We start from the raw sequence: 47,011 nt of genomic DNA on the forward strand, positions 1-47,011 counted from the left end.
GCGCCCGATGACCGACGCTCCGGTCCGGTTCCCGTTCCGGTTCGACGTGGCGTTCCGTCCGGTACTGGCGCTGCTGGGGGTCCGGCCGGCGACGGCCTGGGTCGCCGTCGACGACCGGGACCTGACGATCCGGTACGGGCCGTGGCGGCTGCGCACCGGCCGGGACAACGTGCTCGGGGTGGAGGTCGCCGGGCCGTACCGGTGGTGGCGGGTGATCGGCCCGCACCTGTCGCTGGTCGACGGCGGCGTGAGTTTCGGCAGCAGCACCGCCGCCGGGGTCTGCGTGCGCTTCGGCGTACCGGTGCCGGCCCTGGCGCCCGGCGGCTGGCCCCGGCACCCGGCGGTCACGGTCACCGTCGCCGACCCGGCGGCCCTGGCTCGGCTGCTCGCCCGACCGGACCTGCCCTGAGCCGCCCGGTTACCTGCTCGGTTCGGCCGCTCGGGCCGTGGGCTGGCACCTACGGTCGGATCAGGACCTGCGAGGGTGGGACGGGCGATGGCTGACGAGCACCGGGCGAGACCGCGACGCTGGGGCGGACGACGCCACACGCCCAGCGGGCCGGACCCGGCGCTGCGCGCGGCCCGCGACCCGGCCCGGCCGCACCCGGGCGGTCGGCAGGGCGTCGTGGTGCCGGAGCGGGTGGACAGCCCGGCCCGCGCGACGCCGCCGGCCAGCCCGCTGCGGCGGTGGCTCTTCGAGCATCAGGTGCAGCCGCCGGGCCCGGAGACGAGCGAGGGGCAGAACCGCAGGCACGCCTGGTGGCAGGTGATGTGCCTGACCGGCGTGGACTACTTCTCCACCCTGTCGTACCTGCCGGGCATCGCGGCGGTGGCCGCCGGCGCGCTGTCTCCGCTGGCGACCCTGCTGATCGTCGCGCTGACCCTGTTCGGCATGTTGCCCATGTACCGGCGGGTGGCCCGGGAGAGCCCGCACGGGCAGGGTTCGGTGGCGATGCTGGAACGCCTGCTGCCGTTCTGGCGGGGCAAGATCTTCGTGCTGGTGTTGCTCGGGTTCGTGGCCACCTCGTGGATCATCACGATCACCCTGTCCTCGGCCGACGCCACCGTGCACCTGCTGGAGAACCCGTACCTGCCGGACGCCCTGCACGGCCCGGCGGTGCCGGTGCTGGTCACCGTGGCGCTGCTGCTCGTCCTGGGTGGGGTGTTCCTGCTGGGCTTCCGGGAGGCGGTGGTGGTCGCCATCCCGTTGGTGGCCGTGTTCCTCGTGCTCAACGCGGTGATCGTGGTGGTCGCGCTGGCCCGGATCGTGGGCGACCCGGGCATCGTGTCGGACTGGACGACGGCGTTGACGGCGGACGGCGGTGGCCCGGGCGGTGTGCTGCTCACCGCCGTGTTGGCCTTTCCGCTGCTGGTGCTGGGGTTGTCCGGCTTCGAGACCGGGGTCAGCATGATGCCCCTGGTGGCGGCCGACGGTCCGGACCGGCAGGCCCGGCTCGCCGCCCGGATCCGGAACACCCGGCGGTTGCTCACCACCGCCGCGCTCATCATGTCGGTGTACCTCATCTCGACGACGTTCGTGACCACCGCGCTCGTTCCGGCCGCCGAGTTCCGGCCGGGTGGGGCGGCGAACGGGCGGGCGCTGGCCTATCTGGCGCACACCTACCTCGGTGAGGTGTTCGGCACCGTCTACGACCTGAGCAGCGTGCTCATCCTGTGGTTCGCCGGTGCCTCGGCGATGGCCGGGTTGATCAACATCGTGCCCCGCTACCTGCCCTCGTACGGCATGGCCCCGGAGTGGGCCCGCGCGGTGCGCCCGGTGGTGATCGTCTACACGGTCGTCAGCGTCGCCATCACGGTCGCCTTCCGCGCCGACGTCAACGCCCAGGCCGGCGCGTACGCCACGGGCATCCTGGCGATGATGGTCTCCGGCGCGGTGGCGGTGGCCATCTCGGCGGTCCGGAGCCGCCAGCGCGGCGGCGCCATCGGGTTCACCGTGCTGACGCTGGTCCTGGTGTACGCCCTGGTGGAGAACGTCATCGAGAAGCCGGACGGGATCACCATCTCGGCGCTGTTCATCCTCGGCATCATCGCGGTGTCGCTGGTCTCGCGGGTCACCCGGACCACCGAGTTGCGCGCCGAACGGATCGAGTTCGACGAGGCGGCCCGCCGGTTCATCACCGAGTCGCTGGCCCATGACGGGCAGTTGCACCTGATCGCGAACAAGCGCCAGGGCGGGTCGCAGAAGGAGTACACGATCAAGGAGCGGGCGCAGCGGGGCATGAACCCGGTGCCCGGCGCGTCCGACGTGCTGTTCCTGGAGATCGACGTGGTGGACCCGTCGGGGTTCAGCCAGGTGCTGCGGGTGCACGGGGTCGAGGTGGGCGGTTTCCGGGTGCTGCGGGCCAGCAGCGCGGCCGCGCCGAACGCGATCGCCGCGATCCTGCTGGCGCTGCGGGACGCGACCGGGGTACGGCCGCACGCGCACTTCGAGTGGTCCGAGGGCAGCCCGATCACGCACCTGCTGCGCTACCTGATCCTGGGGCAGGGGGACACCCCACCGGTGGTGCGGGAGATCATCCGTCGTACCGAGCCGGACCCGCTGCGCCGTCCCGGCATCCACGTCGGCGGGTGACGGCGTCTGAGCCGTCTGGCACCGAAAAAGATGAATGGCAGCACTATTCACGTTCACGCCTTCTTGTCCGTATTGCGGTCATATCGTGGCTTCTGGTGGTCGGCGGCACGTCCGGCCCCCCGCGCCCGAATGGGCCGCGGTCACGGCACGTACGCAGGAAGGTAGGAACCGGATGTCCACGTACCGACCAGGAGACGGCCCAGCTCGACCTCGACGGCGGTCCCGATGGTTCTTAGCCGGCGGGCTCCTGGCGGGGAGCCTGGTGGTGGGGGCGGCCGGGGTGGCCGGCGTCGCCGCCGCCGCCGACCGTGAGCTCTCCCTCGGGGTCCTGGGCCGGTTGACCGCCGCCGACCGCGACGACGACCGGCGCTCCGGCGACCGGTCGACGCCGGAACGCGACGGGGAGGACGCCGAGCGGACCCGGCCGACCTCGCCGGGCACCGGCAAGCGCGGCGTGGTCGAGGTGCCCTGCGACGCGGCGAAGCTGGTGGCCGCGTTGGTGTCCGCCAACGCGGAGGGCGGCGGCGAGCTGCGGCTCGCGCCCCGGTGCCGGTACACGCTGACCGAGGCGTTCCACGAGACCGACCAGTACGACGGCGGGATCCGCGACGCCCGGGAACAGGCCGACGCCGCGGAGACCCCCGGGGACGCCGACGCCCCGCCGCACGACCCGGCCGACGACACGGCCGGCCTGCCGGTGATCTACCAGCCCATCACCATCGACGGCGCCGGCGCGACCATCGCCCGCGACGCCCAGGCCGAGGCGTTCCGCTTCTTCACCGTCCGCGACGGCGGTGAGCTGACCCTGCGCGACGTCGAGCTGCACAACGGCCGCTCGGCCATCGAGGGCGGCAGCGTGCACGTCGTGCACGGCGCGACGGCCGTGGTGGAGCGGGTCACCGTCACCCAGAGCACGTCGCTGTCGCCCGAGGGCGGCGGCGGTGGGATCTTCAACGACGGCAACATGGTGGTCACCGACTCCACGTTCATCGGCAACAGCGCCTCGGGCGCCGCGGGCAAGGGCGGGGGCCTGCTCAACGGCGGCGTGCTGACGCTCAAGCGTTCGGAGTTCCACCACAACAGCGCCAACGGCTACGGCGGCGGGCTCGGCAACTACCGGGGCGCGGCCGACGTGGAGAGCACCAGCTTCGCGCAGAACAGCGCCGGACAGGGCGGCGGCCTGGCCAGCTTCTCGGCCCGGACCAAGGTGTACGACACCGAGTTGCTGAACAACACCGCGCAGGTCGGCGGCGGCGCCGCCAACTCCGACGCGGTGCTGGTGATGCGCAAGATGACCATTCGTGGCAACACCTCCACCGTCAACGGCGGCGGCATCTCGACCGTCAAGGGGCTGCTGCCCCTGGACGACAGCGTCGTGGCCGGCAACACCACGCACGGCATCGGGGCCGGCATCTACACCGAGAAGTCCAACCTGCTGGTGCGCGGCAGCGACGTGACCGGTAACGAGGCGGTCGGCGCGACGTCCAAGGGCGGCGGCATCTACGCCACCGCGGGCGCGGTGGCGCTCTACACCAGCAAGGTCACCCACAACGCGGCCACGGTGAAGCCGGGCGGCATCTTCGCCGAGCACGCCCAGGTCAAGATCGACGACGAGAGCGTGGTCGTCGAGAACGAGCCGACCAACTGCGAGGGCAGCGCCGTACCGATCGCGCACTGCTTCCGCTGAGTACCGACCTGCTCGTCCATCCTGAGCGCTCCCGCCCGCCCGGACAGCCGTCCGGGCGGGCGGGCCCGTGCCGCGTGCACCGCGGCGTGCCGCACAGGGTTCGCTCAGCCCAGCGCGCGCAGCCGCCCGGACAGGTCTGCGGCGAAGAAGTCGAGGAAGCCGTCGGGATCCGGGCCGGCGTTCTGCAGCACGATGTGGTCGAACCCGGCGTCGACGTACGACCGGACCTTCGCCACGTGCGTCTCGGGGTCGGGGCCGACGGCGAACAGCCCGCGCACGTGCTTCTCCTCGACGTGCGCGCTCGCCGCGTCGAAGTTCACCGGGTTCGGCAGTTCGCTCATCACCTTCCAGCCGGTGACCATCCAGCGGCTCTTCTGCAACACCGCGTCGACCGCCTGCTGGTCGTCGGTGGCCCAGGCCAGCGGCACCTCGGCGTAGCGGGGGCCCGAGCCACCGGCGCTCCGGTAGTGCTCGACGATCGTGGCGTCCGGATCGGTGGCGAACAGCCCGTCGCCGAGTTCGGCGGCGAGCCGGGCGGACGCCTCTCCGCTGGCCGCGACGGCGATCACGGGTGGAGTGTCCGGCAGGTCGAAGACCTGGGCGTCCTCCAGGTGCAGGTGCCGACCCTCGTACGACTGGTAGCCGCCCTGCCAGAGCAACCGGATGATCTCCAGTGCCTCGCGGAGCCGTTCGTGCCGTCCCCGGACGCTGGGGAAGCCCTGCCCCACGACGTGTTCGTTGAGCCGTTCACCGGCGCCGACGCCGAGGGTGAACCGCCCGTCGGAGATCAGCCCCATGGTCGCCGCCGCCTGCGCGATGATCGCCGGGTGGTAGCGCACCGTCGGGCAGGTGACGCCGGTGGCGAGGCGCAGCGTGGTGGTACGCGCCGCGATCGCGCCCAGCACGCTCCAGGTGAAGGACGAGTGGCCCTGCGCCTCCAGCCAGGGGTGGTAGTGGTCGCTCATCTCGACGAAGTCGAAACCGGCCTGCTCGGCCCGGACGGCCTGCCGGATGATCTCCTGTGGCCCGAAGCCCTCCGAGGCCAGCTTGTAGCCGATCTGCATTGACGCGCCCCCGATCCGTCCCCGCCCTGACGGCAGTCGGTTCCCGACCGCAGGACCGACAAACCAGCCCCAGGGGGCCCGCCGTAGTTTTCCGATCAGAAACAACGGCAAGCAGTTGATCTGTTGCTGGCCCGGTTCCGGCCCCGATGCTCGCGTCGGTGAGCGGATGGAAGGTCGAAACCGGTCACGTCTTTGTTGCCGGACGGGGTCATGCGTCGAACTTTGGTCCATCTTTAGATTTACGAGTATCGATCAATTCGATCACTGGCTGTTAGTAGCCTGCTGCGGACCGTCCGGTCGAATGTCTCTCGTGCTCAGCAATCGATGGGAGAAACAGGCGTGCAGAAGAAGAAGTTGTTCATCAGCAGCGCAGCGGCACTATCGGTCAGCGGTCTTCTGCTGGTCGTTCCTCTGAGCGGGGCGAACGCGGCTGACACCAGCCCCGCCGCGAGCAAGAAGCCGTCCGGGATGACCGCGCTGTCGCAGACGACGGGGACTCCCGTAACAGTGGCGGCGGGCGCGAACAGCATCTCCTTCGCCACCTGCCCCGCTGGCACGATCGTCACCGGAGGAGGCGGACAGACATCCGCGTTCGACATCTTCCTCACTGACTCGTTCGCGTCCGGCAACGGCTGGGCGGTACGAGGCTCCAACCGGGGCACCACGGCTCAGACCCTTACGGCCGTCGTCACCTGTCTCGGGTAGACCAGTTCGCAGATGGGCCCGTTACCCCCGCTGCCGGGGGTGACGGGCCCGCGGTCATCGCGGGCGTTGACAAGGCCCCGGGCTGGTATGCCACAGGCACCGGCCGCGGTGTGCGACCAGCAGTGTCCTAGGACGCTTTAGGGGGTGTGGGTGGGGGCACCGAGCCGGCCTCGGGTCGAGACGAAGTGGTAACTCATGACGGCGAACCCCGGGTCACGGACGAGTCGACGGAAGGCGGCGAGCTGCTGCGGCGAGAGCCCCGCCGCCAGCAGGTCCGGCTCCAGCTGGCGGCAGTTCGTCGCGTAGAGCGACGCGCCGGTCGACCCGCCGGCCCAGCTCTGCGAGTGGGTGATGGTGTCGACATCGGTCAGGCCGGCGAGGGTCATCTCGGTGTGCACGTCCTGCGCCCATCCCAGGTCGGCGCCGTGGTCCTGGAGCACACCCATCATGGTGTCCATCACCTGCGCGAACAGCTTCGCCGCCTCGTCGCTGGGCGCGGTCAGCACCCGCGGCGGGGTGGTGCAGTCGAACTCCTCCACGACCAGCCAGCCGTCGGGGGCCAGGGCGCCGGCGAGGGTACGCAGGACCCGGCGGCGCTCGGGCAGGTGCAGCAGCACCAGGCGGGCGTGGATCAGGTCGAACGCTTCGCCGGGCGGGGGATCGGCGCGTACGTCGTGCCGGCCCACGCTCAGGTTGCCGTCGGCCACCAGATGCGTGGGGTCGATGTCGGTGGCCAGGACACGGCCGTCCCCGCCGACCGCGCGGGCGATCCGCCGGGCCATCGAGCCGCCACCGGCCCCGACCTCCCAACAGCTCGACCCGAGGCGCAGGACCGGGCGGGCAAGGCGGCGCATCGTGATCGGATCCAGGAAGGACTCCAGCGCCCGCATCTGCGGTACCGCGTCCGGTGCGCCGTTGTCGAAGGTGTAGGTGCCGTCGCTGGTCGGGGTCGCCATTCGTCTTCCGCCTCTCCGAGTGGGTGACTGCGGGATGTCGGTGCGGAGCAGGGCTACGGGGTGTCGGCCCAGAGCCGTGGGGTGGCTCCGGCGCTCGGGGGCGTGCGGGTGGTGGTGATGCCGACCATCGCCTCCAGGCGGCCCGGGTCGCTGCGTGCCTCGGCGGTCGGCCGGTCGTAGACCACCCGGCCGTACTCGAGCACCGCCACCCGGTCGGCGATCTCGATCGCGTGGCGGAGTTGTTGTTCGACGAGCAGCACGGTCAACCCGTTCGCGGCGAGGTGGCCGACCAGGTCGCGGACCCGTGCGGCCAGGTCGGGCGCGAGCCCCTCACAGGGCTCGTCGAGCAGCAGCACCCGGGGTTGGCCGAGCAGCGCGCGGGCGATGGCCAGCATCTGCTGCTCGCCGCCGGAGAGTTCGGCGCCGCGGTGGCGCAGCCGGGCCGCCAGGCGGGGCAGCAGTTCGAGGATCCGGGCCACCGTCCAGCCCTCGCCGCCGGGTGTCGCGGCCCGCCACGGCGCCGCCGCCAGGACCAGGTGCTCGGCCACCGTCAACCGGGAGAAGACCCGCCGGCCCTGCGGTACGAGGCCCACACCGGACTGGGCGACGCGGTGGGGTTGCCGTCCGGCCACGTGCACGCCGCCGATCTCGACGCGCCCGCTGGAGGCGCGCACCAGTCCGGCGATGGTGTGCACGAGGGTGCTCTTTCCGGCGCCGTTGCGGCCCACCACGGCCTGGATGGTGCCCGGCGGCACCCGCAGGTCGACGTCGTGCAGCACGGTCCCTCCGGCGTAGCCGGCGCAGAGCCGCTCCACGTAGAGCATCAGGACACCCCGTCGGCGTAGGCCCGCCGCACCAGCGGCGAGGTACGGATCTCGTCCGGTGTGCCGGCGGCCACCGTCCGGCCGTCGCGCAGCACGGTCACGGTGTCGCAGAGGGCGTACACCAGGTCCAGGTGGTGCTCGACCAGCAGCACGGCGACCTGTCGGGGCAGCGCCGCCAGCAGTTCGGCGAGCCGGCCGACCTCGGCGGCGGACAGTCCGGCCGCCGGTTCGTCGAGCAGCAGCAGGCGGGGTCGGCCGGCGAGGGCCATCGCGATCTCCACCTGGCGGCGCTGCCCGTGGGCGAGCTGACCGGCGGGCACCGCCGCGAGGTCGGCGAGGCCGAGCTGGTCGAGCAGGGCGCGGGCGCGTCCCCGGGCGGCGTTCCGGGTCCCACCCGGCCGCCAGCCGCGCGGCCGGATCGTCCGGGGCAGCGCGGCGACCTCGACGTTCTCGCTGACGGTGAGGGTCGCGAAGACGGCGGGCCGCTGGTGGGTGCGGTCGATGCCGCGGCGGGCGCGGGCCGCCGGCCCGAGTCGGCTCACGTCGCTGCCGGCGAAGAGCACCGTGCCGTGCTGCGGGCGGGTTGTCGCGCCGAGCACGTCGAGCAGAGTGGTCTTGCCGGCCCCGTTGGGGCCGATGAGGGCGTGCCGCTGGCCGTCGTGCACGCACAGGTCCACGTCGGTGAGGGCGGCGAGCGATCCGTACCGCACGGTGATCTTCTCGGCGCTGAGCAGGCAGGTCATACCCGAAGCTCCGGTGCGCGGGTGGCCGGCGGGGCCGGGTGGTCGCTTGCCGGGACCGGTTGCCGCGACCCCTCGCGCGGGTGGCGGACCCGCCGGAGGCCGGTGGGCAACAGGTAGACCGTCGCCACGAACAGCGCGCCCAGCACCAGCGGCGCGTGCCCGGGCAGCACTCCGAACAACCAGTCGCGGACGGCGATGACGAGGACCGCGCCCACCAGCGCGCCGCCGACCGACGCGGTGCCGCCGATGACGACGCCGAGCAGCAGCAGCGCGGACGTGTCGAAGCCGAAGTCGGCGGGGGAGACGTACTCCTGGGCGACGACGAGCAGGGAACCGGCCGCGCCGGCGATCGCCCCGGCGGCGACGTGTGCGCCGGACAGGTGGAGCGGCACCCGGTGGCCGCTGGCCCGCAGCCGCGCCTCGTCGTCGCGGCCGGCGCGCAGCACCAGCCCGAACCGGGTCCGCATCAGCAGCAGGACCGCGCCGACCAGCGCCGCCACGACGACGAGGGTGTAGACGTACCGGGCCCGGTCGGAGGCCAGCACCGGCAGGCCCCACAGCGGACGGACCGGGGTGATCCCGGCCAGGCCGTCGGTGCCGCCGGTCACCGACCGCCAGCGCCCCAGGACGGTCACCACGAGTTCGCCGATCGCCAGGGTGATCATCAGGACGATGACGCCCCGGGCCGGCACGACCAGCGGCAGCGTCACGGCGGCGAGGGTCGCGCCGGCCAGCGCCGCCACCGCGAGCTGCACCACACCCACGTCGGAGACCTGGCTGCCGAGCACCGCGCTGGCGTACGCGCCGGCGGCGTACGGCGCGGTCTGCCCCAGGGTGGGCATGCCGGCGACACCGGTGAGCAGCGCCACGCTCACCCCGACCAGGCCCAGAGCGAGGGTCCGGGCGAGGATCGCCGCGGTGTAGTCGTCGACCACGAAGGGGGCCACGACGAGGCCGGTGAGGACGAGCGCCGCGACGGCGGCGCGGACCCGGCGGAGCAACTGGTCCCTCACGTCGCCGCCCACCGCAGGGCCAGGCCCTGCGCCCGGACGGCGAGCACGGCGGCCATGGCGGCGAACAGCAGGAACGGGGCGGCGGACGGCAGCAGCGCCACGCCCAGGGTCTGGATCTCACCGACCGCGAGGGCCGCGAGCAGGGTGCCCGTCATGGATCCGAGGCCGCCGAGGACGACGACGACAAGCGACAGCAGCAGCACCGTGTCGGCGGTGTCCGCGCCGGGGCCGATGATGGGCGCACCGAGGACCCCGGCCGCGCCGGCCAGCGCGCCGCCGGCGGCGAGCACCCCGACGCGGATCCGCGTCGGGCTCACGCCCAGGCAGGCGACCATCTCCGGGTCGTCCACGGCCGCCCGGACCAGCATCCCGGCCCGGGTCCGCCGCACGACCAGGTAGAGACCGGCGGCCAGCGCCGCCGCCACCCCGATGAAGACCAGCCGGTACGCGGCGTAGCGGTGCCCGGCGACCGCCACCGACCCGTCGAGGGTGGCCGGCACCCGTACCTGCGGATCGTCCGGGCCGAAACCGGCGACGAGGAGGCTGCCGCCGGCCAGCGCCACCCCGAAGGTCAGCAGCGCCTGGGTGAGGTGGTTGCCGGTGTCGACCGGCGTGAGCAGCCCGGCGAGCACCACCCCGGCCGTCGCGGCGGCCAGCACACCGACCCCGAGGGCCAGCGCCAGACTCGCCCAGCCGCCGTCGAGCACCGCTGCGGCGGTGTAGCCGCCGATCGCGTAGAGCATGCCGTGTGCCAGGTTGAGGATGTTGGCGACGCCGAAGCAGAAGACCAGGCCCGCCGCGGCGACGAAGACGAGCAGCCCGTAGGCGACCCCGTCCAGCGCCGGGATGAGGTACGGGTCGATCCGGTCCGGGCCGGCCGCCACCGTGTTCACCGGCCGACGGTCGCGAGGTCACCCACGACGGTGTTGGACAGCGCCCGGCCGTCCTGGCGGACCTGCCGCAGGTACCACTTCTGCACGGGCGAGTGCGTGACCGTGGAGAACTGCCACGCGCCGCGCGGGCTGGCGATCTGCCCGAGCTTGCCGATCTGCGCGTTGATGGCCTCCGGTGTCGGGTCGCTCCCGGCGGCCCCGATGGCGCGGTCGAGCACCGCCGCCGCGTCGTACGACGCCAGGGCGTACGTGGTCGGCGACCCGTCGTGCTTGGCCTTCCACGCCGCGACGAAGTTGCGGTTCTCGGCGTTGTCCAGGTCCGGGGAGTAGTTGAGCACGGAGTAGATGTCCCGGGCCGCCTCGCCCTGGGCGTTGAGCACGCCGCCCTCGGTGAGGAATCCGGCCGCGTACAGCGGGATGTCCTTGATCTCGGACTGCGCGTACTGCTTGACGAAGTCGACGGCGGCGCTGCCGGCGTAGAAGGTGTAGACCGCCTGCGCGCCGGACGCCTTGATCCGGGCGAAGTACGGCGTGAAGTTGGTGGTGGCCGGGAACGGGGTGAAGGTGGTCTTGCCGTCCGGGTTGGCGAGCGTCCCGCCGGCCTTGGCGAACGCCTCGGTGAAGCCGCGCAGCTCGTCCCAGCCGCCCTGGTAGTCGGGGCCGATGGCGTACACCGAGCCCTTGACGTTGTCCTTGACGTGCTGGGCGATCGCGGCGCCCGGCTCGTCGGAGAGGTACGAGGTGTGCCACACCCGGGTGACGTCCTTGATCTCCGGCCGGCCGTTGGAGCCGACCAGCGGGACCTTGGTCTCCTGCAGCAGCGGGTAGACGCCGGCGACCGAGCCGCCGCCGACGATGCCGGTGAGCGCGGCGACGCGGTCCTGCTTGAGGAGCTTGGTCGCCGCGGGCACGGCGGTCGCGGCGCCGTTGCCCTCGTCGGCGACGACGAGGTCGACCTGTCGGCCGCCGAGCTTGCCGTCGTGGGTGTCCAGGTACAGCTCGAAGCCGTCGCGGATCTCCTTGCCGACGGACTGGTACGTCCCGGACAGCGACGCGAGGAGGCCGATCTTGATGGATCCGCCGCCGGTGGCGTCCGGTTCGTCGTCGGCGCAGGCCGTGCTGACGGCCAGCACGAGGGCGAGCAGCGTCGCGCTGACGGCACGGCTGCGCGCAGGGGTGGTGAGGGACATGTCGTCTCCAGGGGAAGAGGAGGGGGTCGGTCGGTGGGGTCAGCGGCTGCGGGCGAGCGCCGCTCGGGCCGCGGGGGTCAGCGCGTCGCCGATCCGGTTCGCCAGCTCGGTCATCTCGTAGGAGACCTTGCCCACGTCGCACTCGGGCGCGGCGAGCACGAGCAGCGACGCCCCGTCGTTGAAGGCCATCGAGAACATGAAGCCGCCCTCGAGCTGGGTGACGTTGGAGATCACCGCCCCGGCGTCGAAGAAGGCCGCCGCGCCCCGCAGGAGGCTGACCAGGCCGCTGCCGGTCGCGGCGAGCTGGTCGGCCCGGTCCGGCGGCAGGTCGCGGGTGGCGGCCACCATCAGGCCGTCACTGGAGATGGCGATCGCATGGCTGACCTCGGTCGCGCGCTCGGCGAAGCTGTCCAGCAGCCAGCCGAGGTCCTGGTGGTCGGTCACGTGCTCTCCCTGTCGGTCACGAGTTGCCGAGGTTGATCGGGGTACGCCGCCGGGCCGCCACTCCGCGCGCGTACGCGGCCATCGCGGTGGCGACCTGGGCCGGGTCGCGGTACTCGGAGCGTTGCTGCGGAGCGGGCGGGGTGACGCCGCCGGGCACCAGGTGCCGCTGCGGTTGCCGTTTGGGCAGGCCGGTGGTCGTGGTCGTGGCCACCTCGGGTGTCTGTGCCTGGGCGGCGGTCCGCCAGGCGTCGTCGGCGGGGCTGGACCACTGGCGGCCGTTCGGGGCGTCCGCGACGTCGGTGTGGAACCAGTGGTTGACCTGTTCGAAGATGAGCAGCTCCTCGGTCGGCGCGTCGCCGGCGTCCACGCGGGACGTCGGGCGGAACACGGGTGCCGCCGGCAGCGGCCGGGGCGCGGGGGCGTGCCCGGCGGTCGGCTCCGCGCCGGTCCGGTACGGGGGCGGTGCGGTGGACGTGCGGGCGGCCCGCCGGGACAGCCGGCCCGGCGCGAGCAGGTACTCCTCCGGCGGCAGCGATCGGATCATCGCCGCGGGCAGCGTCGCCTCGGCGAGGGTGCCGCGTCGGGGGCCGCGGCGCAGTTGGACGCTCGCGCCGAGGCGGGCGGCGAGCTGGCCCACGACGACCAGGCCCATGGCCCGGACGGCGGCGACGTCGATGGCGGGTGGCCGGGCCAGCAGCTCGTTGAGTTGCTGCAACCGCTGCGGGGGCAGGCCCACGCCCTCGTCGCTGATCTGGACGATGACCCGGTCGCCGAGGCTGCGGCCGCTCACCCAGGTCTCGCTGCCCGGCGGTGAGTACGCCGTCGCGTTGTCCATGAGTTCGGCGAGCAGGTGCACGACCTCGTCCACGGACTTGGCGGCCACCGCGACGTCGCCGTCGACCATGCCGAGCCGGATCCGCGCGTAGTGCTCGATCTGGGACTGGGCGGCCTGGAGCACCTGTTGCAGCGGGACGTCGTGTTGGCGTACCCGGCCGACGCCGACGCCGCCCAGCACGAGGAGGCTGGCGTTGATCCGGCCCATCCGGGTGGCCAGGTTGTCCAGGGCGTAGAGCTGGTGCAGGCGGTCGGGGTCGGTCTCGTCCCGTTCGACCCGGTCGACCTGGGCGAGGACGGCGTCGACGAGCCGCTGTTCGCGTCGGCTCAGGTGGATGAAGATGTCGGCGGTGTTGGCACGCATCACGGCCTGCTCGGCGGCGGTCCGCACGGCGGCCTGGTGCACGGCGCTGAACGCCTGGCCGAGTTCGCCGATCTCGTCGTCGCTGGATGGTTCGAGGGCGGCCGTGGACTGTTGACGGGCCAGCTCGTCGGGGTCGACGCTGGCGCTGTCGGGGCGTTGCAGCCGGGCCACCACGGCGGGGAGCTGTTCGAACGCGACGGCGTTGGCCGCGTCGCGCAGCCGCCGCAGCCGGCGGGTGATCTGCCGGGCCACCGCCCAGGTGACCAGGGCGGTCAACACCAGCGCCAGCAGCACGCCGACCGCCTCGGCCACGGCCCGGCGGCGCTGGTCGACGTACGCGGCGCGCACGTCGTCGAGCACCGCCACGTCGACGCGCCCGCGCAGGTCGGCCAGGCGGGCGGCACGCTGCTGCGTCGTGGTGACCCAGTCGGCGGTCGCCAGGCGCAGCGGCGCGCCCGGCTGGGCACGGTTCACCTCGTCCTGCATCCGTTGCAGGGCGATCGCCTCCTTGCCGGTGCCGGCCTGCTCCCACCAGAGGCCCCACTCGGCCGGGGCGAGCGCCAGGAACGACAGGCTCGACTCGGTGTAGCTGGTACGGGCGGCGGTGATGTCCTGCTGGGTGGCGGGGGTCAGCTCACCGGCCGCCACGGCCCGCAGGACGGCGACCTGCTGCTGGCCGATCGCCTCGGCGGTCTTGGACAGCGCGGCCGAGGCGCGGATGCCGTCGGCGAGCTGTGCGTTGACCACGCCGTGCGAGACGTTCTCCCGGAAGGTGATCAGGTCGGCGATCGCGATGCGGTAGCTGAACGTCATCGCGGACACCGAGGCGTGTTCCGCCGTACGGACCTGGGTGCGCAGCGGGGCCAGGCCGTCCAGCGCGGCGTCGACGCGGCGCAGAAGCGCGGCGTTGGCGTCGGTGGGCACCCGGTCGCGTTGGCGGCGGTAGCGCGCGACGGAGGCGTCGGTGGCGGCCATCTCCACGCCGAAGGCGTCCTGCTGCTCGGCGGCGGCGGTGGTGAGCAGGTCGGCGGCCGCGACCCGTTCGCGTTGCAGCCGGTACGCCAGGTCACCGGCCTCGGCGCCGAGGCGCGCCAGCACCTCCAGGTCGCTGGCGCGGGTCGTCTGGCGGGCGCTCTCGGTCAGCGCGAGACCGGCGAAGCCGATGACGGCGACCAGCGGCGCCGCCACGATGAGCCGCATCCGGCCGGCGATCTTCCAGCCGCGCTGGCGGGTCGGGTAGGGTCGGGCCGCGTGGGACCTCGTGCTCGACGCCAAGATTGACTCCCACGACTCGTCGATGACGGTCTATCCGCACCTTGCCGAATGCAAGTCCCATTCCGCCGGAACCCGCGCTCGGAGGCCAGACCTCGCGGTGGTACAAACTGGCCGTACCAGCATCTGTACCCAGAGTCAGCGACCGGTGGCGCGGCGTCCGTCGTCGCGCCGGGAGGCGTTCAGCGCTGGTCGTCGAGGTGTCCGGAGCCGTGTCGCGGCCCGGCGTCGTCCGCCTCGGGTTGGCTGCTGAGCACCTGGCCGATCAGCTCGCGTAGCTCGTCGATGGCGTCCACCACCGCGCCCGGGTCGCGCGCGTCGCGCCGGCCGCGCGGACGCGGCACCGGTGGGTCGAGGTGCGCCGAGTCCGATCGTGGGCCCCGCCGCCCGTCGGCCGCCAACTGTTCGGCCGCGACCTGTGGCCACAGGGACGCCAGGCGACCACCGGTGTCGAGCACGTCGTCACAGCGGACCGCGAACTCGTGGCTGCCGAAGCGGCGGCCCGATTCCACCGCCGCGACCGTTTCCCGGCTGAACCGCACCAGGTCCGCCAGGGCCCGTTGGGTGAGGCCCCGCCGGACCCGGCAGGCGCGCAGCTCCCACCGGAACTGTTGACTGGCCGCGGCGTGCGCGGCGCTCGGCGGGGGCGTGTGCTCCATGCGCTCACCTTCGGGGCACCCGCGAATCAACGGCGGGCATCAGATCGAGATTGACCGATGGGCTGGACATTCACAGGGGGCAATTCTCAACCCTTGGCACGATGGGTGTGAAGACGTGCGCGGCGATGAATTGTCGCGCAATCCGCGAGAGATCCACCTGCCCGACTCGTCCTCGGGTGTCGGCAGCGTCGCACCGATAGGACCCGGAGGGAGTCGGCCGGGTACCGGCTCTGCGCCGCCGTGGTCCGACTCGTCAGGCGACCGGTGCCTCGGCCGGGGTTGCTTCCGGAACGTCGGCGGGTGTGCGGATGTCGATTGTCGCGAGCAGCGCGTGGTGCGCCCGGAACGAAACATTCGGGCTGAACGAGCGGTGCTGCTCGGGGGACAGGCGAAGGCCGGGAATGGTCGCGGCGAGACGGGTGAGAGCGACGTCGGCCTCCAATCGCGCCAATGCCGCGCCGATACAGAAATGCGGCCCGTGACCGAACGACAGGTGATCGCCCGCGTCGGCGCGGTGCGGATCGAACCGGTCCGGACGGGCGAACACCGACGGGTCCCGGTTGGCCGCCCCGATCATCAGCAGGCAGCGTGCCCCCGCCGGGATGGTGACCTCGCCCAGGGTGACGTCCCGGCGGGTCACCCGCAGCCAGCCGTCGATGGCGGGTGCGAACCGCAGGGTCTCGGTCACGAAGCCGGGTACGGATCGCGGATCGTCGACGAGCGCCCGCCACCGGTGCGGGCTGGACAGGGCCGCGTCGAGCGCGTGGGCGAGCAGTCCGGCGGTGGTCTCGTGCCCGGCCACCAGCAGATTGAAGGCGAGGCTCGCCACCTCCGGCACGGTCAGCACGTCGTCGTCATCGTCGCGGTAGGTCAGCGCGCGGCTGACGAAGTCGTCGCCGTCGGCCCCGCCGTCGAGCCGCCGCCGCACCAGGTCCTGGCAGTAGCGCCAGAACTCCAGCAGGCCCCGGGCCAGGCGTACCTGCTCGTCCGGGTCCGGTTGCCCCCAGACGAGCGCGACCTGGCCGTCCGCCCACCGCCGGATCTCCTCGACGTCGGCGTCGGGAACCCCGAGGATGTCCAGGATGACCAGCAGCGGAAGCTCGGTGGTGAAGTCGCGGACGAGATCCACCTGCCGGCCCTGCCGGGCGGCGAGCCGGGACACCAGCTCGTCGACACGGCGGCGGACGATCCGGCCGTACTCGGCCTCGGCCCGCTCCGCCGTGTTGGCGAAGGTCGCCCGCAGGGCGCGGCGGGTGCGCGGGTGCACCGGTGGGTCGGCGGCGGCGGTCGTCGGTGGCGCGTCGATCTGCGTGACGACGCTCATCGCCTGCGGGCAGACCTGGTAGACCGGGGCGAGGGTGAGGGCGTTGCCGAACGTCGTGGCGTCGGCGAGGGCGCGCCGCACGTCCGCGTGCCGACTGATCAACCACAGCCCCAGATCCTCGGCGTAGAGCACCCGGCGGGGATCGTCGAGAATGCGTCGCCAGGTGGCGGCCGGATCGCTGAGATAGGCTCCTGAGTACGGATTCAACTGCATCGAATGCCTCCTGACACGCCGCGCTACATCAGCGGCGCTCGCATTCCGTCCGTCGCGCAAGGCGGGCCGACAATGGTGGGCATCCGCCGCCTGCTCCTCACGGTCCGCCGCTCCGATGCGCAAGTCAAGATTGGTGCCTATCTATTTATTGGCACGGTGAATTGTGGAATGCAGAACCGTATCGGCCCTGGCCGCCTGCATCTTGCAGCCGGGTGCTTGCCCGTCCGTCGTTTCCGCGCAAGCGGCGCCCGCCGTCCACCGGAAAGCGCGGATCCCGCCCACCCTGTCCGGGAACGATCGCGCGGGCCGCGGGGTGACGCCCCCGCGCCCGCCGTCGGCCGGGGTACGGCCGGCGGCGGGCGCGGATGCGCGGATCAGGAGTACGGGAGGCGGAGCACCGACTGGTTGCCGATGCCCAGGGTGGTCGGGTTGTTGCCGATGGCCGACCAGACCTCCACCCGGACCGTGCCGTTGCTCAATGTGCCCAACGTCCCGGTGGCCGAGGCCAGGCCGGCGTTCTGGGTGTAGTGCTCGTAGCCGGGGACCGGGTCGGTGGCGAAGTAGCGCCAGGTCTCCGTCCGGTCCCAACTGCCGTTGCCGGTCAGGTCGTAGGAGACCCGCACCTGCACGCCGTTGCCGACGGCTGTGCCGGCGTCCAGGAACAGGTCGAACGCGGTCTGCGCCCCGGAGTAGGCGAGGTTCAGGCCGGTCGCCGTGAAGACCTGGGCATTCGTCGGCGTACCGTCGTGGTTGCCGTTGGCGGCCGCGACCGTGGTGGTGGTCGAGTTACCGGCGTTGCCCAGCCCGCCACCGGCGAGCAGGTACCGGGTCGGCGAGCCCGAGCCCGGCGGCGTGGTGGGCGGCGCGGTCGTGGGCGGCGCCGTCGTCGGTGGCGCGGTGGTGGGCGGCGCGGTGGTGGGCGGCGCGCTGGTCGGCGGTACGCCGCCCGAGGCGTTGCCGCCGCTCCAGGTGTACGCCCCGGTGGTGGCCGTCTTTCCGGCCCCCACCGTGAGCCGGGTGCCGTTGGAGAACGTGACGGTGATCGGGTTCGCGGTCGGGTTCGACGCCACGTAGGTGCGCGCGCCGTTGCGAGAGAACACCGCGCTCAGCGGGTGGTTGGCACTGACCGTCGTGTCGACGGTGCCCAGCGCCGCGAGGTTGCGGATCCAGTGGAAGGTGTGTGCCCGGCTCTCGCCCTCCTCCGGCGTGTAGCCCGGGTTGGCGCGCAGGTTGGCCAGGGCCGCGTCGGGGTCGCCGAGCGCCTGGAACTGCCACAGGATGTCCTGCCACACCGTCGGCGGCCCGCCGTTGTTGCGCACCAACTCGGCGTAGTTGGTGCGCACGTACGCCGGGTTGGCGCCGAGGTAGAGGTGACCGCCGGTGACCGGCAGCAGGTTGATGCCCTGGATCATCTCGGGGTCGGCGCTGAACCAGGTGGCGTACGCCCCACCGTCGCCCCAGACCATGCCGACCGTGGAGTGCCCGAAGGCGGCGGGGAAGTTCTGGTCGCTGACGTCGAACCAGTACTCCTGGATCGCGGCGGCCTGCGTGGTGTAGAGGAAGATGCCGGCGTCCCGGACGGCGGTGTCACCGGTGACCTGACCCCACTGGATCAGGGCGTTGGCGAAGTTCATCCCCTCCGAGGAGGACTCCTGGTTGTTGCCGGAGCCGAACGAGCCGTGCCCGGACGCCCAGTCGTGCCCCGCGTAGATGTCGAAGTCACGCAGGTACGGGAAGCGGGTGTCGTCACGGCGGTAGTTGTTGGCGTCGCGGATCAGCAGGTCCACCATGCCGCCGTACCGGCTGCTGGCGGCCCACGAGGGGTCGAACTTGGCCAGGGTCGCGGCGGCGGCGATGAAGTAGCCGTAGTGGAAGTGGTGGTCGTTGAGTTCCTGGTCGGAGCCGTACGACGCCGGGTAGCCGATCAGGGTGCCCCAGTTGGCGTCGTAGTAGAACAGCTTGCTGGTCTTGCCGCTGGAGGCGGTGAACCAGTCGGTGAGCGTGGTGCGGATCGCGGTCAGCGCGCTGTCGCGGGTGGCGGTGTCGTTGACCAGGTCGGCGATCTCGGCGATCCGGGCGGCCCGGCCGAGCCCCTTGCCGGTCCAGTACGTGTCGGTGCCGCGCTGGTCCATCGGGTTGCCCCGGGCGGCGGCCAGGTGACCGGTCAGCGTGGACAGGTCCGACCCGCTGCCGTCGCCGACGGCCGGCAACTCCGGCAGGACGCCCTGGAACGTCATGGCGGTACGGAACTGGCTGATCCCGGTGAGGACCTTCATCCGACCCCGCGCCGACGGGTAGGTCGGCGTGATCGGGGTCGATCCGGACAGCGACTTCCACTGGTGCGGGTACAGGCTGACCACGGTCTGCGTGGCGCTGCCCTCGCGGGCGGTGGTGGTGAAGGCGTACGTCGTGCTCAGACCGTTGGTCGCCGGGTCGTACGAGTAGGAGACCCGGGTGCCGGTGACGTGGGCGTGCGCGTACCGGCCGTAGCTGGTGGCCAGGTCGGCGCGTTCGCCGGCGCTGCCCGTCGGGGGCAGCAGGGCCACCGAGAAGTAGCCGCGACCGGCCAGGGTGGAGGAGATGCGCCCACCGCTGACGGTCCAGCTCGCGCCGCTCGGGGCGTACGCCGCGTAGTCGTGGCCGTTGACCCGGAAGCCGATGGTGGTCCCACTGTTGGACCACACCTCGGGGCTGCCGGACGTGCCGATCACCGCGTCGCCGCCGCTGGCCTGGAAGTAGGCGAACGGCAGGCCGTGGCCGATGGTGGCGCGCAGGGTGCGGGCCCCGTCGCTCCAGTACGGGCTGACCGTCCAGTCCGACCAGCCGTCCACCTTGACCTGGGACGCGGCGAGCCCGGCCACGCCGACGCGGATGTCCTGCACGTACGGGTAGTGGTACTCCCCGACGCCGGTCGCGGTGCCGCTGATGGCGGGCGTGGAGTTGGCCGAGAAGCCGAGACCGTCGGTGAACGTGTCGTACGAGGTGGGGTGGGCGTGCAGCGGCTCGCTGAAGGCGCAGTCGGTGCGCTTCCACAGCAGCGAGGACCACCAGTCGTTGGTGGGCACCGCGCCCGAGGGCGCGTTGGCGGTGGCGAACTGCCGGGGGTTGCTGGACATCTGCCCGCAGCCGGTGGGGAGCGCGCCGACCGGGGTGGTGGTGTAGCTGCCGGCGCCGACTCCGGCGGCTTCGGCGGCGCGGGTGACGGGGATCGTGAGGCCACCGACGACCAGGGCCAGGACGGTGGCGGCGGCCAGCGTCCATCGGCGGTGGGGGACGGGAGGTTTCATGGTGCCTCCATCGCGCGTCCGGGCGCGGACGGTGCCGCCCCGACGCCTTGCGTCTGAATTGTGGAAAACGTCGATCGAGAGAGCGCTCTCTCAGTCGGCACGGTAATCGACCGTCGAGATTCCCGTCAATGTGTCCGTCCGGTTGCGTGCTGATGTCGCCAACTCGTCGGGGGACTAGCCGACCCCGTCCAGCTCGGCGTGCAGCGCCTCCGGCGCGCGCATCCGCCACGCGTCGGTCACCAGCTCGGTGAGCCGATCGACGTCGACCGCCGCCAGACGCAGCAGCACCAGCGGCAGGCCGTCGTACCCGGGCGTGGTGAAGAAGAGCTCGGGCTCGCCGAGCAGCAGGGCCTGCTTCTCGGCCTCGTCCCCGACGAACAGCACCGCGATATCGAGTCGGATCACCCGTGGCCGGCCCGGGACGCGCTCCGGATAGGACCAGACGAAACCCTTGTCGGCCACCCGGAAGTCGAAGCCCTCGCTGTCGATCTCGACCGTGTGGGGCAGGGCCAGGGCCAGGCGGCGGACGTCGTCGGCGTCAGCCACCGAGCCCCCGCACATCGCGCGCCATCCGCATGCGCAGAGACTACGCACCGGGACCGACACAACTCAGCCGGACAGGTCGACGGCCGCGGCACCCACGACGACCCGGTCGGTCTCGCGCTGGACGTACCCGATCACCGCGGCCTGGTCCGGATCGAGGTCCGACGGCACGGCCAGCTCCACCCGGCCCCGCTCGCCGGCCAGGGGTGTGGATGCGAAGGCGCGTACCACGTTGTCCTGCCGCAGCGTCCGACCGGCGTTCTCGCCCCGGGCGATCGCGCTCTGCAGGCCGCGCTGCACGATCGCCACGTTCACCACCGCGTCCTGCGGCGGCCGCTCGACCCGGTAGTCCAGGACCAACGGCGTGCCGCCGCCACCGACCTGCGGGACCGACAGCGTGAGCGGCGCGGCGGCGGCCGAGGTCAGGGCGGACGCGATGGCGCTCGCCGCCCGGCCACGGTCGGAGCCGACGAACTCCGTGGTGCCGTTGACGATCATCTGCGGGGTGTAGAGACGCCCGGAGCCGAAGGCGCGGGCGTACGCCTCCTGCCGCGCGGTGTGTGCCGCGTCCGCGAACTGGTCGGGCCAGCCCAGGTCGTCCCAGTAGTCGACGTGGAAACCGAGGGCGAACACGGGCTCCCCGCGCGTGCGGGCGTCCCGTTCGATCTCGGTGAGCAGCTCCTCGGCCGGCGGGCAGCTGTTGCAGCCCTGGGAGGTGAACAACTCGACGACGGCGACACCGCCGCCGGTCGCCCCCGGTGCGAGGTTCGTCATGGCGTGTCTCCTCCCGTGCGGGCCGCTGGCCGCTCTTGCGGTTCCCGTTCCCGCGCCGACAACGCCTGGTCAGCGAGGTGGTTCAGACCCCTGGCGTGTCTTCAGTAGCATAAATCCGCCGTTACGTGTGACGGTGCCACTTATGGGTAACCCGCCGCTAAGAGGGATCTTCCTCCGATACCTTGCGAATGAGAGAAAAACTCTCATTCGTCATGAGTTGCGGCTAAGGAGATCAGTGATGAAGCGCAGCGTAGCGCTAGCGGCGGCCCTCCTGGTGGGCCTGACCAGCGCCGGAACACTCCCCGGCGCCGCCTTCGCGGATGGCGGGCCGGCGGGTGGCCACGATGACCGCGCAGGACGCGGACACCACCGGGGTAGCGAGGGCGCGGTCTTCGTCCAGACCAACAAGGCCGAGGGCAACACCATCAAGGTGTACGACCGGGACGAGGACGGCCAGCTCAGCAAGGCCGGGGAGTACGAGACCGGCGGTCTCGGCGGCTTCACGATCGGCGCGCCGGTCGACGCGCTGGCGTCGCAGGGTTCGTTGATCTACCACCGTAGGCTGCTGTTCGCGGTGAACGCCGGCAGCAACACCGTCACCGTCTTCGACGTCGACGGCACCCGGCTGCACAAGCGGCAGGTGATCTGGTCCGGAGGTCTACTCCCGGTCAGCGTCACGGTCCGCGACAACCTCGTCTACGTGCTCAACGCCGGCGGCGAAGGCTCGGTGCAGGGCTTCGAGCTGGACAAGGGGCGCCTGTCGCCGATCCACGGCGCCAACCGCTCGCTCGGCCTGCACAACGGCAACCCGCCCGCGTTCATGACCGCCCCCGCGCAGATCAAGATCGATCCGGACCGCGAATTCGTGCTGGTATCGACGAAGGCGGCCAACGTCATGTTCAGCTACGAGATCGGTCGCCACGGCGAACTGTCCCGCCACCCGGTCATCAGTGACGCCGGCTCCGCGCCGTTCGGCTTCACCTTCGACACGGAGGACTCGGTACTGGTCACCGAGTCGGGCAGCAACGAGGTCAGCCGGTTCGACCTCGACGAGGACGGCGCCCTCGACCAGGTCGGGCCCTCGGTGCCGAACGGCCAGCAGGCGCCCTGCTGGATCCAGCGGGTCGGCGACTACTTCTACGTCGCGAACGCCGGCAGCTCCACGATCAGCGCCTACCGGGTCGACGACGACGGCAAGCTCGAACTCGTCCACGCCGTCGCCGCCGACACGGGCGGAGGGGCGATCGACATGACCACCAGCGACGGTTTCCTGTACGTCCAGAACGCCGCCGCCGGCAACGTGCAGGGCTACGAGGTGAACGACGACGGTTCCCTTCGCCTCGTCACCACCGTCGAGGGCCTGCCGAAGTTCACCGACGGCATCGGCATGGAGGGCATCGCCGCCTCCTGACGATCGACACGTCGCTGGTCCCGGTCGCTTCCGGCCGGGACCGGCGCGCGTCTCCTCCCGCCCCGGACATGACAACTGTGTGACAAATCAGCCCGGGGGTCGATCGCTGGTTTCGGTGGGGCCCGGCAGGGGGCAACCAGACGTCGCTGACGACAACACATTCGGAAGGGACGGCCCCCGTGGAAATCCAGGGCTTCTTCACCGCGATCATCATCGGCCTGATCATCGGCGCCCTCGGTCGCCTCGTGGTTCCCGGCAAGCAGAACATCTCGATCGTGCTCACCCTCGCGATCGGCGTGCTCGCCGCGATCCTCGGCACGCTCGTCGCCGGTGGCCTCGGCGTCGACGACACCGCCGGCATCGACTGGATCGAGCTGCTCCTGCAGGTCGTGTTCGCCGCGATCGGGGTGGCCGGCACCGCCGCCGTGCTGGGCCGGCGGCGCCCCTGACGTCCCGCTCTTCCGGGGGCCCGTCGGCCCCGACGCGCCCGTGGCGACGACTGGTCGCCACGGGCGCTGTGCTTGGATGATCCGGTGGACTTCACCGTGACAGACGTGCCCGCGCGCGAGCGGTTCGAGGCGCGCGACGAGACGGGCGTCGTCGCCGGCATCGTCACCTACCAGCTGACCGGCGCCATCATCGCCTACACCCACACCGAGGTCGATCCGGCGTACGAGGGCCGGGGCGTCGGCTCGACCCTGGCGCGCGCCGTCATGGACGACGCGCGCGCCAAGGGCCGCAGCGTGGTGCCGATCTGCCCGTTCCTCGCCGAGTGGCTGGTCAAGCACCCCGAGTACGAGGACATCGTCGTACGGTCCACCCGCAAGGTGAAGTAGCGCCGGCTACTCCGTGCGGTGACGTTCGATCGTCTCGGCGATCCGCTTGATCCGGCGGAGTCGGGCGTCCCAGGTCGCGCCGACGGCGGTCAACTGGGCGACCGCGCGGGCCAGTTGCGCCTCGTCGACCCGGTAGTGCCGCTCCCGGCCGGCGGGCGCGGAGGAGATCAGGCCCACCCGGTCCAGGACGGCCAGGTGCTTCGACACGGCCTGGCGGGTGACGGGAAGCCGTTCGCTCAGTGACGTGGCGGTGCCGGGCCCGCCGCTGAGCAGCAGGTCGATCATGCTGCGCCGGATGGGATCCCCGATCGCCGACCAGAGGGCGTCGTCGGCCGCGGTGGTCATGACGCGGCGACCAGCCGGGTGACGTACGCGCCGAGGGCCGGGACGTAGTGGTTCCATCCGCCGACGTGGTCCTGGTACTGCTTTTCCAGCACGGCGACCTCCCAGCCCATCTCGCGGAAGCCGGTCTCCGTCATGCGGACCCGGGTCCCCGTCGCGGTCGGCACGAGGTCGAAGGTGACCAGCAGCGACTGGCCGGTCCGGTCCGGCTCGGTGAAGCACCACCGGAAGGAGAACCGCTTCGGCGGGTCCACGTCGACCACGGCCAGGTCGACGGTCGTCGTCGCGCCGGTCTCGGCGTCGCGCCACACCAGCTCGCCGGGAGCGCCCGGCACGGGCTCGAAGCGGGCGTCGTCGGGCCACCACTCGCGCACGTGCTCGGGCTGGCTGATGACCTCGAAGACCACCTCGGGTGAGGCGTCGACGTCGATGTCGCGTTCGATCACTCCGTACTCCATGCGTACCATCCTCTCGCAACCTTTGGTTGCGTAAAGATACAACGACCCGGCGGCAACGTGCAACATTTCGTTGCATGTTGGCGTAGCGGTTCGGCGGCGGGCACGCGGCGGGCGATGACGGTACGGTCCAGGTTGGGTTGCCTGTCCGGCCCGCACCGTCGTCCCTCCACGTCCCCTGGGAGACCTGAACGATGACTGCCTCCGCGCTCCGCGCCCTGCACCACGACCGCCCCGCCGGCGACCCGCTCGTCCTGCCGAACGCCTGGGACGCGGGCAGCGCCCGGGTCTTCGCCGACGCCGGCTTCGACGCGCTCGCCACGCCCAGCGCCGGCGTGGCGGCCTCGCTCGGCTACGAGGACGGCTCAACCCCGCCCGCCGAGATGTTCGCCGCGGTGGCGCGGATCGTCCGGGCCGTGTCCGTGCCGGTGTCCGCCGACGTCGAGGACGGGTACGGGCTGGCCCCCGCCGAGCTGGTCGAGCGGCTGCTGGAAGCCGGCGCCGTCGGCTGCAACCTGGAGGACTCCGAGGGGCACGCCACGCTCAAGGACCCGCAGCGGCACGCCGACTGGCTGGCCGAGGTGCGCGCCGCGGCCGGTGACGCGCTCGTCATCAACGCGCGCGTCGACACGTTCCTGTTCGGCACGGGCGATCCGGCCGACGCGATCGCCCGCGCGAAGCTCTACGTGGCGGCGGGGGTCGACTGCGTGTACCCGCTGCGGGCCCCCACCGAGGTGCTTTCGGTGCTGCGCGCGGGCATCACCGGCCCGATCAACATGGCCGCCGCGCCGAACCGGGAGTCGGTGGCCGAGCTGGCCCGCCACGGTGCCACCCGGATCACGTTCGGGCCGGGCCTGCAGCGGTACGCGATGAGCGCGATCGGCGACCTGGCGGCGAACCTGCGGGCATAGCGCGGCGGTGCTCCGACACCGCCGCGCCGCCACACCTGCCGCCGGAGTCCGGACCGGGTCAGCCGTTGAAGTCGGTCATCAGCCAGATCCGGTCGAAGGCGCGCTCGGCCAGGTCCGCATGCGTGATCATGAAGTTGACGACGATCGACGTCTGCCCGAACGCGTCACCCACCTGCCCCTCGTCCAGCCAGACGGTGGCCAGCACGGTGTGCTCGGTGGCGTCGAGGATGGGGTTGTCCGCGCCGCCGGTGCTGGCGGCGCCGTAACCGCCGAGGGAGAACTCGTAGCCGTTGCCGTCGAGGTACCACATCACCTCCCCGATCGCCTCCTCGACCTCGTCGTCCAGGCGAAGGTCGAACGGCGCCTCGCGCTCGTTCTCCGGAAGGCTCCAGCCGGCACGGGCGTGCAGCGGGACCGGATCGAAGACCGGCACCCCGGGGTCCGCGCGCTCGGTCACTTCGGTGCCGGCCGGCACATGGACGACCCGACAGGCGGTGGGCGTGAAGGTCGGCTCGACGAAGAACAGCAGCGCCCCGTCGGCCGGCAGATCGAGGTCGTGCCCGTGCGAGGGGATCGCCGCGAGGTCGAGCGTCAACACGAGGCACTGCCCGGGCGGCCACTCCTGGCCCTCGGGCAACGCCGCGAGACCACCGAACCGACCAACCTCGGGCAGGCCGTCGCCCTTGAGCACCAGCTCCGTCTGTGGTCGGGCCAGCCGCACCCAGCGCTCGATCTCGTCCACCGGCACGTTCTGCTCCCGGGCTGCGCGCCGGAACTCCTGTCGTACGTCCATGGGCGGGCATTGTGCCGGAAAGATCCGACAGGCAGCGGTCCGCGACCGGCAGGCTCCGCGCCGGTCCGCGCGGGTCCTCAGGCGGCGTCGCCGCGGGCGGCCAGGGCGTCCACGAGCCGGCGGGCGGAACCGGCCAGGTTCCACCGGTCGGCCAGGTCGAGCAGCCGCTCCGGGTCAGCCGGGGCCGTCGGCAGCGCGGTGGGCAGCTCCGGCAGGGCCACGTCCAGGGCCACCCGGACCACCGTCGGCGCGACGGCCAGGTAGTCGCGGGCGCCCGCCAGCTTGGTGCGCAGGCCCGGCGCGAAGGACGAGTCGGAGTCGTCCAGGGCGGCCAGGATGCCGTCGATGCTGCCGTACCGCTCGATCAGCCGCGCGGCGGTCTTCTCGCCGACGCCCGGAACCCCGGGCAGCCCGTCGCTGGGGTCGCCGCGCAGGGCGGCGAAGTCGGCGTACCGATCCGCCGGCACGCCGTAGCGGGCGCGCACCGCCGCGTCGTCGCAGTCGTCGAGCTTGGCCACGCCGCGCCCGACGTAGAGCAGGCGTACGCCCCGGGCGTCGTCGACGAGTTGGAACAGGTCCCGGTCGCCGGAGACCACCTCGACCGGGCCCGGCTGGGTCACCGACAGCGTGCCGAGCACGTCGTCGGCCTCGTAGCCCTTGGCTCCCACGGCGGTGATGCCGACCGCGTCCAGGACCTCGAGGATCATCGGCACCTGCGGGGAGAGTGTGTCGGGGACGACCTCGCCGCCCTGCGGGGCCACCCGGTGCGCCTTGTACGACGGCAGCAGCTCGACCCGCCACGCCGGCCGCCAGTCGTAGTCCAGCGCGCACACCATCCGGTCGGCGCCCCGACCACGGATGAGCGTGGCGAGCATGTCGAGGAAGCCGCGTACCGCGTTGACGGGCGTGCCGTCGGCGGCGCGGGCGGCGGACTCCGGGATGCCGAAGTAGGCCCGGAAGTAGAGGCTGGGTGCGTCGATCAGCAGGATCGGGGATCGGTGTGCCACGCCCGACAGCCTGGCACAGCCCTCCGACGATCAGCGGTACGCCCGGCCGCGCGGCGGTGTCAGCGCCGCTCGTCGTGCCGGTAGACGGTGTCCCGCCGGGCGAGGTGCTGCACGAGGTAGCTGGTCACCAGCAGCAGGATGGCGACCACCACCTCGACCCAGGCGGCGACGCCGTCGGCCACGGTCAGCCCGATCACGAGCAGGACCAGGCCGACGAGGGCGAGTACGCCGGCCCACAGCTGCCGACGACGGCGGGTCGCCGACCGGTTCGCGTCGTTCGATGTCACGTCGGCCCTCCCGGTCGGGGCTGCCCATGCCGGCATCCCCGTCTCAGGCTATGACCCCCGCCCCGGTCCCACCCGGAAAACCACCGTGCGGGCCGGCCCGGGGAGGGCGCAGACTGCCGCTCACCGAGCAGTGGTGACGACCGGACGCCGGCTCTCGTCGCGGTCGTGGTCGGTGAGGTCGTGCAGGCGTCGGACAGGGGAGAGCAGCAGCACCAGGGGCGCGGCGATCAGGGTCACCGCGAAGACGAACAGGGTGGCGCGCGCGCCGAGCGGTCCGGCCAGCGCGCCGGCGACCAGCCCGCCGACCGGGATGGCGCCCCAGGAGACGAACCGCACGGTCGCCATCACCCGGGACAGGAGTTCGGGTGGGCTGGCGATCTGCCGGTACGTCCGGGTGGTCACGCTGAGCACGACGGTGCCGAGGGAGAAGACGATGCTGCCGGCGGCGAAGGCGACGTACGCGGGCCAGCCGGTGCCCCCGGGAATCAGGAAGGCTCCGACGACCGTCGTGAATCCGGCGGCGACCAGCGCGCGGGCGCTGCCGAGCCGCGTGGTGATCCGGGTGGTGAGGGCCGCCCCGACCAGCGCGCCGACACCCTCGACGGCGAGCAGGACGCCGACCAGGCCCGCCGGCGCGTGCAGGTCACGGACCAGATAGAGCGGGTGCAGCGCGAACTGCGCGCCGCAGACGAAGTTCATGGCCGTCGCGGCCCACATGCACGGGCCGATGACCGGGTGGTACGCGGCGTAGCGCCAGCCCTCGCGGATCAGCGCACCGACCGGCGGCCAGTGCTCCGGCGCGTCGACGCGGCGCGCGGGCAGCGTACGCAGGAGAGCCGCCGAGACGAGGTAGCTGGCCGAGTCGACGAGCAGGGTGGGCACCGCGCCGAGCGCCTGCACGGCGAGCCCACCGAGGGACGGGCCGCTGAGCAGGGTCGCGGCGTGGGTGGCCGAGGTGAGGCTGTTGCGCGACTGCAGCTGCTCGCGCTCGACGATGCTGGGCAGGAAGGTCGAGTTGGCCACGTCGAACAGCACGTTGGCGAAGCTGACGACGAGCGCGGTGACCACCAGGTGGGTCACGGTGAGCTGCCCCCACCACCAGGCCAGTGGGATCGACGCGACGGCGAGGGCCCGGGCCACGTCCGCACCGACCTGGGCGCCGCGCAGCGGCAGGCGCTGCACGATGACACCGGCGGGTAGGCCGATCACGATCCAGGCGACGTAGCTGGCGGCGGCGATCAGACCCATCTGCCAGGCGGAGGCGTCCAGGACGGTGAGCGCGGTCAGCGGCAGGGCCACCGCGCCGACCGCCGACCCGACCAGGCTGGTCGTGCCGGCGGTCCACCAGCGCCAGAACACCCCGGCCCGTTCGTCGACGTGCATGTCGTCGGCCCCCGTTCGTCGCGCCGCGGTGCTCCCGGTGTTAGTGCGTTCCATTCTGGAACGGACTATAGTCGGGTCAGGACAGAGGGAGGAAGTGGGTGCGACGCGAGGATCTCGCCGACGCGGACTGCGGCATCGCGCAGGCGCTCGGCGTGCTGGGGGACTGGTGGACGTTCCTCATCGTGCGCGACGTCGCCGGCGGCACGACCCGCTTCGACGCGCTCCAGCGCGAGCTGGGCGTCAGCCGACGGGCGTTGACCGAACGCCTGGCCGCGCTGGTGGAGCACGGTGTGCTCGAACGCCGCCCGTACTCCGCGCACCCCCCACGGCATGACTACCTGCTCACCGCGAGGGGCGAGGGCCTGCTGCCGGTGCTGATCGCCCTCCAGGACTGGGGGACGAGGCACCTGATGGGTGACGGGGAACTGACCGCGACCGCCGACGACGCCTCCGCCGAGGCGCGACGGGTGCAGCACCTCGTCGGGCGGCGACTGCCCGAGATCGTCCTGCCCGGGCCGGACGGCCGGCCGGTCCCCGTGGCCAGACCGGACGAGTGGTGCGTCCTCTACCTCTTTCCGGGCGCGTACGCGCCGGGCGTGAACGCCTATCCGCCCGGCTGGGGCGACATCCCCGGCGCGCGGGGCTGCACCCTGGAGTCGACCACCTACGCCGCCCGGTATCCGCGATTCCGGGACCTGGGGGTGCGGGTGTACGGCGTCAGCACCCAACGACCGGACCAGCTCGCCGACTTCACCGCGTACGCCGGGTTGCCGTTTCCGCTGCTGTCCGACCAGGACGGCCGGCTCGCCGCCGGTCTGCTGCTGCCCACCTTCCGGGCCGGCGGGGTGACCCGGTTCAAGCGGCTGACGATGCTGGTCGACCCGGCGTCGGTGGTGCGGGCGGTGCAGTTCCCGGTCACCGATCCGGCCGGGTCGGTCGACGAGATGCTGGCGCTGGCCCGCGACCGAACGACGATCCCCGGCTGACGCGGGCGGCGTCAACCGGGGATCGAGGCGTACGGGTCGGGTCAGGCCGGGAGCGTCCAGCGCTGGTTGGCGCCGGCGAAGCACTCCCAGATCTGCAGGCGGGTGCCGTCGGCCGAGGTGTTGTCGGTGACGTCGAGGCACTTGTTGGACTGCGGGTTGCGCAGCGTGCCGTTGGACTGCGCCTGCCACACCTGCGCGCCGCTGCCGTTGCAGTCGTAGAGCTGCACCTTCGCGCCGTTCGCCGTGGAGCCGCTGGTGATGTCGGCGCACTTGCCCAAGGCGCGCAGCGTGCCGTCGGTGGCCACGGTCCAGGTCTGCGCGGTGGTGCCGTTGCAGGTGTAGAGCTGGATGGCGGCGCCGTTGGCGGTGCTCGCGGCCGCCACGTCGACGCACTTGCCGCCGAGCCCGGTGATCCGGCCGGTACGACCCGACGGCGGCGGGGTGGTGCCGCCCATGATGGTGTCGTACATGGCGCTCACCAGGGAGGTGGAGCCGGTGGTGTCCTGCGACAGTTCCCAGTTCATCACGCCGCCGGCGTTGGCCAGGGCCCACTGCGTCTTGCGCTTGACGGTCGGGATGCCGTTGTAGCACTGCTGCGCGCCGCCGGCCGTGGTGCAGTCCCGGTTGGCGTTGGCCGGGTCCAGGGCGACGAGCGCCGAGTACGTGTAGTAGCCGGGGCGGCTGTAGAACGGGATGCCGAGGACGGCCTTGCTGGCCGGCAGTCCACGGGACTTCCACAGGTTGATGCTGTTGATCGACCAGTCGTAGTTCGAGTGCGGGCTGCCGCCGTCGTACGCCATGATGTTGAGCCAGTCGACCTGGCTGAACACGGCGGTCGGCACGCCGTCGAGGTAGTACCCCTCGGAGACGACGGCCGCGGTGAGCAGCTTGCCGCGGCTGTGCAGGGCACTGCTGAGCTGGGTCATGAGCTGGGTGTAGTTGTTCGCCGAGGCGCCCGGGTCGGGGTACTCCCAGTCCATGTCGACGCCGTCCAGGTTGTACTGGTTGACGAAGTTGACCAGGTTGTTGACGAACGCCGTCCGGCTGCCCGAGTTGCCCGCGAGGGCTTCGAAGGCCGAGTCGTTGCCGTCGTTCCAGCCGCCCACGGCGATGGAGACCTTGACGTTGTTGGCGTGCGCCTGGGAGACGAGCGAGGAGAGTTTGCTCGGGTTCTCCACGGCGCGCAGGCTGCCGTCGTTGTTGGGCAGCACGAAGGCGTAGTTGATGTGGGTGAGCTTGTTGTACTGGATCGTGTTGACGTTGCCGGCCCACGAGGGCATGTAGCCGACGCTCTTGAAACCGTTCGGCAGCACCACGGCCTGCGCGGCGGTGGGCACGAGGGTGACGGTGGCGGCGGCGGTGGCCAGGGCGAGCAGACCGGCGCTGAGGGCGCGGCGCAGTGGTGAGGACATGGGGGCCTTCCCGTGGGCGGGGGACGACACCCGCCCACGCAGGGTGGTCGCGGGCGGGAGGTACGGGGGACGCAGGAACGGGTGGGCCTCGAGGTGGCCAAATCTTAAAGAGTGTTAACTGTCCGAGTCAATCAACGCCGGTGGATTTCCGTCGCGGAACGCACGCGGCTGCCGGCGGTCCCCAAACGACCGTTAAGCTGACGGGGTGGGAACCGACGAGCTGTACCCGCCGGACCGGCTGGTCGCCGCGCAGCGCGCCACGGCCGCTGCCGGCCTGGACGCGTTGCTGCTCACGCCCGGCTCCGACCTGCGCTACCTGACCGGCTACGACGCCCACGCGGGGGAGCGGCTGACCTGCCTGGTGCTGCCCGCCGAGGGTGAGCCCACGCTGGTGGTGCCCCGCCTCGAACGGCCGGCCGCGGAGGCGTCGGTCAGCAGCGGTCTGCGCGTCGTCGACCACGCCGACGGCGCCGATCCGTACCCCCTGGTCGTCGCCGCCCTCGACGGCCCGGCGGCGGCGGTCGGGCTCGCCGACCGGATGTGGGCGGAGCAGGTGCTCGCCCTGCGCGCGGCGCTGCCCGGCACCGCGCAGCGGCTCGCCGGCGAGGTGCTGCGGGAGCTGCGGATCCGCAAGTCCCCGGCCGAGGTGGCGGCGCTGGCCGAGGCCGGCGCGGCGATCGACGAGGTGCACCTGCGGATGGGCGAGTGGCTGCGCCCCGGGCGCACCGAGGTCGAGGTGGCCACCGACATCGCGGCGGCGATCCGCGCCGCCGGGCACGTCAGCGTCGACTTCGTCATCGTGGCCGCCGGCCCCAACGGGGCGAGCCCGCACCACGGCACCTCGGACCGGCCGATCGGCGTCGGCGAGCCGGTGGTGGTCGACATCGGCGGCACCATGCCGTCGGGCTACCGCTCGGACTGCACCCGCACCTACGTCGCGGGCGGTCCCGCGCCGGCCGAGTTCGTGGAGTACTACGCGGTGCTGCACGCCGCCCAGCGCGCGGCGGTGGCGGCGGTCCGGCCGGGCATCACCGCGGCGGCGGCCGACGCGGCGGCCCGGGCGCCCATCACGACCGCCGGGTACGGCGACGCGTTCCTGCACCGCACCGGGCACGGCATCGGCCTGGACGGGCACGAGGAGCCCTACCTGGTGGCCGGGAACGACCGGCCGCTGGAGGCGGGCATGGCGTTCTCCATCGAACCGGGCATCTACCTGGCGGGCCGGCACGGCGCCCGCATCGAGGACATCGTCGTCTGCACGACGGACGGCGTGCAACGGCTCAACACCACCCCCACGGAGCTCATCGCGCTATGACTGTCGACCGGATCCTCCCCACCGACGAGGCCCACGACCTGCTGGACCTCGCTACCGAGCTGGCCGACCGTGAGTTGGCGCCCAAGGTCGCCGGCTTCGAGGAACGCGCCGAGTTCCCCCGTGAGGTGCTGCGCACGATCGGCCGCGCCGGCCTGCTCGGTCTGCCGTACGCCGAGGAGCACGGCGGCGCGGCGCAGCCGTACGAGGTGTACCTCCAGGTGCTGGAGATCCTGGCCAGCCGGTGGCTCGCGGTCGCCGAGGCGGTCAGCGTGCACACCCTGAGCTGCTACCCGGTGGCCGCGTTCGGCACCGACGAGCAGCGCAAGCTGCTGCCGGACATGCTCGGCGGCGAGCTGCTCGGCGCGTACTGCCTCTCCGAGCCGCAGGGTGGCTCGGACGCGGCGGCGCTGAGCACCCGGGCGGTCCGTGACGGCGACGCGTACGTCCTCTCCGGCACCAAGGCGTGGATCACCCACGCGCACAGCGCCGACTTCTACAACGTCTTCTGCCGCACCGGCGGACCTGGCCCGAAGGGCATCTCCTGCCTGGTGGCCGACGCGGGTACCGCCGGCATCGCGCCGCAGGCGGCGGAGCGGACCATGGGTTTGCGCTCCTCGCCGGTGGCGCAGATCGTCTTCGACGGGGCGCGGGTGCCCGCGGACCGGTTGGTCGGCGGCGAGGGGGCGGGTTTCACCATCGCGATGTCCGCCCTGGACTCGGGCCGGCTCGGCATCGCGGCCTGCGCGGTCGGGCTGGCCCAGGGGGCGCTGGACTACGCGGTCGGCTATGCGCGCGAGCGGCAGCAGTTCGGCCGGTCCATCATCGACTTCCAGGGGCTGGGCTTCCTGCTCGCCGACGCGGCCACCCAGATCTCGGCCGCCCGCGCGTTGACCCTGGCGGCGGCGCGGCTGCGCGACGCCGGGCGGCCGTACTCGATCGAGGCGGCGAAGGCGAAGCTGTTCGCCACCGACACGGCGATGCGGGTGACCACCGACGCGGTGCAGGTGCTCGGTGGGGCCGGCTACGTGGCGGACCACCCGGTGGAGCGGTACATGCGCGAGGCGAAGGTGTTGCAGATCGTGGAGGGCACCAACCAGATTCAGCGGATGGTGATCTCCCGGGCGCTCGCGAAGAGCTGAGAGGCGCCAGCGCGGGCTTCCTCGTCGCCGTCGCGCCGATTTCCCGGTAGGTTGCTCGCCGTGGAGGAGATCGACCGCGCCATCGTCGCCGCGCTGACCGCCGACGGCCGCCTGTCGTACACCGACCTGGCCGAGCGGGTGGGCCTGTCGGTGTCCGCCGTGCACCAGCGGGTGCGGCGGTTGGAGCAACGCGGCGTCGTCAAGGGGTACGCGGCCCGGGTGTCCTTCGAGGCGCTGGACCTGCCGTTGACCGCGTTCGTGGCGATCCGGCCGTTCGACCCGTCGCAGCCGGACGACGCGCCGGAGCGGCTGGCCCACCTGCCCGAGATCGACTCGTGCTACTCGGTGGCGGGGGAGGACTTCTACCTGCTGTTGGTGCGGGTGGCCAGTCCGACGGACCTGGAACGGGTGTTGCAGGAGATCCGTACGTCGGCGAACGTGACGACCCGGACGACGGTGGTGCTGTCCACGCCGTACGAGAACCGCCCGCCGAAGATCAGTGCCGGGGCGCCTGGTCGGTCGCGGTCCCGGGGGCCGGAGGAGCCGGCTGGTTCCACCGCAGGATGACCTGCCGGCCGTGCTCGTGACCGAGCGCGCTGACCGTGGCGGTCTCCAGGCGCAGTCGTCCGCCCGCGGACGGGGGCAGCCCGATCCAGCGGGCGCCGAGCACCCGCAGGCTGTGCGCGTGTCCGACCAGGGCCACGGTGCCGCGGTCGAGCAGCGGGGTGACGCGGGCCAGCACCCGGTCGATCCGCTCGCCCACCTGGGCGGGTGACTCCCCGCCGGGGCAGCCGTCGGTCCAGATGTTCCAGTGCGGGTCGTCGTCGTGGATGTCGACGGTGGTGCGGCCCTCGTACTCGCCGTAGTTCCACTCGCTGAGGTCCTCGTCGACGGCGTCGACGGTGAGCCCGGCGAGCTGCGCGGTGCGCAGCGCGCGGGATCGGGGACTGGCCAGGACGGTGGCGAAGCGCCGGCCGGCGAGGAACGCCGCGAGGGTGCGGGCCTGTCGCTCGCCGTCGGGGGTCAGCTCCAGATCGGTGTACGAGGTGTGCCGCAGGCTGGCGCTCCAGGTGGTCTCGCCGTGCCGGATCAGCAGGAGCTCTCCCATGCGGCCAGTTAACCACCGTGGCGGCATCGCCCGGGCCGCCCTCCCTCAACCTATCTTCCTAGGATGCCTTAGCGGGTGTGCCAGCCCGCACACCACCGGTTTCAGCACCGGGAGACCGGGCAAGCGAGCGGCGACAACCGCCAGACCGAGGAGGCGCGATGAGCTTCACCGAGAAGGCAAAGAACAAGGTCGAGCAGATGGCCGGCGCCGCGAAGGAGCGGGTCGGCGACATGACCAACAACGAGCGGATGCGCGGCGAGGGCGCCAGCGAGCAGAGTGACGCGCGCGCCAAGCAGGCCGGTCAGAACATGAAGGACGCGGGTCGCAACGTGAAGGACTCCTTCACCAAGTGACCTGAGCGGTGTGAATGGTCCCCGAGTGCGTCGTCGCCTCGGGGACCTTTCGTCCGGGGCGGCTATCGTCGCCGGGTGACGGTGCTGCGTTCGCTGGTGTTGTTCGTGCTGGCTGCCCTGGCCGAGATCGGCGGGGCTTGGCTGGTCTGGCAGGGCTGGCGTGAGCAGCGCGGCCTGTGGTGGATCGCCGCGGGTGTCGTCGCCCTGGGCTGTTACGGATTCGTGGCGACGTTCCAGCCGGACGCGAACTTCGGCCGGATCCTGGCCGCGTACGGCGGGGTGTTCGTGGCCGGCTCGCTGGGCTGGGCGATGGTCGTCGACGGCTTCCGCCCGGACCGCTGGGACCTGCTAGGCGCAGCACTCTGCCTGCTCGGCGTAGCAGTAATCATGTACGCCCCCCGCACCACGGCGGCGTAACCCCCTTCGCTGCCCCCGCCCCGCATCCCGCCCGCCTCCCGCGCCGTCGATCATGGAGTCGTGGTGGGGACGAAGCACCCGGGAGACCGTCAATCAGGCACCACAAGTCCATGATCGACGGCTGCGGGGGGACACCTCGTCGATCTTGCGGTTTCTGTGGCGACATAAGGGGTGTCTCGCTTAAATCGACGACCGGAAGTGCAAGATCGGCGCGAGGTTGGCGGGGCGGTGAGACGCACTCGCTTCTGCGATGATGCGGCGCGTGGTGGGACCCCGGGTGCACTGGTTCGGCGTACTGGTCGTGGTGGCCTTTTCTGGCGTTGGTGGGTGCGCGGCGTCCCGGGTGCCGCCGCCGGAGCGGCCGGTGTTCGTCGGTGCCTCCGGCACGCCCTCGGTGTCGCCGGCCGCGCCGGTGTCCAGCACCGCCGCACCGGCAGGTGTCCCGACGGCTGCGGCTTCCCCTCCCACGGTTCCGACGACGGCCGCGCCGACGACGGGTACTCCGGCACCGGGGGTGCCGAGCCTCCCCGGTGCGTCGAGGGTGGGGACCAGGGCGCCGGTGGTCGACCACGGGCCGCGGACCGGCAACCGGGTCGCGTTGACGTTCGACGCGGACATGACGGACGGGATGCTGGCCAATCTGCGCAGTGGCAAGGTGCGCTCGTACGCGAACCTGCGGATTCTCGACCTGCTGGAGCGGGAGCAGGTGCCGGCGACGTTCTTCCTGACCGGCAAGTGGGTGCGGCGGTACCCGGAGGTGACCCGGCGGATCGCCGGCAATCCGCGGTTCGAGGTGGCGAACCACACCTTCGGGCACGCGGCGTTCACGGCGGACTGTTACGACCTGCCCCGGCTGCCGGTCGACGAGTTGGCCGCCGACGTGGCGAAGACGTTCGAGGTGATCGCGCCGTACGGGGGTCGGCAGACCCGGTACTTCCGCTTCCCGGGGTTGTGCCACGACGCGGCGGCGTTGGACGCGTTGGCGCCGTTGGGCGTGACGGTGGTGGATGGGGACGTGGTCAGCGGTGATCCGTTCGCGAAGGCGTGGCAGCCGCTGGTGCGGGCCGTGTTGGATCACGTCCGTCCCGGCTCGGTGGTGATCATGCATGTGACCGAGGCGAACGCGGCGATGACCGACGAGGCGTTGCCGCACATCCTGGCCGGGTTGCGGGCGCGTGGGTTGACGCCGGCGCCGTTGTCGGAGGTGTTGGCCGGCGGCTGAGCCGGGGGCGGTGTGCCTGTCACGGTGGCGGTCGTGCCGGACATGGAGTGGGTGTGAGCTCCGGGGCAGAGTATGACGAGGACCGTTTCCGGCGGGCCTACACCGAGGACTTCGAGGCGTTGCTGGCGTACGCGTTGCGGCGGGTCGCGCAGCCGGAGGACGCGGCGGATGTCGTCGCGGAGACCTTCCTGGTGGCGTGGCGCCGGCGGCGGGACATGCCGGTGGTCGGTGAGGCTCGACTGTGGCTGTACGGGGTGGCTCGGCGGGTGTTGGCGAACCATCACCGTGGCGGTGTTCGTCGGCAGCGGCTCGGTGAGCGGTTACGTCAGCAGATCGCGGTGTCGGTGGTCGATCCGGGCAGTGAGGTGCCGGAGCGGTTGGCTGTTCGGGCGGCGTTGGCGTCGCTCGGGGAGTTGGACCGGGAGGTGTTGATGCTGACCGTGTGGGAGGGGCTGCGGCCGCATGAGGTGGCCGCCGTGCTGGGGGTGCGTCCGGCGGCGGTGCGGACCCGGTTGTCGCGGGCGCGGGCGGCGGTGCGGCGGTTGGTCGGTGGCGGGCCGGGGGCTGCTGGACATGTGCTTGATGTGCTGACCGCGTCTGCCCGCGAGGAGGACTGATGACCGCAGTGGAGCGTGTGGATGAGCTGGTTCGGGATGCCGATCCGGGTCGGGTGCTGGGGGATGTCGGTGAGGTGAAGCGGGCCCTGCTGGTGGAGATCATGGCCGAGTCGTCGTTCGGTCGGCGGGCGGGGGTGTCTCGGCGGTGGTCGGGGGTGCGTGGTGTGGCGGGTGTGGTGACGGCGGCTGCCGTGCTGGTGAGCGTGTTGTCGGTGTCGATGGTGGTGCGGGGGCGGTCCGAGGGGGGCGGGGTGTCGCCGATCGTGACGGCGGACGCGGGCGTGGTGTATTCGCCGGCGGTGGTGGCGGGTGCGGAGCGCAATCCGCGGTTGTTGATCGACCGGGCGGGGTGGCGGGTGACCAACCTGTCGGGGTTTGCCGAGGAGCAGGGCGGTGTGACGTTCCGCAGGGGTGGGCAGGAGGTGGAGATGACCTGGTATCCGGCCGACGCGTACGCGCTGCGGTATCCGGATCGGCGCGGGGAGGGGCCGGCGCGGTCGGTGCGGGTCGATGGCGGGCCGGCTGAGTTGTTCCAGGGTCTCAACGGGGATTTCACGGTGATGGTGCGTCCGCGCGACGGGGTGTACGTGGAGATGCGGACGTCCGGCGTGTGGTCGCGCAAGGAGGTGGAGCGGGTGCTCGCCGCGGTGGTCCGGGTTGATGTGCGGACGTGGTTGGCGATGCTTCCGGCGGAGATGGTGCGGCCGGCGCGGGAGCGGGCGGCGGAGGTGCTTGTCGGTGTTCCGCTGCCGCCGGGGTTCGACGTCGCCGTGTTCGACACTGTCGGGGTGAGTGATTCGTACCAGTTCGGGGTGGCGGTGACGTCCCGGGTGGGTTGCGGGTGGGTCGAGCAGTGGCGGCGGGCGCGGGCGGGTGGGGACCAGGACGCGGTGCGGCGGGCCGTCGAGGCGTTGGCGGGCAGTCACGGGTGGCGGGTGCTGCGGGACATGGACGGGGCCGGTGACTGGCCGGAGGTGTTCTGGGGGGTCGCCGACGCGGTGGCGTCCGGGACGTTGCCGGCGGGGTACGTGGCGGCCCTGGGCTGCCGGTGACGGTGACGGCGACACCCCCGGCGGGGGTGTCGCCGTCGGTGGGTCAGTCGTCGCGGTGGTCGGTCCACCACTGCTGGCCGTCGGCGGGCAGGGTGTCGATCGGGTCGTAGTAGGCGTAGCGCTTGTTGAGCGCTTCGAGGTCGGCGGACTCGATGGAGGTGCGGTAGTTCTTGGTCCAGTAGGAGATGCCGCGCTCGCGGTCGTAGTCGGTGAGCATGTGCACCCAGCGTTTGCCGACGAAGGGGACGTCGCAGACGATGCGCGGGGTGGCGTAGCCGGGTAGGTAGCCCATGATGTCGTGCTGGAGTTGCTGGGCGTGCCAGACGGGGACCCGCCAGTGTTCGGCGTTGGGGATCATGTCGCACATGTAGAAGTAGTACGGCAGGATGCCGGCTTCGCCTTGCAGGGCGAAGCAGAGGTCGAGCAGGTCGGCGCTGGTGGCGTTGACGCCGCGCATGAGGACGCCCTGGTTGCGGACGTCGCGGACGCCGACGTCGAGGGCGGTCTGGGCGGCCTTGGCGACCAGTGGGGTGAGCGACTGGGCGTGGTTGACGTGGGTGTGGATGGCCAGGTTGACGCCGCGGCGGGCGGCGGTGCGGGCGACCCGTTCGAGGCCTTCGACGACGTCGGGTTGGAGCCAGTGCTGGGGCAGGCCCATGAGGGCCTTGGTGGCGAGCCGGATGTCGCGGACGGTCTCCAGTTCCAGCAGTCGCATGAGGTACGACTCGAGGTTGCGCCAGGGGACGTTGGCGACGTCGCCGCCGGAGACGACGACGTCGCGGACGCCGGGGTGGGCCTTGAGGTACGTGATGTGGGCGTCGTAGCGGTCGACGGGCTTGAGGGTGAGTTTGAGTTTGTCGACGGCGGGGGTGGAGTTGCCGACGAGGTCCATGCGGGTGCAGTGTCCGCAGTACTGCGGGCAGGTGGAGAGCAGTTCCGCGAGGACCTTGGTGGGGTAGCGGTGGGTGAGGCCTTCGGCGACCCACATGTCGTGTTCGTGGAGGCTGTCGCGGCTGGCGTAGGGGTGTGAGGGCCAGTCGGTGCGTCGGTCGGAGGCGACGGGGATCATGTAGCGGCGGATGGGGTCGGCGAGGAACGCCTCGGTGGTCATCGCCTCGAACGGCACCATCGTGTTGATCATCTGCGGTGGCACCAGCATGGACATGGTGGCCAGGGCCTGCTGGTCGGCTTCGAGGTCGGCGTAGAAGCTGTCGTCGACGAGGTCGCCGAGCACGACGCGTAGTTGCTTGATGTTCTTGACGCAGTTGACCCGCTGCCACTGGGCGCTCTCCCACTGGTCGCGGGTGACGTGTCGCCAGCCGGGGAAGCGGGTCCAGTCGGGTTCGACGAGGGGGCGGCGGTGGTATTCGTACGGCTGCCCGGCGGTCGGGGTGGCGACCGGGGCGTGACGGGGTTGGGGGATGGTCTGGGTCACGGCCCCTCCTCGGTGGTGCTGCTGATCATCGAAGCCCGAAGGCTACTGGAAAATATCCGGCGAAGAAATTAGTCTGCCGTAAGTTTTCCCGTTACGCGAGCCCTGGCCGGGGCTTCGAGCGGCTGGGTAGGGGAGGTCGGCGTGACGTCACCGGTGGGTCTGCACCGCGTCGTGCAACCGGCGGGGGTGCTGCCGCAGGCGGCGTGGCGCCTGGACGCGTCGGCCGCGATCGCGCCCAACGAGGTGCGGATCCGGGTGCAGCGGTTGAACCTGGACGCGGCGAGCTTCCGGCAGTTGTCGGAGAAGCACGGCGGGAACGGTGACGCGGTGCGCGCCGAGGTGCTGGAGATCATCTCCACCCGGGGCAAGATGCAGAACCCGGTGACCGGCTCGGGTGGGATGTTGATCGGCACGGTCGAGGAGGCCGGTCGGCGTTCCCCGCTGGGGCTCAAGGCCGGTGAGCGGGTCGCCACGCTGGTGTCGTTGACGCTGACGCCGCTGGTCATCACCGACGGGTTGGCCCGCTGGGACGGGCGCAGTGAGCAGGTGCCGTGTGACGGGTGGGCGATCCTGTTCGCCCGGTCGATCGCGGCGGTGCTGCCCGAGGACGAGGATCCGCAGCTGTCCCTCGCGGTGCTGGACGTGTGCGGGGCGCCGGCGCTGACCGCGCGGGTGGTGTCGCGGTACGTCGAGGACCGGCGGCGTGCCGGCGATCCGACGCCGGTGCGCGTGGCGGTGATCGGTGGTGCGGGCAAGAGCGGGTCGTTGTCCCTCGCTGCGGCGCGCCGCTCGGGCGCCGCCCGTACCGTCGGGGTGGTTCCGGTGGCGGCGGAGCGGGACGCGCTGACGGCGGCCGGCCTGGCGTCGGTGGTGGCGGTGGCGGACGCGCGTGATCCGGTGGGCCTGTCCACGGCGGTGACCACGGCGTTGGGCGCACCGGCGGACGTGACGGTGGTGTGCGTGGACGTGCCGGGCTGTGAGCACGGGGCGATCCTGTCGACCGCGGACGGCGGCACGGTGATCTTCTTCTCGATGGCGACGAGCTTCTCGGCGGCGGCGTTGGGCGCGGAGGGGCTGGCGGCGGACGTGACGATGCTGGTCGGCAACGGGTACGTGCCGGGGCACGCGGAGATGGCGTTGGGGTTGCTGCGCGCCGAGCCGGGGGTGCGCCGGCTTTTCGCGGCGCGGATCGCGGCAGACTGAGGTCATGACGAACCCCTCGACGTTGTACCGCGGCGGCGTGTTGCACTGTCCGGCGGACCCGAGCGCGACCGCGCTGCTGGTGTCCGGTGGGCGGATCACCTGGTTGGGCACCGACGGTGACGCGCCGTCGGCGGACCGGGTGGTGGACCTGGGCGGGGCGCTGGTGACGCCGGCGTTCATGGACGCCCACGTGCACGCCACGGACACCGGGTTGGCGCTGTCCGGGCTGGAGTTGTCCGGGGCGCACTCGGCGGCGCAGGTGCTGGACGCGGTGGCCGCCTTCGCGGCGGGCCTGCCGGCGGACGCGGTGGTGCTGGGGCACGGCTGGGACGAGTCGGGTTGGTCGGACGCGACGCTGCCGGACGCGGCGGCGTTGGACCGGGCCGCCGGCGGCCGGCGGGTGTACCTGTCGCAGGCGTCGATCCATTCGGCGTTGGTGTCGTCGGCGCTGCTGGCGGCGTGTCCGCAGGTCGTGGACGCGGCCGGCTACGACCCGTCGGGCTGGTTGCGGCGCGACGCGCACCACGTGGTGCGGGCCGCGGCGCAGGGATCGGTGACGCGTTCGCAGCGGGTCGCCGCGCAGCGGGTGGCGCTCGCGCACGCGGCGTCGTTGGGCATCGCGGCGGTGCACGAGTGCGGCGGCCCGGAGATCTCCGACGAGGAGGACTTCACCGGCCTGCTGGGCATCTCGGGCGCGGGGGTGCCGGAGGTGTACGGGTACTGGGGTGAGCTGGGTGGCGCGGCGCGGGCCCGGGAGTTGGGTGCGGTGGGCGCCGGCGGGGACCTGTTCGCCGACGGGGCGTTGGGGTCGCGCACGGCGCACGTGTCGCAGCCGTACGGCGACGGCGACGGCTGCGGCCACGGGTACCTGACGGTCGAGCAGGTGCGCGATCACCTGGTGGACTGCGCGGCGCACGGCCTGCAGGGCGGCTTCCACGCGATCGGTGACGCGGCGATCGGCACCGTCCTGGACGGGTTCGCGGCGGCGGCGACGACGCTGGGCGTGGAGCGGCTGCGGGCGGCCCGACACCGCGTCGAGCACGCCGAGATCATGAGCCGGCGGATGATCGCCCGGTTCGTGGAGTACGGGATCGTGGCGAGCATGCAGCCGGCGTTCGACCGGCTGTGGGGCGGCGCGGGTCGGATGTACGAGGCGCGCCTGGGCCTGGCCCGGTCGTTGGAGTCCAACCCGATGGGCGCGATGCACTCGGTGGGCGTGGCGTTGGCGTTCGGGTCGGATTCGCCGGTGACGCCGCTGGACCCGTGGGGGTCGGTGCGGGCGGCGGCGGCGCACCACAACCCGACGCAGCGGATGAGTGTGCGGGCCGCGTTCGCGGCGCACACCCGCGGCGGGTGGCGGGCGGTGCACCTGGACACCGAGGGTGTGTTGGCGTTGGGCGCGCCGGCGACGTTCGCGGTGTGGTCGACGCCGGCGGGCGTGGACCGCGGTCTGCCGGTGCTGCTGGCCGAGGATCCGGACCTGCGGGGTCCGGACGATCCGACGCCGCTGCCGGTGTGCCGGCGGCTGGTGCTGCGCGGTGAGGTCATCTACGAGGAAGGGTCGTCGTGACCGGGAAACTTGACCTTGATCCGGTGTTGGTGGCGCGGGCGCGGGAGTTGGCGCGGCGGGCCGGGCAGCCGGTGGTCGACCTGGCGCGCAGCCACACCACGGTGTCGGTGGAGCGGGCCGTGCTGCGCCTGGCCGGGGTGACGGGCGCCGACCCGGACGGCATCCCGTGGGTGAACCGTCTCGTCGACGCGGTCGTCGCGGACGTCGGGCTGGGTCACGGGGTGGCGGCGCCGGTGTTCGACGCCCTGGCGCGCGAGGGCGGCACCGACGTGACGTTGCTGGCGCAGAAGGCCGCCGCCGGGTCGGTGCGCTTCGCGGTGCCGTCGGGGCGGGCGGCCACGGCGGCCCGGTCGGCGGCCCGCAAGGCGGTCGGCGCGGGCATCCGGCGGATCGACCGGCGGCGCGCCGAACGGGACCGGCTGATCAAACGGCACGGCGACCCGGCGCAGCGGCCGTGGATCTACCTGATCGTGGCGACCGGGGACATCTACGAGGACATCCCGCAGGCGCAGGCGGCGGCCCGGGCCGGCGCGGACGTGATCGCGGTGATCCGGTCGACCGGCCAGTCGCTGCTGGACTACGTGCCCGAGGGCGCCACCCGCGAGGGGTTCGCCGGCACGTACGCCACGCAGGAGAACTTCCGGCTGATGCGGAGGGCGTTGGACGAGTCGTCGCGGGAGTTGGGCCGCTACGTGCGGTTGACGAACTACGCGTCGGGCCTGTGCATGCCGGAGATGGCGACCCTGGCCGGCCTGGAACGCCTCGACATGATGCTCAACGACTCGATGTACGGGATCCTGTTCCGCGACATCAACCCGGTGCGCACGTTCGTCGACCAGCGGTTCTCCCGGCAGGTCCACGCCCGGGCGGGCATCATCATCAACACCGGTGAGGACAACTACCTGACCACCGCCGACGCCGTCGACGAGGCGCACACGGTGACGGTGTCGCAGTTGCTCAACGAGTTCTTCGCCCACGAGGCCGGATTGGCGGACTGGCAGTTGGGCCTCGGGCACGCGTTCGAGATCAACCCGGAGGTGCCGGAGTCGTTCCGGCTGGAGTTGGCGCACGCCCTGCTGGCCCGGGAGTTGTTTCCGGACGCGCCGCTGAAGTGGATGCCGCCGACCAAACACATGACCGGCGACGTGTTCCGGGGCAACCTGCTCGACGGGTTCTTCAACCTGGCCGGGACGCTGACCGGGCAGGGCATCCTGCTGGTGGGGATGATGACCGAGGCGGTGGTGACGCCGTGGCTGTCCGACCGGGACATCGCCCTGCAGAACGTGCGGTACGTCCTCGGCGCCGCCGGCGGGCTGCACGAGGACTTCGTCCCGGCGGCCGGCGGGTTCATCCGTCGCCGCGCCAACCAGGTGCTCGGTGAGGCCCTGGACCTGCTGGAGCGCATCGGCGAGCAGACGCTGCTCACCGCGATCGCCGAGGGCACGTTCGGGATCATGAAGCGGCCCGCGGACCGGGGCAAGGGCCTCGACGGGGTCGCCGCGCACGAGGCCGACTACTACAACCCGGCCACGCACATCCTGGAGGCGGCGTGAGCAAGCAGCCAACCGGCCAGCACAGCGGGGGCGTGAGCAAGCAGATCGTGCGCCCGTACGGGGACACCACCGGCGACGGCATGGTGCAGGTGTCGTTCACCCTGCCGGTGCCGCACGACAAGCGGGCCGAGGGCGCGGCGGTGCAGTTGGCCAACAAGATGGGCATCGACCCGGCGATGCTGGTGCACGCCAAACCGATGGGCGACGGGTTCACGTTCTTCGTCGTGTACGGGCGGGTCAACCACCTGGTCGACCTGAACGCGGTGCAGGTGGTGGAGCGGGACTTCCCGCTGCTGTCGGCCAAGGACGTCAACACGGTGGTCAAGCAGCGGTTGCGGCGCAAGCTGTCGGTGGTCGGCGCGTGCATCGGCACCGACGCGCACACCGTGGGCATCGACGCGATCCTCAACGTCAAGGGCATCGCGGGGGAGAAGGGCCTGGAGTACTACCGGGAGCTGAAGGTCACCAACCTGGGCGCGCAGGTCAGCGTCCCGGAGCTGGTCGAGGCGGCCCGGGCGGAGAAGGCCGACGCGGTGCTCGTGTCGCAGGTCGTCACCCAACGCGACGCGCACCTGCACAACACCCGGGAGATGTCGGCCGCGTTCCGGGAGGCGATGCCGGCGGGCAGGCGGCCGCTGTTGATCGTCGGCGGTCCCCGCTTCGACGAGACGATGACCGACGAGTTGGGCGTCGACCGGATCTTCGGTCGGGGCACCACCCCGGGCGAGGTGGCCAGCTACCTGGTGCACGCCCTGATCACGCAACGGAAGGCGAACGCATGACCGACGCTCGGCTCGGGTTGACGGTGACGCACCGGCGGTACGTGCCGTACGCGCACGCCCACTACGCCGGCAACCTCGTCGACGGGGCGTACGCCCTGGGACTGTTCGGTGACGTCGCCACCGAGGTGTGCATCCGTACCGACGGCGACGAGGGTCTGTTCGCCGGGTACGCCGACGTGCGGTTCACCGCGCCCATCCGCGCCGGTGACGTGGTCGAGGTGACGGCGACGGTGTCCCGGGTGGGCAGCCGCAGCCGCACCCTGGAGTTGAGCTGCGCGGTGGTGTGCCGGGGCCGCCCGGACCGTTCCGAGTCCGCCGCCGAGGTCCTCGACCCGCCGATCGTCGCGGTGACCGCGACCGGCACCGTGGTCGTACCAGCGTCCTCGTGACCCTCGCGGTCTGCGCGGACGTCGGCTCCACGTACACCAAGGCGGCCGTGGTGGACCTGACCGCCGGTGTCCTGGTCGGCGCGGCGGCCGCGCCCACCACGGTGGGCAGCGACGTGCTGCGCGGCCTGGACGCCGCGGTCACGGCGGCCACCGCCGGGCTCGGGCTGCGCGACGTGCCGTGGTACGTCTGCTCGTCCGCCGGCGGTGGGCTGCGGCTCGCCGTGATCGGCTACGAGGCCCTCGTCACCGCCCAGGCGGGCCGGCGGGTCGGGTTGTCCGCCGGCGCTCATGTGGTGCACACCGCCGCCGGGCGGCTCGACGCGGCGGCCCTGGCCGCGCTGCGAGCGGCCCGCCCGGACGTGGTGCTGCTGGTGGGTGGCACCGACGGCGGCGACGCCGACACCATCCGGCACAACGCGACCCGGCTGGCCCGCGCCCGCTGGCGCACACCCGTGGTGCTGGCCGGCAACGCCGACGTGCGCGCCGAGCTGACCGCGCTGTTGGCCGAGGCCGGGGTGCCGGTGAGCGGCGCGGACAACGTGCTGCCGCGCATCGGGGTCCTCGCGCCGGCGTCGGCGCGCTCGGCCATCCGGGCGGTGTTCCTGCGGCACGTCATCGGTGGTAAACGACTGTCCCGGGGGACCCGTTTCGCAAGGCTGGTCCGGGCGGCCACGCCGGACGCGGTGCTGACCGGGGTGGAGGTGCTGGCCGACACCGTCGGCGGGGACCTGGCCGTCGTGGACGTGGGTGGGGCCACCACCGACGTGTACTCGGTACTCACCCCCGACGAGCGGGCCACCGGGCCCGGCCGGGAGGTCGCCGGCAGTCTGTGGCGGGCCCGTACCGTCGAGGGCGACCTCGGCATGCGGTGGAGCGCCCCGGGTGTGGTCCGCGCCGCCGTCGAGGAGCGGCTGCTCACCGCCGCCGACGCCGACGAGCTCGCCGACGCCGCCGACCGGCGGGCGGTCGACCCGGCGTTCCTGGCCGGCGACGACGTCGAGCGGGCCGTGGACGCGCGGATCGCCACCCTGGCGGCGACGGTGGCGCTGCGCCGACACGCCCGTGGTGTCGCCACCGGCGAACGGGCCGGGCGGGACCTGCGGGACGTGCGGCTGCTGGTGGGCTCCGGCGGGGTGCTGCGGCACGCGCCCGCCGACGCGTCCGGGCGGGTGCTGGCGGCGGTGCTGGCCGACCACGCGGGCGGGTGGGCGTTGCCGCGCGCCGCCCGCGCGGTGGTGGACGTCGACTACGTGCTGGCCGCCGGTGGGCTGCTCGCCGAGGAGCACCGGTCGGCGGCGCAGGCGCTGCTGCGCCACCATCTGTGTTCGCAGTGAGACACACCGATCCGACACGCCGTGGCGCAACACACGACAGGCCGGGGTGGGTTGACAGGGGGCGGGGTGCAGCACGTACCGTCTTTGAGTCCTACCACGGGAAGCGGCTGTTGTTCGCTTCGTCCCTTCGTCCGCTGGCCGAGCGACATGTTTTCAGCGTCATCGTCGCGGCGGCCAGGTCCAGCGGGCGGGGGTCGGCGGGGCGGCGCGAACCGGCCGCGATTACCGGTGTACGGGCAGGGTGAGGTGCACGGCCAGTAGACAACGGCCCGGCGGGGGCAGCCAGTCAACCGCCTGGTCGGTCCGAAGGTCGGCGT

Annotated in this window: 46 protein-coding genes; 23 read left to right on the forward strand and 23 right to left on the reverse strand. The window is 72.4% G+C overall.

Features of this window, described 5'->3' with window-relative positions:
• The first annotated feature begins 7 nt into the window (after window positions 1-7).
• From AC3EN4_RS11100 to AC3EN4_RS11110, 3 genes are all read left to right on the forward strand, one after another.
• Window positions 8-409 (forward strand): hypothetical protein, encoded by a 402-nt coding sequence (locus tag AC3EN4_RS11100; RefSeq protein ID WP_435205848.1) that lies wholly within the window; start codon window positions 8-10, stop codon window positions 407-409.
• An 87-nt stretch (window positions 410-496) separates the two neighbouring features.
• A complete protein-coding gene (locus AC3EN4_RS11105; RefSeq protein WP_435205849.1) occupies window positions 497-2,593 on the forward strand; it encodes an APC family permease in 2,097 nt (698 codons plus the stop codon).
• A gap of 172 nt (window positions 2,594-2,765) precedes the next feature.
• A complete protein-coding gene (locus tag AC3EN4_RS11110; RefSeq protein WP_435205850.1) occupies window positions 2,766-4,280 on the forward strand; it encodes a right-handed parallel beta-helix repeat-containing protein in 1,515 nt (504 codons plus the stop codon).
• A 104-nt stretch (window positions 4,281-4,384) separates the two neighbouring features.
• Here the strand turns inward: AC3EN4_RS11110 and AC3EN4_RS11115 are convergent, their stop codons facing one another.
• Window positions 4,385-5,344 carry a TIGR03557 family F420-dependent LLM class oxidoreductase gene (locus tag AC3EN4_RS11115; protein ID WP_435205851.1) on the reverse strand — a complete coding sequence of 320 codons (960 nt, stop codon included), beginning with the start codon at window positions 5,342-5,344 and terminating at the stop codon, window positions 4,385-4,387.
• A 339-nt stretch (window positions 5,345-5,683) separates the two neighbouring features.
• Here AC3EN4_RS11115 and AC3EN4_RS11120 point away from each other — a divergent pair, with 339 nt between their 5' ends.
• Window positions 5,684-6,049: a hypothetical protein gene (locus AC3EN4_RS11120; protein WP_435205852.1), complete on the forward strand. Its 366-nt coding sequence runs from the start codon at window positions 5,684-5,686 to the stop codon at window positions 6,047-6,049.
• A 137-nt stretch (window positions 6,050-6,186) separates the two neighbouring features.
• Here the strand turns inward: AC3EN4_RS11120 and AC3EN4_RS11125 are convergent, their stop codons facing one another.
• The 13 genes from AC3EN4_RS11125 to AC3EN4_RS11185 form a co-directional block, all read right to left on the reverse strand.
• Window positions 6,187-7,005 (reverse strand): class I SAM-dependent methyltransferase, encoded by an 819-nt coding sequence (locus AC3EN4_RS11125; RefSeq protein WP_435205853.1) that lies wholly within the window; start codon window positions 7,003-7,005, stop codon window positions 6,187-6,189.
• 53 nt (window positions 7,006-7,058) lie between these two features.
• The gene (locus AC3EN4_RS11130; RefSeq protein ID WP_435205854.1) at window positions 7,059-7,829 is read right to left on the reverse strand and encodes an ABC transporter ATP-binding protein; all 771 of its coding nucleotides are present in this window, start codon (window positions 7,827-7,829) and stop codon (window positions 7,059-7,061) included.
• The gene (locus AC3EN4_RS11135; protein WP_435205855.1) at window positions 7,829-8,572 is read right to left on the reverse strand and encodes an ABC transporter ATP-binding protein; all 744 of its coding nucleotides are present in this window, start codon (window positions 8,570-8,572) and stop codon (window positions 7,829-7,831) included. The genes AC3EN4_RS11130 and AC3EN4_RS11135 overlap by 1 nt, the downstream gene beginning before the upstream one ends.
• Window positions 8,569-9,585 (reverse strand): branched-chain amino acid ABC transporter permease, encoded by a 1,017-nt coding sequence (locus AC3EN4_RS11140; protein ID WP_435205856.1) that lies wholly within the window; start codon window positions 9,583-9,585, stop codon window positions 8,569-8,571. Before AC3EN4_RS11140 ends, AC3EN4_RS11135 begins: the two co-directional genes overlap by 4 nt.
• Window positions 9,582-10,478 (reverse strand): branched-chain amino acid ABC transporter permease, encoded by an 897-nt coding sequence (locus AC3EN4_RS11145; protein WP_435205857.1) that lies wholly within the window; start codon window positions 10,476-10,478, stop codon window positions 9,582-9,584. The genes AC3EN4_RS11140 and AC3EN4_RS11145 overlap by 4 nt, the downstream gene beginning before the upstream one ends.
• A complete protein-coding gene (locus AC3EN4_RS11150) occupies window positions 10,475-11,668 on the reverse strand; it encodes an ABC transporter substrate-binding protein (protein WP_435205858.1) in 1,194 nt (397 codons plus the stop codon). Before AC3EN4_RS11150 ends, AC3EN4_RS11145 begins: the two co-directional genes overlap by 4 nt.
• Before the next feature lie 39 nt (window positions 11,669-11,707).
• A complete protein-coding gene (locus tag AC3EN4_RS11155; RefSeq protein WP_007460021.1) occupies window positions 11,708-12,112 on the reverse strand; it encodes a roadblock/LC7 domain-containing protein in 405 nt (134 codons plus the stop codon).
• A gap of 16 nt (window positions 12,113-12,128) precedes the next feature.
• Window positions 12,129-14,585, reverse strand: coding sequence for a sensor histidine kinase (locus tag AC3EN4_RS11160; protein ID WP_435205859.1), 2,457 nt, complete (start codon window positions 14,583-14,585; stop codon window positions 12,129-12,131).
• A 179-nt stretch (window positions 14,586-14,764) separates the two neighbouring features.
• A complete protein-coding gene (locus AC3EN4_RS11165; RefSeq protein ID WP_435205860.1) occupies window positions 14,765-15,241 on the reverse strand; it encodes a helix-turn-helix transcriptional regulator in 477 nt (158 codons plus the stop codon).
• A 253-nt stretch (window positions 15,242-15,494) separates the two neighbouring features.
• The gene (locus AC3EN4_RS11170) at window positions 15,495-16,778 is read right to left on the reverse strand and encodes a cytochrome P450 (RefSeq protein ID WP_435205861.1); all 1,284 of its coding nucleotides are present in this window, start codon (window positions 16,776-16,778) and stop codon (window positions 15,495-15,497) included.
• 374 nt (window positions 16,779-17,152) lie between these two features.
• On the reverse strand, window positions 17,153-20,065 hold the full coding sequence (locus AC3EN4_RS11175; protein ID WP_435205862.1) for a glycosyl hydrolase: 2,913 nt from the start codon (window positions 20,063-20,065) through the stop codon (window positions 17,153-17,155).
• Window positions 20,066-20,239: 174 nt separating this feature from the next.
• The gene (locus AC3EN4_RS11180) at window positions 20,240-20,611 is read right to left on the reverse strand and encodes an MmcQ/YjbR family DNA-binding protein (protein ID WP_422740398.1); all 372 of its coding nucleotides are present in this window, start codon (window positions 20,609-20,611) and stop codon (window positions 20,240-20,242) included.
• 63 nt (window positions 20,612-20,674) lie between these two features.
• Window positions 20,675-21,382 (reverse strand): DUF1223 domain-containing protein, encoded by a 708-nt coding sequence (locus AC3EN4_RS11185; RefSeq protein WP_435205863.1) that lies wholly within the window; start codon window positions 21,380-21,382, stop codon window positions 20,675-20,677.
• Window positions 21,383-21,620: 238 nt separating this feature from the next.
• Here AC3EN4_RS11185 and AC3EN4_RS11190 point away from each other — a divergent pair, with 238 nt between their 5' ends.
• The 3 genes from AC3EN4_RS11190 to AC3EN4_RS11200 all read left to right on the forward strand — a co-directional run bounded on the left by AC3EN4_RS11190 (window position 21,621) and on the right by AC3EN4_RS11200 (window position 23,629).
• Entirely contained in the window at window positions 21,621-22,793 is a 1,173-nt protein-coding gene (locus tag AC3EN4_RS11190; protein WP_435205864.1) for a lactonase family protein, read from the forward strand.
• Window positions 22,794-22,972: 179 nt separating this feature from the next.
• The gene (locus tag AC3EN4_RS11195) at window positions 22,973-23,242 is read left to right on the forward strand and encodes a GlsB/YeaQ/YmgE family stress response membrane protein (protein ID WP_422740395.1); all 270 of its coding nucleotides are present in this window, start codon (window positions 22,973-22,975) and stop codon (window positions 23,240-23,242) included.
• Between the two features lie 84 nt (window positions 23,243-23,326).
• Entirely contained in the window at window positions 23,327-23,629 is a 303-nt protein-coding gene (locus AC3EN4_RS11200; RefSeq protein WP_488179822.1) for a GNAT family N-acetyltransferase, read from the forward strand.
• Window positions 23,630-23,635: 6 nt separating this feature from the next.
• On the opposite strand, the gene AC3EN4_RS11205 is transcribed toward AC3EN4_RS11200, so the two are convergent.
• Window positions 23,636-23,974, reverse strand: a complete 339-nt coding sequence (locus AC3EN4_RS11205; RefSeq protein ID WP_435205866.1) for an ArsR/SmtB family transcription factor — start codon at window positions 23,972-23,974, stop codon at window positions 23,636-23,638.
• On the reverse strand, window positions 23,971-24,429 hold the full coding sequence (locus tag AC3EN4_RS11210) for an SRPBCC domain-containing protein (protein ID WP_422740391.1): 459 nt from the start codon (window positions 24,427-24,429) through the stop codon (window positions 23,971-23,973). Before AC3EN4_RS11210 ends, AC3EN4_RS11205 begins: the two co-directional genes overlap by 4 nt.
• A 191-nt stretch (window positions 24,430-24,620) precedes the next feature.
• On the opposite strand from AC3EN4_RS11210, the gene AC3EN4_RS11215 reads away from it, so the two are divergent.
• Window positions 24,621-25,337, forward strand: coding sequence for an isocitrate lyase/PEP mutase family protein (locus AC3EN4_RS11215; RefSeq protein ID WP_435205867.1), 717 nt, complete (start codon window positions 24,621-24,623; stop codon window positions 25,335-25,337).
• Between the two features lie 58 nt (window positions 25,338-25,395).
• Here AC3EN4_RS11215 and AC3EN4_RS11220 read toward each other — a convergent pair whose 3' ends face one another.
• The 4 genes from AC3EN4_RS11220 to AC3EN4_RS11235 form a co-directional block, all read right to left on the reverse strand.
• On the reverse strand, window positions 25,396-26,130 hold the full coding sequence (locus AC3EN4_RS11220) for a DUF1963 domain-containing protein (RefSeq protein WP_435205868.1): 735 nt from the start codon (window positions 26,128-26,130) through the stop codon (window positions 25,396-25,398).
• A gap of 77 nt (window positions 26,131-26,207) precedes the next feature.
• The gene (locus AC3EN4_RS11225; RefSeq protein ID WP_435205869.1) at window positions 26,208-27,137 is read right to left on the reverse strand and encodes a 5'-3' exonuclease; all 930 of its coding nucleotides are present in this window, start codon (window positions 27,135-27,137) and stop codon (window positions 26,208-26,210) included.
• A gap of 59 nt (window positions 27,138-27,196) precedes the next feature.
• Window positions 27,197-27,424, reverse strand: a complete 228-nt coding sequence (locus tag AC3EN4_RS11230; RefSeq protein ID WP_435205870.1) for a hypothetical protein — start codon at window positions 27,422-27,424, stop codon at window positions 27,197-27,199.
• 120 nt (window positions 27,425-27,544) lie between these two features.
• On the reverse strand, window positions 27,545-28,807 hold the full coding sequence (locus AC3EN4_RS11235; protein ID WP_422740386.1) for an MFS transporter: 1,263 nt from the start codon (window positions 28,805-28,807) through the stop codon (window positions 27,545-27,547).
• 98 nt (window positions 28,808-28,905) lie between these two features.
• On the opposite strand from AC3EN4_RS11235, the gene AC3EN4_RS11240 reads away from it, so the two are divergent.
• Window positions 28,906-29,793, forward strand: coding sequence for a winged helix-turn-helix transcriptional regulator (locus AC3EN4_RS11240; RefSeq protein WP_435205871.1), 888 nt, complete (start codon window positions 28,906-28,908; stop codon window positions 29,791-29,793).
• A 41-nt stretch (window positions 29,794-29,834) separates the two neighbouring features.
• On the opposite strand, the gene AC3EN4_RS11245 is transcribed toward AC3EN4_RS11240, so the two are convergent.
• On the reverse strand, window positions 29,835-31,205 hold the full coding sequence (locus AC3EN4_RS11245) for a glycosyl hydrolase family 18 protein (RefSeq protein WP_435205872.1): 1,371 nt from the start codon (window positions 31,203-31,205) through the stop codon (window positions 29,835-29,837).
• 205 nt (window positions 31,206-31,410) lie between these two features.
• On the opposite strand from AC3EN4_RS11245, the gene AC3EN4_RS11250 reads away from it, so the two are divergent.
• The 3 genes from AC3EN4_RS11250 to AC3EN4_RS11260 are packed head-to-tail and all read left to right on the forward strand — an operon-like array spanning window position 31,411 to window position 34,226.
• A complete protein-coding gene (locus tag AC3EN4_RS11250) occupies window positions 31,411-32,520 on the forward strand; it encodes a M24 family metallopeptidase (RefSeq protein WP_435205873.1) in 1,110 nt (369 codons plus the stop codon).
• Entirely contained in the window at window positions 32,517-33,659 is a 1,143-nt protein-coding gene (locus AC3EN4_RS11255) for an acyl-CoA dehydrogenase family protein (protein ID WP_435205874.1), read from the forward strand. The genes AC3EN4_RS11250 and AC3EN4_RS11255 overlap by 4 nt, the downstream gene beginning before the upstream one ends.
• 60 nt (window positions 33,660-33,719) lie before the next feature.
• Window positions 33,720-34,226: an Lrp/AsnC family transcriptional regulator gene (locus tag AC3EN4_RS11260; RefSeq protein WP_422740381.1), complete on the forward strand. Its 507-nt coding sequence runs from the start codon at window positions 33,720-33,722 to the stop codon at window positions 34,224-34,226.
• Here AC3EN4_RS11260 and AC3EN4_RS11265 read toward each other — a convergent pair.
• Window positions 34,156-34,767, reverse strand: a complete 612-nt coding sequence (locus tag AC3EN4_RS11265) for a histidine phosphatase family protein (protein ID WP_435205875.1) — start codon at window positions 34,765-34,767, stop codon at window positions 34,156-34,158. The genes AC3EN4_RS11260 and AC3EN4_RS11265 overlap by 71 nt on opposite strands.
• Before the next feature lie 158 nt (window positions 34,768-34,925).
• Between AC3EN4_RS11265 and AC3EN4_RS11270 the strand changes: the two genes are divergently transcribed.
• The 5 genes from AC3EN4_RS11270 to AC3EN4_RS11290 all read left to right on the forward strand — a co-directional run bounded on the left by AC3EN4_RS11270 (window position 34,926) and on the right by AC3EN4_RS11290 (window position 38,428).
• A complete protein-coding gene (locus AC3EN4_RS11270; RefSeq protein ID WP_422740378.1) occupies window positions 34,926-35,120 on the forward strand; it encodes a CsbD family protein in 195 nt (64 codons plus the stop codon).
• Window positions 35,121-35,195: 75 nt separating this feature from the next.
• Window positions 35,196-35,537 carry a YnfA family protein gene (locus AC3EN4_RS11275; protein WP_435205876.1) on the forward strand — a complete coding sequence of 114 codons (342 nt, stop codon included), beginning with the start codon at window positions 35,196-35,198 and terminating at the stop codon, window positions 35,535-35,537.
• A 541-nt stretch (window positions 35,538-36,078) separates the two neighbouring features.
• Entirely contained in the window at window positions 36,079-36,759 is a 681-nt protein-coding gene (locus tag AC3EN4_RS11280; RefSeq protein WP_435205877.1) for a polysaccharide deacetylase family protein, read from the forward strand.
• A gap of 53 nt (window positions 36,760-36,812) precedes the next feature.
• On the forward strand, window positions 36,813-37,376 hold the full coding sequence (locus AC3EN4_RS11285; RefSeq protein ID WP_435205879.1) for an RNA polymerase sigma factor: 564 nt from the start codon (window positions 36,813-36,815) through the stop codon (window positions 37,374-37,376).
• Window positions 37,376-38,428, forward strand: a complete 1,053-nt coding sequence (locus AC3EN4_RS11290) for a hypothetical protein (protein WP_435205880.1) — start codon at window positions 37,376-37,378, stop codon at window positions 38,426-38,428. Before AC3EN4_RS11285 ends, AC3EN4_RS11290 begins: the two co-directional genes overlap by 1 nt.
• A gap of 43 nt (window positions 38,429-38,471) precedes the next feature.
• On the opposite strand, the gene AC3EN4_RS11295 is transcribed toward AC3EN4_RS11290, so the two are convergent.
• Window positions 38,472-39,863: a KamA family radical SAM protein gene (locus AC3EN4_RS11295; protein WP_435205881.1), complete on the reverse strand. Its 1,392-nt coding sequence runs from the start codon at window positions 39,861-39,863 to the stop codon at window positions 38,472-38,474.
• Between the two features lie 141 nt (window positions 39,864-40,004).
• Between AC3EN4_RS11295 and kdd the strand changes: the two genes are divergently transcribed.
• Genes kdd through AC3EN4_RS11325 form a run of 6 tightly spaced genes read left to right on the forward strand, consistent with a single transcriptional unit; the run spans window position 40,005 to window position 46,694 of the window.
• Entirely contained in the window at window positions 40,005-41,066 is a 1,062-nt protein-coding gene (gene kdd / locus AC3EN4_RS11300) for an L-erythro-3,5-diaminohexanoate dehydrogenase (protein ID WP_488179824.1), read from the forward strand.
• A gap of 4 nt (window positions 41,067-41,070) precedes the next feature.
• Window positions 41,071-42,636: an amidohydrolase gene (locus AC3EN4_RS11305; protein ID WP_435205882.1), complete on the forward strand. Its 1,566-nt coding sequence runs from the start codon at window positions 41,071-41,073 to the stop codon at window positions 42,634-42,636.
• Window positions 42,633-44,189, forward strand: a complete 1,557-nt coding sequence (gene kamD / locus AC3EN4_RS11310; protein WP_422740371.1) for a lysine 5,6-aminomutase subunit alpha — start codon at window positions 42,633-42,635, stop codon at window positions 44,187-44,189. Before AC3EN4_RS11305 ends, kamD begins: the two co-directional genes overlap by 4 nt.
• Window positions 44,186-44,971 (forward strand): lysine 5,6-aminomutase subunit beta, encoded by a 786-nt coding sequence (gene kamE, locus AC3EN4_RS11315; RefSeq protein ID WP_422740370.1) that lies wholly within the window; start codon window positions 44,186-44,188, stop codon window positions 44,969-44,971. Before kamD ends, kamE begins: the two co-directional genes overlap by 4 nt.
• Window positions 44,968-45,360: a 3-aminobutyryl-CoA ammonia lyase gene (gene kal / locus AC3EN4_RS11320; RefSeq protein WP_435205883.1), complete on the forward strand. Its 393-nt coding sequence runs from the start codon at window positions 44,968-44,970 to the stop codon at window positions 45,358-45,360. The genes kamE and kal overlap by 4 nt, the downstream gene beginning before the upstream one ends.
• Window positions 45,357-46,694, forward strand: coding sequence for a glutamate mutase L (locus AC3EN4_RS11325; protein ID WP_422740367.1), 1,338 nt, complete (start codon window positions 45,357-45,359; stop codon window positions 46,692-46,694). The genes kal and AC3EN4_RS11325 overlap by 4 nt, the downstream gene beginning before the upstream one ends.
• Window positions 46,695-47,011: the final 317 nt, after the last annotated feature.

The sequence above is a fragment of the Micromonospora sp. bgisy143 genome (assembly GCF_057708145.1).

Coding starts and splice junctions, on each gene's coding strand:
- AC3EN4_RS11100 (WP_435205848.1), top strand. CDS start 8: ATGACCGACGCTCCGGTCCGGTTCCCGTTCCGGTTCGACGTGGCGTTC.
- AC3EN4_RS11105 (WP_435205849.1), top strand. CDS start 497: ATGGCTGACGAGCACCGGGCGAGACCGCGACGCTGGGGCGGACGACGC.
- AC3EN4_RS11110 (WP_435205850.1), top strand. CDS start 2,766: ATGTCCACGTACCGACCAGGAGACGGCCCAGCTCGACCTCGACGGCGG.
- AC3EN4_RS11115 (WP_435205851.1), bottom strand. CDS start 5,344: ATGCAGATCGGCTACAAGCTGGCCTCGGAGGGCTTCGGGCCACAGGAG.
- AC3EN4_RS11125 (WP_435205853.1), bottom strand. CDS start 7,005: ATGGCGACCCCGACCAGCGACGGCACCTACACCTTCGACAACGGCGCA.
- AC3EN4_RS11130 (WP_435205854.1), bottom strand. CDS start 7,829: ATGCTCTACGTGGAGCGGCTCTGCGCCGGCTACGCCGGAGGGACCGTG.
- AC3EN4_RS11135 (WP_435205855.1), bottom strand. CDS start 8,572: ATGACCTGCCTGCTCAGCGCCGAGAAGATCACCGTGCGGTACGGATCG.
- AC3EN4_RS11150 (WP_435205858.1), bottom strand. CDS start 11,668: ATGTCCCTCACCACCCCTGCGCGCAGCCGTGCCGTCAGCGCGACGCTG.
- AC3EN4_RS11165 (WP_435205860.1), bottom strand. CDS start 15,241: ATGGAGCACACGCCCCCGCCGAGCGCCGCGCACGCCGCGGCCAGTCAA.
- AC3EN4_RS11170 (WP_435205861.1), bottom strand. CDS start 16,778: ATGCAGTTGAATCCGTACTCAGGAGCCTATCTCAGCGATCCGGCCGCC.
- AC3EN4_RS11175 (WP_435205862.1), bottom strand. CDS start 20,065: ATGAAACCTCCCGTCCCCCACCGCCGATGGACGCTGGCCGCCGCCACC.
- AC3EN4_RS11185 (WP_435205863.1), bottom strand. CDS start 21,382: ATGACGAACCTCGCACCGGGGGCGACCGGCGGCGGTGTCGCCGTCGTC.
- AC3EN4_RS11190 (WP_435205864.1), top strand. CDS start 21,621: ATGAAGCGCAGCGTAGCGCTAGCGGCGGCCCTCCTGGTGGGCCTGACC.
- AC3EN4_RS11205 (WP_435205866.1), bottom strand. CDS start 23,974: ATGACCACCGCGGCCGACGACGCCCTCTGGTCGGCGATCGGGGATCCC.
- AC3EN4_RS11210 (WP_422740391.1), bottom strand. CDS start 24,429: ATGGAGTACGGAGTGATCGAACGCGACATCGACGTCGACGCCTCACCC.
- AC3EN4_RS11215 (WP_435205867.1), top strand. CDS start 24,621: ATGACTGCCTCCGCGCTCCGCGCCCTGCACCACGACCGCCCCGCCGGC.
- AC3EN4_RS11220 (WP_435205868.1), bottom strand. CDS start 26,130: ATGGACGTACGACAGGAGTTCCGGCGCGCAGCCCGGGAGCAGAACGTG.
- AC3EN4_RS11235 (WP_422740386.1), bottom strand. CDS start 28,807: ATGCACGTCGACGAACGGGCCGGGGTGTTCTGGCGCTGGTGGACCGCC.
- AC3EN4_RS11245 (WP_435205872.1), bottom strand. CDS start 31,205: ATGTCCTCACCACTGCGCCGCGCCCTCAGCGCCGGTCTGCTCGCCCTG.
- AC3EN4_RS11255 (WP_435205874.1), top strand. CDS start 32,517: ATGACTGTCGACCGGATCCTCCCCACCGACGAGGCCCACGACCTGCTG.
- AC3EN4_RS11265 (WP_435205875.1), bottom strand. CDS start 34,767: ATGGGAGAGCTCCTGCTGATCCGGCACGGCGAGACCACCTGGAGCGCC.
- AC3EN4_RS11270 (WP_422740378.1), top strand. CDS start 34,926: ATGAGCTTCACCGAGAAGGCAAAGAACAAGGTCGAGCAGATGGCCGGC.
- AC3EN4_RS11290 (WP_435205880.1), top strand. CDS start 37,376: ATGACCGCAGTGGAGCGTGTGGATGAGCTGGTTCGGGATGCCGATCCG.
- AC3EN4_RS11305 (WP_435205882.1), top strand. CDS start 41,071: ATGACGAACCCCTCGACGTTGTACCGCGGCGGCGTGTTGCACTGTCCG.
- kal (WP_435205883.1), top strand. CDS start 44,968: ATGACCGACGCTCGGCTCGGGTTGACGGTGACGCACCGGCGGTACGTG.